This is a genomic window from Zooshikella ganghwensis, from assembly GCF_018263875.1.
Classification (GTDB): domain Bacteria; phylum Pseudomonadota; class Gammaproteobacteria; order Pseudomonadales; family Zooshikellaceae; genus Zooshikella; species Zooshikella ganghwensis.
Genome location: NZ_JAEVHG010000001.1, coordinates 346,029 through 403,699, shown reverse-complemented (window position 1 = coordinate 403,699; position 57,671 = coordinate 346,029). Strand labels below are relative to the sequence as shown.

Below are 57,671 nucleotides of genomic sequence, written 5' to 3'. Positions count from 1 at the left end.
ACTTTGAAAAAATTGAAGTGGCAATGGCTTATAGCGATGTCACCACGATTCTTGGAGAGCCAGATAACTGTGAATCCCTCTCCCTGTTTAAAAACTGTTTTTGGGGTGATAATAAAAAACAGATCAGTATCAAATTTGTGGATGATAAAGTCACATTAAAAACCAGCAAAGGGCTTACCCCATAAATAACTAATAAGAGGCCATTGGCCTCAACCTTCGAACTTTTTCTGAAAACTTAATTTTTTAACACCGTCAATTATTCATTAGAGCTTGGCAGCTCTTTTCTAACTTGCCCACAACCTCTTTATTAATGCGATGTTTGACCTGTTTAATTGCGCAGTTTAGTGCAGGTATTAGTTTTTTATGCTTTTTATTTAAATAGTGAAAAATAATGATTTCCTGTAACGGTGGTTGAAGTACTTTTATTCCTTTTACGCCTGAAAGCGCTAAATTATTTGATTCATGAATTGCTACAACATCCACCCTATCCGCCTCAAGCGCTTTAAACAACTGGGTGCCAAAAGAGCCTAATAACACACGCTTCATCCCTTTTGTTCCATACTCAGCGTATTTAGCTCCCCTTAAAACGCCTACACGGTATGGCTTTAAGCTTTTCCAGCCATCGATTTTTATATCAAGCTTTTTCGTGTAAGCGAGTACCTTCAAGCTAAACAAAGGTTCAGACACCATTACAAGATTAGGATACACTTTCTCCATCCCCGCAATCCGCCCACCCTCACCATCAGCCAACCCTGAGTTTACAGCCTCAAGTGAACGCTTATTTGGTAACAGTCGCAGATCAATCTCCATGCCAAGCTCAGCATACGCATCTACCAATACTTGCTTCATCAAGCGTACGTGGTTTTTGTCCTGATCATTCAGCGTTACCAAAACAAATGGCTCTGCAGCATTCACCTTTGAGAAAAGGCCAACGCAAAACCACATGAAAGCCAATCGCCACACTACAGCTTTAAGCATGAAACCGCCTTACTAACAAAAATCATCAAACTCTGAAAAATGGGTTAGTTTAATAATAGTTGCTATACAGTTTCTTTTTAAAAAATACGTCAGCAGAGTATTGTTGACTGCGTTTTTTGGACACATAAAAAAACCCAGCACAATGGCTGGGCTCAAACTCACAAGAAATCACTTTATTTTAAAAAATATAAACTAGGCTAAGTGCCGACGACGTTGGATAAAGTGATTACCCATTAATAAGAGAGTCAACAATAAGGGGATAGATAAGATATTAAGCAACTTGATTAAAGTGCCTAACTCTTCAATATCCTGTCCAAGCTGGTGTTGAACTTCTCTTAAGTCTTTACGAATACGTAACTTCTCTGCTTGAAAGCGCTCTAACGTCTCCTTTTGCTCTGGGCTTAACGTGAGCTTTTCTTCACCATCCTTACTAGCCTGTAAATCAGCCAGTTTGCTCTCAGTTTCTTCCAGTTGTTTCTGCAACTCACGCTCTTTTTCACGGAATTTATTTTCCGCTTCACGCTCAATGGCATCAACCAGATCAAAAGGACGAGAGAACTGACCTCTACCTCGGATACTGATCAAGTCCGCATTACCAAGCATGTTATCAACCGAGTTAATGAACAAATCGCCATTACCCGCAAAGGGTTGCGCAAAAGTTTGTCCAAAGAACTGACGAACACTGACCCAAAGGGGATCGCCCAACACATCGGTATCTGCAATTACGACAACGTTGATATCACCTTTTGAAGCCGTTAATGGGTCAGGGAATAACACCTCTTCTTCTTTATCTTCTGCAGCATCCTGATCTTTAGCAACCTCTGCAGCATTAGCATCAGCTTTAGCAACTTCTTCTACTTTTGCCTCCCCAGCTTTGGCTCCATCATCAGCAGTGGCTTTATCAGCAGTCGCATTACCCGATGACGCTACAGCCTCCTCACCATCTGTTTTGCCTGCTGAATCAGCACTTTCCTTATCATCAGGATTAGCTTCTTCCTCTTTTTTCTCTGGAGGACCATCAGGAAATGCCGTTTTTACTGGGCCTTGAATCCGAGCAGCAACGGTATAATGTTCACCCGTTGGCTTAAAGTCATTAAACAATGTGCTTGGGTTTTGCAAAAAGGCAAACTTACTGGCATCAATCAGCATGGCCTCATCGCTGGACTGGATCAACGGTGTAAATGTAGTCACAGCCCCTTCAATAGGTGCTAAAGCACCTGCTGTAGCAAAATTAATGACTTCCAAATCCGCCATAACGACTTCATCTTTGGCAAAGTTGTCTTTGCCATAACCAACAATACCTAAGTGACGTGTAGGACGCTGGCCTTGGCCTTGGCTGATTGATAACGCATGTTTGGCATCTCCCACCACTTTATCTTTAGTCATGGTGAGTCCCCAGGCCTTGAATAAAGCTTCCAGGTTAGAGGCTTTAGGGCCAAAGGCCATCATACCGCCTCCACCCGTATCTTGGCTGGCTACAGGATCGACAAAAATCAACGCATTACCACCACCCAGTACAAACTGATCAATCGCATACTGCGCATCATCAGAAATATCTTTAGGGTGGATAACAATCAGCAAATCCACATCATCATTGATTTTATTGAAGTCTAATCCCAGCCGCTCAACATTAAACAGCATATCCAGCTGGGAAACAGCGACCCAAGGTTGTGAAGGCTGACGCGTCATCGGGTTAAACCCACCATCAACCTGAAGACCCGCGACTAACGCGAGCTTTGGTTTTTCTTTCTGGCTGGCGGCATAAATCAGCTTACTGATGTCGTACTCAAGAAATTCTTCTTTATCCAGCTGAAAAAACTCAATGACTTCCCGATTGCCTGAATCACCTGTAGCTGCTAGACCAAAATAAACTTCAGGTCCACCTAAGCTAGTGGGTACTGCCTGCAAGCCATATTCAGCGGCTTTATCTTCAGACTCTGAAAAGGGCTCGGGATCGATCACTTCAAAGTTAAGATTATCACCCGCAATAAGCGAATATTCCTCCAACAGCTCTCGTACTCGCTTCGCGTAGCTCCGTAAACGCGGTAAGTCCTTAGTCAGCTTGTTAGAGAAAAACAGCTCCAACTTAACGGGTTGCTGCAAATTACGCAGCATATTATGGGTACCATCAGATAACGTATATAAATTATCTTCGGTTAAATCAGCCCGCCAGTTTTTAACTACGTTGTTAACCAATAACACCAACAGCAGTACAGATACTGCCAAAATTAATAAACCTGCACGAGAAAAGAGTTTCCTGGTCATTTCTCCACTCCTTAATCTGCTTTTTTCATATCAATAATGACTGCGGTTGCAAATAACCAGGCGGCAATCATAATCAGGAAATACAACAAATCACGTAAGTCGAGTACACCTTTACTAATTGCAGTAAAGTGCGTCAGAAAACTTAGTGAAGCAACGGTATCAAGCAACATGGTGGGTGCCCAAGACTGAAAAAAGTCCAGAACTAGCGCTGAACCGGCGACAACAAAGATAAAGCACACGACTACGGTAAGGATAAAAGCAATGACCTGATTACTGGTCAGTGCTGACATACAGGAGCCAATCGACAGAAAAGCACCGGCCATTAACCAGCTACCCAAATAACTGGCAATAATGACTCCATTGTCAGGATTACCCAACACATTCACCGTGATCCAGATAGGAAATGTCAAAGCCAGAGCTATTCCCGTAAACGCCCAGGCAGCCAAAAACTTGGCCAGCACTGCATCGCGCAGCGTAATAGGCAAAGTTAGCAGTAATTCTAATGTCCCAGACTTACGCTCTTCAGCCCACAAGCGCATGGCAATAGCAGGTATTAAAAATAAATACAACCAGGGGTGAAAATCAAAAAAGGGTAACAAATCCGCTTGTCGTCGCTCATAAAAGCCACCAATGTAAAAAGTAAAAACACTGGTAAGCAATAAAAAAATCACAATAAAAATATACGCCAGTGGTGTGGCAAAATAACTGCCTAATTCACGTCTAAAAATAATACCTACTTTGCCCATCAGGCAACCTCCTCTGCCTGTGACTCTTTCATGGTGACATTGCGAAAGACATCATCAAGCCGACCACGTTCTACAAAAAGCTGTTCAACCACCCAACCTTTATCCTGAATAAGCTTATTCACGCCAGAGAAAACTTCCGCACCTGACTTAGGAATCAGGGTGAATCGCTTAGTGCTTTCTGGGCTGACTTCTACCTCGGCTACCGCATCTAACGCCGTTAGATCATCCAACACATTGTTGGCAGTATCCACCTGTAGTGTGACAGCGTGGTGATAGCGTGAACGAGCTTCCAGCTCGGCAGGTTTACCATCTGCTACCAACTCACCTTTGGCAATAATAATGGCCCGATTACATACAGCACTCACCTCTTCCAAAATATGCGTGGAAATAATAACTATCTTATCTTTAGATAAATTTCGAATCAGGTTACGCACTTGATGCTTTTGATTTGGGTCGAGACCATCAGTAGGCTCATCTAAAATCAGCACTTTAGGGTCATGTAATATCGCCTGGGCAATACCCACCCTTCGTTTAAAACCTTTGGATAGATTTTCAATACGGCGAGTAATCACACTATGCAAAGCCAGGTCCTCTACAACCTTATCAATACGCTGTTGAAGCTCAGCGCCTTTAAAACCACGAATTTCACCAATAAAACGTAAATACTGCAGGGTCGTCATATCAGCATATGCAGGTGCTCCCTCAGGCAAGTAGCCAATTAGTTGTTTCGCGGCTAGTGGGTCTTTGACTACATCATGTTCAAAGACGGATATCGCCCCTTTACTTGGCGTTAAAAAGCCGCAAATCATTTTCATCGTCGTCGACTTCCCAGCCCCATTGGGTCCCAGAAAGCCCAACACTTCTCCAGGAGATACGGAGAACGAAATATCTTTAACTGCCTCAAAGTAGTCAAAGTTTTTGCTAAGGTGCTCGATCTTTATCATAAGCTTGCAACTTGTCTTGTAATAAACCGTTCGATTCCTTACGTGGGAACCTAATATGTTGGCGAAGATGATTTTTTCAAGTTACGCCTAGTGTTCAATACTGAGTAAATCTCACCGTGATACCACGCTGGTCAAAATTATCGGGAGGCCATAACAGAAGAGAAGCTAACTCTTTCTTATACCCTACACTAGGGCTATAAGTAGCTATAGATGGATAAAGAGCTTTCCTTCTCTTTACTGAAAGATTGTGCCTCTAAATGCTAATGAGATAGACACTTTACTCGTTCAATAGTGACACTTTAACAAAAGCGCCTCAAAATCAGTCCCATCAGCACCTCAGTATAGACCGTTAACATTTTAGATTTCTCCATCACAGTTGTCATATACCACCTTACGAATAGACAAACCACACTTTCATGGTATCCCTTATACTTTATATGGTTTTAATTAGACGCTACTTTATGTATGTGTTGGAACAAGCGCTAGAAGACAACTCTATCGCTTAGTAGCCACTCTCAAACAAAAAGACCATACAGTCAAACATAAAGGCTAATGAAAACCCCTTTGATCAGCTGGAATAATAACCGGACAAAAATACTAAAATAGAAAATAATAAACTAAAGCAAGGATACCGTGCCTTCAGGACAATGGTATATCGAAACCAATGCCTCTTTTTAAATCACCGTTATCCAAAACCTCGATAACGTCCACCAAGAGAGACTTATTGAATGCATACTGTTTTCAGGGTCCACTATACTATGTATCAGAAACTCATCAGGAAAGGAATAAATGACAAAAGCAAAGAGCGTTGTCACTTTGTTACTTCTAGCACAACTGTCAGTTAGTAAGCATCTTTTTGCGACAACAGTTTCCGTTTATGGTCTTGAAGCAATGCCTTATTGTGGAGTAATTGACGGAAAACCAGTTGGAATTGCTGTCGATATTCTTAATGAAGCCACTAAGTATGGAGCACCAAACTTTAAATTTTCTTTTGATGTTCCTTGGCCTAGAGCAATACTGAGAGTTCAACAGTCTAAAAATGAATTAGTCGCTATTATTCCCTTTACACGTTCACCTATACGAGAAGATAAGTTCAAATGGATTGCGGAAATTATGCCAACTGAGTATCGCTTTTATACATACAACAGAGCATCCCCCATACAATCAATTGATGAAATAAAAAACGAAACCATTGGTGTAGTTCATGGTCATGCTATAATATCCATGCTTGAAAAACTTGAATTAAAACTTGATAGCGGAGCAAAAACTGCGAAAACAAATGCACTAAAAATGATAAATAAAAGGTATAACATCATTGCTGATTCTGATGTTATTGTACTGTACTCGTGGAAAGAAATTGGACAAAGCACAAGTGACTTACAACAAGGACCATCTATTGGAGCTATAAAACGTGTCTATATTGCAACAGGGTTACACTTCCCTGACAATGTTGCCGAAAGTATTTTTGATGCCGTTGATACAATGAGGAATAATGGCCAAGTACAAAAAATATACGACAAATGGCTAAGACATTAAATGAAGCAAAGATCAAATAACCCCAAAGGACATACTGTAAATAATACACTTTAAATAAATTATCAAAATAATTATTCAATTAAATTTCTACGTAAATACACTACCTAATTTATGCTATTTTTTCTTAACATCTCTTGATATTGCTTATTTAGTGTTTTAGCTTCAAACTTAATGAGTTGCTTTTTGGAACAGTCTCCCATTAGCTCCCATGTTTCTTGGAAAAGACTAAATGGATCCTCTTCAGGTACACCAAAACAGTTTCCATTAATACGAACTACCTTTGTATCACCAACCTGACCAAACTCAAAATATTTATTTTCTTCTTTAACTCGTTCACCTTCAAGATATTTATATCGTTCCTTTTTCTTACGATCAGTCACGTTTAGTTTATTTCTGAGCTGCTTTGAGAATACTGTAAAATTTTCTCGAATCAAGGTATTACTCGTAGTTAAGTCATCTTCACTGCTTAGTGACGAATCTAATTGCTCTACCTGTTTTAATATATCACCATAAGAAATTCGTTTAGTTTGAGAGCTCACTTCACTAGCATCAACTTTAACATTGCTTTTATGATCACCTTTCTGATTTTGTTTTTTGTTAGAAATAGCTATATCATTTTCAACAATCAGTTCTTCTTTCTTTGACCTGTTATATTTTTCTTTATTAAGATTATTAGCTTTTGAATTATTTACTACCTTGCTTTTCTGTAATACACCATCAGAAGCTATTAATCTAGCTTTTTTTACAGCAGAAGACTGCTTAACATTTTCCCTAGCACTTTTATTTACAATTTCAATAATTAATTTCTTTGAGTAGCCTTGATGTATGGTCTTATCATTTGAAAAGAGCCCTACCTTATACACAATCCCGAATACTAAAACATGAAGACAAAGAGACAACACAACCCCTTGCCTAAAAGTCATTGATGAAACTCTACTCTTGCTTTGAACAAGGCAGCCATCAAGCACCAAAGAACTATTTTCGTCACACATCCACTGTATGCCTTTTATTACAACGATATTCCACCTATCTCTACTCCTAATGAATTGTACCTAAAGCTCAATAAATAAAGCGTTCGATTATTAAATCCTAAATAAGTTCATGGATAGGTTGTCAGTTAATCATAGTCACCATGAATACCGTATATATACCCAAAACGAAGGATTTTTAGGTATAATACACCATCACACGATCGTTCAAGGAGAACAAGGATTATGTTTATTAATAAATCAGTTTTAAGCCTTTGTGGTTTATTAACTATCTCTACTTTTGTAAATGCCTACGACCAAACATGCTATGAAAATGCCATAAATAGCGTAAAGGATCTTTCAAAGTGTGACCTTAGTGATGCTGACTTAACTCAAGGCAATAGTATTCCCCGCAAGGACTATAATGGAGTGACATTAACTCATGCTAATCTAAGTAATACTAACATGTATGGTGTGTATTTAAACAATGCTGATCTTAAATTTACCAACATGAAAGGGGCAATACTGTATTATGCCGACGCTCAAAACACCAATATGTCTTTTGCCAACTTAGAAAAATCAACCTTAAATGTAGCCAACCTATCCAGCGCCAAATTAATTCAAGCAAACTTATCCAATAGCGACTTAACAGGTGCATCCTTATTTTTTGCTGACTTTTCTGCAGCAAACTTACAAAACGCAAACTTAAGCTATACCATGATGGCTGAAACTGACTTTAAATATGCAAACTTTAGTCATGCTTCAATTGAAGGCGCTGAGGCAGGCTCATCAAATTACAGCTATTCAAACTTCAATAATGCAACACTGCAACATGCTCAACTCATAAGCTCAAACTTTAGTCATGCCAATTTATCAAATGCTAATTTATCCTATGCAGACTTTCGTAACACAAACTTAACATCAGCTAATTTAGAGGGAGCCAACTTAGAACAGGCAAACTTTTGTGGTGCGACCTGGATAGATGGGGATTTATGCCATGAAGGCTCAATTGGCTTTTGCTTAAAGGAAGGTCCAAACCCTGGCGTTTGTAATTAAACAGTCTTTTATTACAAACCAGAAAACTATTTGTTTAATAGTTATAAAATAAGTTTAAACGCACTGCTATTGATGTTTAACAGGCTTGTATAGATAAATATTTATAGTGTATTTGTCTTGATCCTAATGACGCAATCACGCAGTTTTTAGGTAAGCTTCTGTTGAAGCTTACCTTTTTGTATTTTTATACCTATCAGCAATAAACAGCTTCCATGTTATATCTATCAGGATCATAACGAAACGTCACATACTACTCTTGAGCCCTATCAGGGCGTAAGCCTTGTTTATAATTGCATATACCCTTCACGAATGATTTCTAGGTTTTGTTATCTTCTCTCCTCACCCCAATCACCTATTAATATAGGCTCATGGGGCTTCGTCACTCGATGACCGCACCTAAAAACCATTCTTATTGGGTGTATATACCGTACTCCTCCGAGCAGGGCTGCCTTGTTCTAACAAAAAATCACTATTTTTAGAGACACCCTTAACTTATTAAAAAAATTGTAATATTAGCCTCAAACAACGGTCATCTTTCCTGAATTAGCTATACTTCTATTAATGCTTGTTCTTTTAAAGGGGTAAGAGATGGCTTTATTTGACGTTGAGCTTGCAGATGAAAGCAAAGAGTATAAAGCCATTGATGAATTCCTGCACGAGGCTTTTTACGATGTAGAAATAATTGATGAATCTGGTCAGTGGAGTGTTTATACAGAAACATCCTTTCAAGAAGCTGCAGATTTGATCCGTAAAAAATTTCCTCACCTATCAGAAGATCAACTTTTGATAAAAAATTTAGAATAGTTTTACGCGTTTTCAAATTCTGCTAGCCCACTTTTTGTAATACTTAATCACCATTCTACACTTGTAGTATAAATTCAAGATGGTGACCCATGACAGACAAAGGCGGGATAACCCTCGTCGAACTGTTTGCCGCAAGGATGCGGCAACCAAGCCTCCAAGGATGGATTGACGGCCTGTTCGATGAGGGTTATCCCGACTTTGGGCAAAGGTGCTGCAGAACATAGTTATTCTAAAAATAAGCTAAAATGAGACTGCCTAGTATAATACCCCTGCATTACTTTTCCCAAAAAAATATAACCTTTAATACTTAATACAATAAAGCAATGCTATATTTCTCGGTCTGACAACGCCAGAGTAACCTCCACCACCAGCGTTTCCAGGCAATTTTAGACTAGAAGATTTGCTGGAAGCCGTTAGATATAGATTTGAATAATCACTCGTATCATAATTATCAACCCCAACTTTTTCTTGTGCCTCCAGTTTTTCTTTAACGGATGTTGAAGTATTCCAGACTGCATCATTATTTGTATCAAAGCTATATAATGTCCCTTTTTGAGCAGAACCCAACTTGCGAGCTTTCTCAACGCCTCTCTCTTCATCCCACCCTCGAATAAATTCACCTCTTAAATCAGGCAAACTAAATGTGGTTGAGCCATCACCTGGGCCAAACATTCCAGCTTCTTTTTTATTTTCAGTTGTCGCTAAATTTCCACTTGACTGAGCAAACGCCCACAGTGCTGGATAATCTGATCTATGAACGATCGCGCCATCTGCCTTTAAAAAACCTTCCGGAGGTTTCACTGCTGGTATAGAAATAATCATACCTGGTGGCATAGAATACTGAGGGTACGGATTAATCGCATTCTCATGCTTAACAACTTTATCATAAACCTTTTTTACAGCTTTAACTGTTGCCAGCTTATCAGAGCTATTATCACTTATTGCATCGGACTTAACATTAGGTAAGTTACCTAGCCCTACATCAAACTTGGTTGGCTTATGGCCTTCATGGTAAACACGTTTATCATGGTTTATCCCTGTATAAATTTCACCAGCAACACCAATATCCCCATAAAATATACCACCAGATTTAGATACAAAGTTCTCATCAACATACTCTCGTGATGCCATCGCAATGGACAAATCTACCTTTAAATCAATATTGCTAGCGTTTGCAACCTGTAAGATTACCTTTAAAAACAGACTATTTGCAGTACCATTACCTTGTGGAATTAGTGGTTTATAAGTACTTGGGTATTTACCTATGCAAATTAAATCCCCTTGCTCATCATATAACCCAAATTCTGTTACATAAAAACCACCAACATCTACAGGGATTATTGCCTCAGCAACAACCCAGTTTTTATTATGTGGATCAATATAGAGATTAGTTAAGTTACCTGCCCAGCGTTCTCTGACTAAACGGGTTGTTGATTCACTTGGGAATGTTTCTTTACCTTCATCAGCACCACCATCCCCTACTTTTATTTTAGTGAGTTTTAAGGCACCACCGAGTAATGCTGCATTGGTTAACTTTGATTTACCTGTTTTGGTGAGTAAGTTGTAATATTGTTTTGTCATAGTTTACTATTAAAATATCAAATAAAGTTATCTGTTGGCCTGATTCTCTCCTTTTTTTAAAAGTAACATCAGGTGAAATCTTTCATCTTTTTCGTATAAAGAACATACACTTTTATTTATGTACACTCTTTATACATCATGAAAAAAGTAGGCAAATATAGCCTTCGCTGAGGGTATGGATACAATAGAATAGTTATACGCTGCACAAATTTCATACTTTGCTGGCAGCTAATTTTTACATCAGCCACCAGACTTGCTAAGAACCTGTTGAGTTAAAAGCTATTTAATTTAGTAGATCAGGCAAAAACAATGAAATTGCAGGGATGTACGTTACAAGCCCCAAAAATATTAATAGTAAACCTAACCATGGTAAAGCGGCTTTAATAACCCAACCAATGCTTTGTTGAGTAATACCAGCCGTCACAAATAAGTTTAGCCCCACAGGTGGCGTTAACATGCCTATTTCCATATTCACGACCATAATGATACCCAAGTGAATTGGATCAATACCTAATTGAGTAGCGATCGGAAACAAAATAGGTGCCATAATCAGTACTATAGCTGAAGGCTCCATAAAATTACCTGCAGCAAGCAATAATAAATTCACTACAAGTAAAAAGGCCCAAGGAGGAAGCCCCATACTCACTATTGTTTCAGCAATAGCATGTGGAATACGTTCAGTCGTCAACACATGGGCAAATAACATTGCATTAGCAATAATAAACAACAGCATTAAACTAACTTTTGCTGCGTCCATAACCACATTATTCACTTCTCGATCAAAAAAAGACCGCGGAATTGCCCAGGTAATTTGCCAGAAATTTCTGCAAACAGCACGGGCTACACTTTCACCTTGAAAATGCCACGGCGTATCTCTTAATGGTCCCATATCTCGATAGCCTATTACAGCTATTAAGAAAGCATAAACGGCAGCTACCGCAGCAGCTTCAGTAGGGCTGGCAATACCACCATATATGACACCTAGGACCAACACGATGAGAAATAGCCCCCCTGCTGCAATTAACCCCGTTTTCACCAGTATTCGCCAACCAGGAAATGGTTGTGAAGGATAGCGGCGTTTGCGTGCAAACAAATAAATCGCAACTAATAAAATGCCTCCCATGAGTAAACCAGGAATTAAACCTGCCATAAACATCCGTGTAGCAGAGACTTCTGTGGCAGCAGCATATACCAACATCACAATAGAAGGTGGAATTAATATACCTAAAGTACCTGCATTAGCAATGACACCTGCGGCAAAAGACTGAGAATAACCAGAGCGAACCATACCAGCAATAACAATACTGCCTATTGCTGCTACTGTTGCGGGAGAAGAGCCGGAAACTGCTGCAAATAGCATACAAGCAACCACCGATGCCATGGCCAAACCACCTCGCACATGTCCCACACCAGCCACAGCAAAATTAATAAGCCGCTTGGCAACGCCTCCTGTTGAAAGAAAAACCGATGATAAAATAAAAAATGGAATTGCTAACAACGTATAATGGCTGGATGTAGACTCAAATATTTTAAGCGCAATTGAAGCCAGGGAGTCATTAGAAAATAATAATATCGTTGACACGCTCGCAATACCCAAAGCTAAAGCAATAGGCATCCCTGTTAATATACACAACAATAATAATAAAAATAAGGTGGCGGTAGTCATAATTTACTCCCTATAGGTGAAACATCAGATGACATCCTGACCTCAGGAGATTCTTTGGGCGTAGATTTAGTTTCTTCTTGAGCTAATGCCAGGCTTTCTTCTGCTTCATCTAATAATTCAAATCCATCAACTTGTCGGGAAAACAACATCCATAGCAGTGACATTAACCTAAGTGCTAATAATACAAAACCACCGAATAAAATACTCATCGCCTGCCACTTGGGAAGAGGAACATCCTCCATTGTCAAGCCAATTAATTTTAATTTACCTAAATAGATCCAACTACCGTATAATAAAACTCCACAGTAAAATAAACAGCCTAATACAGCAAACACTGAAATCCAACGACGCACTTCACTGGGAAATAGACGCACCAATGCATCTACTCCAATATGTGCACCTACCTTTAAACCATAGGAAACACCAAACAACACAAACCATGCCCCTAAATACAGGGTCACCTCCTCCATCCATAGCCAGCCCGTATTAAATACAAAACGGAGTATAACTTCCAAAAAAACTAATAAAGTCATACCCACTAATAACAAACGAATAATGGCCGCCTCAACAATAGCAAGGTAATGCCTAATCATGCTATTTCCCCTCAATTATGCCCTTCGCGAATCAATTTTATTTTGACACCTAAAAATGATTCATTATGAGTATAAAATCACCTGATTTATCAACTCATTTATTATGCATACTTTCCTTAGCATGCATAAAAATATTGCAGGTTAACAATCTAATTAATTTGATTAGCTTTTTGAGCAGCTTCAATCAGATCGGCACCAATTTCATCTTGAAATTCCTTCCATACTGGAGCCATTGCCTGTTTCCACTGTTGGCGCTGAGAGGATGTTAGCTCAATAACGGTTGATTTTTTACTGGCAATAATAGCTTGTTTATCTTGCTCATCTTTTTGCAACGCGACTTGATTACCAAAAGTAATCGCTTCTTGTAAGCTTTTTTCTACAACAGGACGAATATCAGAAGGTAATCCTGCCCAGAATTCTTTTGAGGTAACAACAATATAGTCAAGCACACCATGATCTGTTTCTGTAATATGTGACTGCACCTCGAAAAACTTTTTTGAGTAAATATTTGACCAGGTATTTTCCTGTCCATCAATCGCTTTTGTCTGTAATAATGTAAACACCTCAGAGAAAGGTTTTTTTACAGGGTTAGCATTAACCACTTGAAATTGTGCAGCTAATACATCTGATGCCATCACCCGGAATTTTTTTCCTTTGGCATCTGCAGGATCATAGAGTGGTTCATTAGCCGACAATTGTTTCATGCCATTATGTAAATACCCTAGACCTGTCAAGCCTTTGCTTTCCAGGCTAGTCAGCAATTTTTGCCCTTCCTCACTTTGCTGAAATCGCTCTACAGCCTGCATATCATCAAATAAGAAAGGCAGATCAAAGACTTGAAACTTTTTCGTGTAAGTTTCAAGTTTAGATAAAGAGGGAGCTGCAAGTTGCACATCACCTAAAATGATTGCTTCCAATACTTTATCATCATTAAATAGTTGAGCATTAGGAAAGACACTTACTTTAACTTTTCCTGGTAAACGTTGTTCAATGAGTTTTTTGAAGCGTATAGCCATCTTACCCTTAGGCGTATTTTCGGCTACTACATGAGAGAACTTAATTTCGATAGGTGCCGCATTCAGTCCACCAGCAACCATCGAAAATATACAGCACATCGTTGTTATTAGTTTACGCATGTTACTCCCTCTTTCTTATTCTATATGTTTGTTACTCATAGGCTTAGCCCCATGACGAATATGTACCAAAGTACATCTTGCAACATGGGCTTATCATGCCTTACTGACATGACAGGGTATTGAATAGGCAAACCTTGCGCCAAAAAAATAAACTTTATAAATCAGTTAGTTAGCAACAATGTAGGCAGGTAATGAGTAGTATATGACACGTCAACAACTTGTGAATGGGTGGAAATCCACCCATTTAAACAAATAGTTCATGAAGGGTATATTTTTTTACTTAGAGTACTCAGCTCGATTTAAGCCATGTTTTTTTAATTTATCGTAAAGTGTCTTACGTGCTAATCCCAACTCATCCATGACTGTTTTAAGACGTCCTTGGTGGCGAATTAAGGCATCTTCTAATAAAGCTCGCTCGTAGGCTTCCACTTTAGAGGTTAGCTTTTCCGTTTCAATTAAATTGGATGATATTGCACCCCCCCCATCAATATCAAACTCAGCACTTTCACCCAATAATACGTAGCGCTCAGCAATATTTCTTAATTCTCGAACATTCCCAGGCCAGTCATGATTTAATAAAGCTTGACGCTGAGCAAATGATAGAGGAATGACCTCATGACCATAGCGGGCACCTGCTAATGATGTAAAATGTTGAAAAAGTAGTAAAATGTCTTCTTTCCGATCTCTTAACGCAGGGATATTAATTATTACGACATTTAAACGGTAATACAAGTCCAGTCTGAACAACCCTTCTTCTGATCGTTTTTTTAAATTTTCTTTCGTGGCGGCGATAACACGTATATCAATCGGTATCAGTTCATTTGTACCAAGCCGTTCAACCTGTCGTTCTTCCAAAACGCGTAACAGTTTTACTTGTAAGTTAACTGGCATACTTTCAATTTCATCTAAAAACAAAGTGCCACCATTAGCATACTCAAACTTTCCTTTTCGGCTCTTGCTCGCCCCCGTAAAAGCACCTTGAGTATGACCAAATAACTCACTTTCAATCAATGCTTCTGGGAGTGCGCCACAATTAATAGCGACAAAAGGATGAGCCTGCCTGACACTATGCTCATGTAAAAAACGGGCAATAAGTTCTTTTCCACAGCCCGTTTCAGCTTGCAATAAAATATCTGCAGGCGCATCCAGCACTTGTTGTACTAAACGACGTAACTGTTTGATAACTGAAGTATTACCTAGAATACGTGGACCTGGAGCACCCTGAGCAAAGATTTCTTCCCGTAAAGATCTATTTTCCAATGTCAAACTACGTTTTTCTAAAGCTCGATGAATTACATCAACAAAATGTGTTTGGCTAAACGGTTTTTCTATATAGTCATACACCCCGGCTCTAATGGCGGTAACAGCAGTGCTGATATCACCATGCCCCGTTAATAAAATAATGGGTAGCTCCGGATCTAACTCATTTAACTGTCTGAAAAGCATCATCCCGTCCATCCTAGGCATGTGCAAATCGGTAACGATTACGCCAGGCCAGTTTTCATGAACTAATGGTAAACACTCCTCGCCAGAAGCAAAACATTTAATGCACATATCAGCTAATGTTAACGTTTGCTCTACAACAAGACGAATATCTTCATCATCATCGATAAAAAAAACCTGCTTTAATACCTCACTTTCTGGTGCGGAATTAAAACGGGAAAGATCACTTTTCATATAATAATTCTCTACCACATCTACTCAGTCAACTATTTATCTATAGCAGGTAAATAAACGCTAAATACGGCACCACCTTGAGCCAGGTTTCTCGCCTTGATACTCCCACCCATCGACTCAATAATACGCTGTGAAATTGCCAGCCCTAACCCTAACCCTTGACGATCACTTTTTGTGGTATAAAACGGTGTAAATACTTTATCCAATAAATGTGCTGGAATTCCTCGGCCATTATCCTGAACATCTAATTTCACCTTATCTTGAAAGTTTGCAAGGTTTACTTCAATAACGCCATTTGTCTTACTAATCAACTCATGCATTGCATTAGTCAGTAAATTCACGACAACTTGTTCTAACCAAACGCAATCCCCTCTAATCCATAGTCCATTTGCAGGTAGTTTACTTATTACGCTAATACGCTGTTTCTCTAACTGAGGCTTAAGTAAGTCAATTGCACTGTGAATTGCTGTCACTAGATTTATTAATGTTAGTTCGCCGGGTGTTTTTCGGGCAAACACTTTAAACTGAGCGACAATATAACCCATGCGCTCACATGCCCGATTTATTCGTTGTAAATTTGCTGCAACTAACGCTGATTGTTGTTTTTCAAGAAATACAATACTATTTTCTGCAAGGCCTTTTATAGCGGTAATAGGCTGATTAAGTTCATGGTTAATACTGGCTGACATCTGGCCTAAAACTGCTAATTTTGCTGCTTGAATAAGCTCTTCTTGGGTTTGTCTTAATTTTGCTTCAGTATATTGTCGCTCTTCTATTTCCCGCTTCAATCGTTGGTTAGTTTTCATTAAATCCTGGGTACGCATTAAGACACGTGCTTCTAATCGATCGCGCGCTATACGAAGCTGTCGCTCAGTTCGATATCGCTGCCAAATAAATAAACCTACAAGTAATAGCACCCAGGAAATTAGTCCATACACCAACAGCGTTTCATTCACTCGCCGTTGAACCTCACCCCAGTCATACCAAATATGCAGCTCCCACCCTGCTTTAGGCATATTGAGTTTATGTTGCAAATAAGAAGAATGTCGCTCAGTCTCAGAAATTGAGTCAACAAGCTGAATTTTCTGTAGCGCGGGAGAAGCAGGTGTAAGCTTATCAACAACAGGCGTTACCTGCTTTACCAACGAGGGGATTGAACGTTGAACATAACGCTGCTCCTGTTGTAGCTGATCCTGCTGTATATCTGACAACTTACCCAAAGAGTGAAACAACCAGCGTTTAACACTGCTGATAAATACTACGCCCATTGAATCAGTGACCAATAATTGAGCAGAGCCATGACTGAAAGCACTTTGCCAAGATTGCTCAATATTCGCCAGGTCCACTTTAACCACCACAATACCCAGCAGCTTATCCTGCTGAAACACAGGATACGAAAAATAGTAGCCCCGTTGTAAAGAGGTTGTACCCAGTGCAAAGTAACGCCCAGCATTTCCTTGTTTGGCTTGCTGAAAATAAGGCCGAAAGTTGAAATTACGACCCAAAAAGCTTTGTGGACGTTGCCAGTTACTAGCAGCAATGGTCGTTCCCTGCGGATCCAATAAATAAATATCTGCTGCCCCAGTGACATTATTACTTTGTTCTAAATAATGATTGATAGAGTTCGACTCAACCTGTTGACTGGTATTACTCAAAAACTCTGTCACTATAGGTTGTTGAGCTAAAAACTCTGGTAAGTTCTCATAGGTGGACAATATTCCACGTAAAGTTGCTCTAAACCGATAGAGTTCTCCCTGCATATCACTTGCAAACGCGGCTAATACCTGTTGTCGGACAACTGTTTCTTGCCATGCTAAAAATGCCACTAGGCTGATTGCCCAAGTTAATAACACCCATAACCAACCAACTTTACTCGTTAACCCCTTCATGCCAGTACTTCCTGCTTCTAGCACGTTAATTATTAAATATTTCGCTTACTTGCTTACATTCATTATTATCTGCCACAGTTTAACCAGCTGTAGACTACCCAAACAAGCAAAAGTAATACCTTTTACCCTTGAACGTACCATCGTTTGCAGATCAACACAAAATTGTACAAGACACACACAATTACTTTGCAACGATCGTTCTAAAGAGAGTATATTATTGAGCTGCCACATATTGAGGTTTCAGGCTGTTCAAAGTGGCCAGGGAAAGGTTAGTCACATAATAGCGGTTAACAAAATCAGGAATGGAATCATGAGCAGCAATTTCACCATTGAAGCACTTCGTGCATCAACACTTCCTTCAAATAACTCACTACATGCTCAAGATATTATGACTCAAAAGGTTCTGACTGTATCAGAACACTGGTCTCTCGCCGTGCTTGCCAGCTTTTTTGCTCGCCACCATATTTCTGGAGCGCCTGTGTTAAACCAGCAAGGTAAGCTTTGTGGGGTAGTAACCATGACCGATATAATACGGCATGAGTATATCCCAGCATTAGCACTTTTTAGCGACTTGTTGGATAAAAAATCACATGCTACAGATGACATCTGTTTTACCCATTTATTAGGTAATGATCTCAGCGAAGACACTCATCTCGTTAATGAGATAATGAACCCAGATGTTATAGTTATTAGTTCTAATACTTCATTAAATGACATTATTAGTACAATGATTGATGATAATGTCCACCGGCTATTTGTTTGCGAACAAGATAAAATTCTTGGTGTTATAACCACCATGGATGTTTTAAAAGCTCTACGCCAACAACTTTCATTGTTTAACACATCAGTGGCATAAGATTTAAATTAAAGGCTACAGTTTAACAACTCGGTGATTATCCAAAAAGCGTCTACACTTTATTCGTAAATACTATTAAACAACAACTTAATAATGAGTTTAAAAAAAACATTATTGCTATCAATTGATTGAACTATATTTTATCTAAATCAAGCTGCACTGAACGAAGTGCAATCACCGCAGTAGGTTGATCATGCAGCTTTTTACACACACGATGTCAGTGACGGCTTTTACTATCCGCCTAGCACTGAAACTTAAGCAGGTCGATTTTGAACAATTAGTTGTGCCACATTTAACGTCCGTTAAACGTTTTAATGAACCTGCACAGCCTATGAACCTGCCATTATTACAGGACTACCAGTTAGCCATAAACCAGCCATTGGCCATTTTGGAATACCTTGATGAAAAGTATCCCCGACCGCCATTATTACCAGAGGATATTGGTTTACGCGCCAGAGTACGTGCTTTTGCACATACAGTCATTGGAGAGCTATACCCTTATGCTAATCACAAAGTATTGAATTACCTATCACAAGTTTTATTAATCGAGGAACCATTACAAAATCGATGGTTACATGATTGGTTACTCAGTAACTTACAGCAACTTAATACATTATTAGAAAATAATGCAGAATGGGGTCCCTTTTGTTTTGGCTATGAACTTACGCTAGCTGATTTAGCCCTTATTCCACAACTTCACTATGCTCAGCAACAAATGATAGACCTGTCAAAACTTCCTATTCTTGTGCAAATATATCAATACTGTATGCACTTAAACCTTTTTCAAGAAGCGATTAATAGTCCCAGTTTTAAGTGTTTTTGGCCCGGCAAAAAAGCCACTTAATCGTTAAATACCTTTTTGCATTTTTTTATGTTCAACGAAGTATTTTATTAACAAAAACCACCACAAATAACGCCATAGTGAAGCTTCCTGTAAATGCTTCAACGGCAGCAACTAAACGGGTTAAACCAACCGGCGTAAAGTCACCATAACCCAGCGTTGTAAATGTCACTACACTGAAATAAAGGCAGTCCGTTAAACCATAAAGGTTTTCAAGAAAGCTGTGCTCCCAATTAAACTTGACGAGTTGACCGCTGTCGGAAACCCCTATTAAAAAATAAGCAATAGCACACATCGCAATAACAGAAAATGAAAAAAATACAACACGGAGGGGACGTTGTCCGTAACCACAAAACAAATCAACCAACTTGGAAAAAAATCTTAACGATGACCAAAATGGCATTTGATAACGCCGCATAATCATTTCGCGATGAAAGAAATAACCTGAAGTTTCAAATAAACCTTGCGCTTCACAGTTTTTACGAATACTCCGATAAACTTCTTCTGCTTCTTCATAAAGCTGTTTCATTTCTCGATAATTATGCTGTAACTTCGCCTGTATTGCTTTTTTTTCCTGAAGAATATACTTACCCCAATTAATGTTCTCTAATTTTGCCTGTGTTAAGTCTGCACCAAGTAAATTACAGTCCTCTAAATTTGCGCAATGTAAATTCGCTCGGCATAGTTTTGCTTTCATTAAGGATGCACCTTTTAAATTAATTTTAAACATATGAGCATCCGTTAAATTAGCACGGTAAAAATCTGCATAACTTAGGTCATATCCAACTTTTGAGCCCCTATTCACTAAATCGACATCACATAAGTTAGCACTTCTCAACTGAAACCCAGCCATACTTTGTAAACTTTTTGCGTAAGTTTCTAACCGCTGTTTGACCTGATCATCGGTTTTATTTACTTTGGGATCACGCCAATAAACCAGATCAAAAATAAGCGTATCAACTTGAGAGGACTCAGTATCATTAGATCGCGTACTACAGCTATCGATTACTGGCTTAGTTTCAGTACTACCTTCACTATCTGCAGAGGCAAAATTATTTTTTGTTGAATCTTCATTATTAACCGATGATGAGAGTGGAGTGTGTTGCGGCATAGGAGAACACCCAAACTTTCTCAAACCCAGATCACAGGTATGCTCACCTGTAACCACTTCTCTGGTCAGTATAGACGCAATTCCTCAGCCCTAGTCTATTGTCAGGCAGGCCATTGATAAACAAGCGACTCCAAGGGTGTGTTTCAGCACAGCCATATTTGTCAACAGACACTGTCGTTAGTTATGATGGGTCGTTATTTTTTTATAACCACTTAGTTTATAGCCACAATTGCAAGGATGTTTCGATGACAATAAAGGAAACGGAAGGCGTTATTAAATACCAGCTACATCACCGTCAGGAGCCAATCACTATTCCTGATCAGCTTACACAAGTACTTACAGCCTGGCGTTCAATATTAGTAAAACTAGAAGTGATTGGTCAGGATGCCCATCGTTATCAGGGTTTTGGTTTTGGAAATCTCAGCGCACGAAGTAATAACAATACTTTCTATATAACAGGCACGCAAACCGGAGAATACCCTGTCTTACAACAAAAACATTACTCTGAAGTCATTGAAGCAAACATTAACGAGTTTAGCATCTACTCCCGAGGCCTTACGAAACCCTCATCAGAAGCATTAAGTCACAGTGCTGTGTATCAAGCTAGTCCCGACATAAACTTTGTCTTTCATGGCCACAGCCCTGAAATTTGGCACGCCACTCAACAACTCAATTTGCCAGCAATACCTGCTAACATTGCCTATGGCACGCAAGCTATGGCTGAAGCCGTCACCAAGCTTTTACATGAAAAACCAGCAACAAGTGGTTTTGTTATGGAAGGACATGAGGATGGCATTATCACCTTTGGCCGTACTGCAGAACAAGCAGGACTGACGTTTGCGGCCTGGCTTGCAAACGCACTTCAATGTGCAAGCTAAACCAAACCACAAACCACCCACAAAGTGGGCATAAAATCCTTCGCGATGGGTATGCTCATTAAAACTGTGTACTGTTAAAAACCCATTTTTTAGATTAGCGATACTGACGGTATATTTTTTCTATTGAGCCGTCCTGACGCATCTTGCTCAGTGCTTCATTCAGTTTTTTTACTACTTCTGGATTTGTGTCTTTGTTCAAGGCTAAATAAAGATCATTTTTATTAAAAGAAAAAACCTGCTTTAATCCCACGAGTCCTTCCTGCTTCGCTAAATAGGGACCTGATAATGAGCCTGTTGCCCAAATATCTATTTTATTTATTTTTAGTTTCCTGACATTTAATTTATCACTATGCGCTTCGAGAACGCTTATCCCCCTACTGGTAAGAAACTTTGTTAAGGCATCATCCTTATAACCGCCTACTCGCCATGGCTTTGCATCTGACAAAGAATTGATGGTAATAGGTGAGTCAGCCTTAGTAAGTAATACCCAGTACTCTTCAGCCAGTGGACCAACCCACTGAAAGAGCGCTTCCCTTTCAGGCGTTCTGGAGGTCGAAAAAACACCATAATTTTTTTGTTTTAGCGCAGTATCATAGACTCGTTTCCATGGAAAACGCAGGGTCACCCGGTAATCAATATTCGCTCGTTTAAACATTAATCTAACAATATCTGTCGTAATACCCGTCACATTATTGCCGCGGGCAAAGTTTTTTTCATCCGCCGACATATTTAAGGGGGGGAAATTTTCAGTGAGAAGATGAATAGTTTCTGCATACCCTGCAGGAATAATTAAACTCCATATAATGAGCCCCATTCCAAGCGCTTTAGACAACATACTGGCTCCTTAAAACGTTAGCCTTTTTGCATTAGTTAAGTGTTAACATGCTGAATATCCCTGTTCTTATGGATATTGTTACTCGCCAACCAGTCAACACTACAATAACGATACGACTTCACAACAGCTTCCCTGGCATAGAGTGCTTCCCAGCCTAAACACCTAACCTAAAGTTGTGGAACCCACTTCAAGATATAACCACGACACAAAACATGGGTAAACGCTGTATAAATATTTAACTTTCAGTTCAAGCGTGATTACATCCGTACCAATTTCTTGATAGTTTACCCATATCCCCAAAAAAGCTGCAATAAAATCTATCTCAATTATTCACGTCTTAATCATTCACTAGTAATATCAGGTATTATAAAAAAACAACTAGCTAATCCCAACTCAGAATGGCTCCCCTATCAAGCAGCCTCTCAAAAAAAGGTGTTTTATTACAGTGCAATGATAAATATCAAACAAGCCGCCTGGTTAATTACACTTTATGTGCTGTATTGCAGTTTGACGGGCTGTAGCGTACAACCCTCTACCAAGCAGGCAACTACACCCTATATAGAAAGTAAATGTCATAACTACCTGACAGAGCAATACCATCAACTATCACAGCAGCACACAATGGATCAGCAAACTCAGCCTGTTCCTCAGTATCCCTATGTGCGCATTAATCGCTTGTTAGCCAGTTACATATACACCCTAGACACAAGGTCTCGTCGCACAGCTTGGCTTGCTCAAGCTTATCAGGAAACAAATAAAGCCTGGAAAATTGATGTTGCGAATTTACCAAAATCTTATCAGACACTCCATGCACAAAAAATTGACAGCTGTCTACAGCAAACATTTAGCAAACTGGTCGATAACGATCAGTTTTTTAGTGCCTTGCGTGAATTTCGTTACCCTGACGCCTATATTAGTTGGCGGCAGTGGGCGGGGCTGTACCCCCTCACACAGTATTTTTTGGTCCCGGGAATAGCTGCCTGGCATGAAGAGGCAAGCCAACAGTTTAATCAATCTAGCGTAACCACGTTAAAAAATACGGTCATTTACCCGCCCGAACAAAAAGTGCCATCAGCAACATCACTAAGCACTGACACTATTCAAAGCTGGTTTCGACACGCCTACCAAAATAATGCACTACAGCTGCCACTGCTGAGACCAGAGCAATTAGAAAAATTGTTTTATCATTACGCGCCAGTTTGGTCTATCCAAAAGCAAGGAGACTATGACACACCAGGTGAGGTAGTACTAACACCACAACCAACGGTTAGTAACCAGCCCGTCACCTACACCCTAACCTCAATGACCCGGTTTCATGGCAAAACACTCTTACAGCTGAACTATATTATTTGGTTTAAAGAGCGACCTGCCAGTAGTATTTTGGATATTTATAGTGGCAACTTAGATGGTGTTATTTGGCGAGTTACACTAACAGAAAAAGGAGAGCCACTAATTTTTGACAGTATCCATACCTGTGGCTGTTATCATACTTTTTTTCCCTTATCTGAGAGGCTACAAACTAAACAAGTCACCAATCACTTAGAACCACCATTGATAATTTCAATTGATTTACCTAAAACCTCTCACCCAGCACGCTGGGCTATATCAATCAGTTCTGCCGAGCACCACATTACTGGCATTCAACCACTTGAGCTGGATGCCACCGCAGCAAAAGCAGACAAAACCTATACACTCCAAAGTTATAACCAACTTAGAAGTTTACCATTACCCTCTGGTGAGCGAAAAAGCCTCTTTGACGAGGAGTTTGGGATTGTTTCAACAACTGAACGGGCCGAACGGTGGATATTATGGCCCTCTGGGGTCCCGTCTCCAGGAGCTATGCGACAATGGGGAAATCACGCCACCTTATTTATTGGGCAACGTCACTTTGATGATCCTTATCTGCTCAGTCAATTATTTCGCTGGCGATAAATTCTTTTTTTCTGCAGCTACCCTAAATTGTTCCTGGCCCATCCGCAGGGTTTGTTATCATAGCTTGACGACTGCTTCCATTAATCCTTAGGGTTAACAGGCCCTAGCAAATTAGACCAGGAAATAACCAAAAAAGCCCAATTTCATCATGCATGTGCTGGGAAAAATAGAGAGTTATGGTACTGAAAAATACTCATGAAGGAAGGAGAATTCATAGAGGTACACTTATTATGTACCCCTTTGATGCTATTTTCACTTAACAAGTTGCAGGCTCTTTTGCTGCAACAGCGTTCGATTTTGGATAACCAAAAATAATCGCAATGATTGCAGAAAGTCCTAATAACCAGCAGTAGTGAACATTACTGACCAGCTCAAGCGGCGACATGCTAGCAACTGATCCTGCGAGCAATATTTGTGCGCCATATGGAAGTAAGCCTTGAATAACACAGGAGAAAATATCTAATAAACTGGCACTGCGTCGCCCATCAATACCATTTTTTGTCGCTATTTCTTGCGCAGAACTACCTGAAATTAAAATAGCAACGGTATTATTTGCGGTAAAAAACCCTGCAATACTCACAAGTGCACTTATTCCTGCTTCTCCACCTCGACGCTGTAAACCCCGACGCTCAGTAAAACGCTGAATTAAACTGACTAAAAAGGTTAAGCCTCCACGTGCTTTCATAATCGCGCTCAGACCACCAATAAACATCGACAGCACCATGATTTCCAGCATATTGCTATAGCCATCAAAGATATTGCTCGACAGTGTTTCTATTGTGTAGTCAGAAGAATGGTATATACCTGTTATACCCGCAATGATGATACCACTCATCAAAACAACCAATACATTGACCCCAGCTAACGCCAAGCCAAGTACCGCCAAATAAGGCAACACTAAAAGAAAATTAATGTCTTCAGGTTGAGGAACACTGCCGGTATTACCTAGCACAAACAAAACAACCATTGTTACCACTGCAGCAGGTGTTGCTATAAGAAAATTCAACTTAAACTTATCGCGCATTTCACACCCTTGAGTGCGTGTTGCTGCAATGGTTGTATCAGAAATGATGGATAAATTATCACCAAACATTGCACCACCAATTACAGCGCCTACAGCCAAACCTAGTGAAACATCAGCCGTATTTGCAAATCCTACTGCGATAGGCGCCATAGCAGCAATAGTCCCCATCGAGGTGCCCATAGCTGTTGCAATAAAAGCTGAGATCACAAAAATACCAGGTAAAATCAGTTGCTGAGGAATGATATGCAAGCCCAAATTCACTGTGGCATCAACTCCACCAATGGCTTTAGTTACACTGGCAAATGCCCCTGCCAGCAAAAACACCATACACATCATGACGATATTCATATCGCCAATTCCCTTCAAAAAAGTTTCAACTTTCTGGTTTAAGGTTTCACGCCCCATCATCATTGCGATAATAATGGCTGGTAATACGGCAACAGGTGCCTTTATTTGGTAAAAGGCAAAATCGATGTTTTGTTGTGAATAGTAAATACCACTGCCCAAAAATATAACTAAAAATACCAATAAAGGTAACAGAGCTAATGGACTACCCTGCACTGTTTTCATGATAATTTACACACCCCTTGAGATAATCTACTGCTAAAAGCAATAACACAACCAGACTCTTCACATGAAACAAAATTGTTCTTCTACAGAGTTTACTTTGCTTATAAGTAAGCCCTTTATTTAAAATACCCACAGCGAAAGACTTTTATCCTCTAGAACTCAAGAGGGCAGCTGTCAAGTAATGAAACCACAAGAGCTTAATAGTAGAGACTGTGGTGGCAGTTAAAAGCTCCTTAGCCATTGTTCCCGCATTGCGCTCATACATAACATCATGACAGCCATAGAGCAGCGTCGCAGGCCCGCTAAGGTAAACGCTATGGATAGCGAGTATAAAATTGATTCACGAAGGGTTTATTTGGTGCTAAAGCCCGAAACACTTCCCCTTTAAAACCCGCATTAACTATACCACTGCTTAATCTGAAGCTGTTCTTACTGAACTTAGCTTTACTGGTAGACTGGTAGCTTTATTCAGTAAACGGTATACACGTTTTTTTAGGGCTAACGATTGTAAGTTATACCAACACACCTGTATATAAGGCCTACTGGATATACAGGTGCAATTTTCATAATATTTTGATCTACTTTAATACCCTTTAGTAATTACATATTATTGCATTCAGAACAATACCAGGGTGCTGTCAGGCCAAAGTAAAGAAAAGTTTCTATCAAAGTCGTCTTTAGAAAAGCATTTAAACGTAACGAATTAATCAAATCCAACTGTCTTACAACTGTACATGGCAATGACTTATAACGCTACATAACAATGAATAGTTTCAAACCTTAACAATTGACTACCACACCCTTAAGTCAGATCGCAAAGGGTAAACTATAATTGCGAAGTTAAGTCATCACCGTTATGGAAGCCTTTAGGCTAGCAGTTGTCATAGCAACACGATTCACAAATTGGTAAACCATAATACACTCTACGCCAAAGTAGAATTATCGTTCAAATTTCAATCTGTAATAGCGATAAAAGCGACAACAGTCACACAGAAAAATGATTCACGAACGATATAATAGCGGCCCGGACTAAACGGCAAATTATGTGTAATAAGTCGCAACCCGTGTAGTTGATTTGCAAAGCATTCACCGATATAGACCATACTTCACAATTATGCAGTTGCCTTTGCTCATAAGTAACCAATGACTGAACCCTGTGGCCTAACAAAAGTCACATCATTACATCTAAGTTGGGGATTCATTGGACCAATAGTTGGCCTTTTCCCATAATGAAGAATGTTTAGCCTGGACTCTAACAATAGCGGATACCATGATTGCTCAAATGAAAAACCAGGGAGCTTTAATGAGACACTACCACCAGCTAACACTCGCGTTAGTACTCGTATTAGCTGCTACGACCTCAAGTGCAAACTCCGCAGAGCATGCCATACAACCCGTGGTCATCAACATGCAAAACTGTTCCAGTGAGCCTCCTGAGAAAACAAAAGAAGACGATAATGAGAAAAGCAAGGTAAAAGCAGAACAATCAGCCCAGCCAGAGAAAACCATCGTCTACTGTCCTGCCGACAAAGACAAAGATGCTCATGGTGGTAAGTATGTTGTAGGAGAGATTGAATGGGTAACCCTTGACCCTCCAGGCGTTGTTTATAAAGCTCGAATTGATACAGGTGCGACGACATCCTCTCTTAACGCTTTTGATATCACTCCTTTTGAGCGGGATGGTGAGCGCTGGGTCAAGTTCAAACTCACTGACCCCGAAACAAGTGAAACCGTTGAAATGAGCCGCAAAGTTGCTCGCCGGATCCGAATAAAACAGCATGGTACAGATGGACATCGACGCTATACTGTAAAAATGCGTCTACGACTGGGCACCATTGACCAAAGAATTGAGTTCTCGTTAGCCGATCGAAGCGAATATGATTTTCCCGTACTTATTGGGCGAAACCTACTTAAAGATATTGCTGTTGTTGATGTCAGTAAAAAGCTATCAAAAAAACCTGTCATCACTGAAAGTGTCGCCGAGAACCGGAGTGAAAACCAAACAGCAGCCTCCAAACCCAGCAGCTCTCAAAAGCCTGCAACAAAGGCCACAAAAGATAAAGCTAAATCTAAAGCTGAGCCAGCACCGACACCTAAAGATGCAACTGAGAATGAGCCGCAGTCTAAACCGCTACCAGCTGCTAAGCCTAAACCTTCAAGCAAACCAGCCAAAGAGTCCAACAAAAATAGTACTCCAGATCAAACCGCAAACGGAAAGCCATAAATGTCATCCAAAGTTCAGGTCTATTTATTTGCCTTTATTCTTATCTTTATTGGCATAGGTTTAACCATTTATAAAAATAGTGTTCTTGAATTTCCTTTACTACCAGGTGAACGAAGGGCGCTTTGGACCGTTGAAGCCAAAATAGAGTTTCAAGCAAAAGACGAACCTGTAATCGTATCTTTTGCCTTACCTCATAACCCTCCCAAAATGACTGTACTTGATGAAGATTTTACTTCTTCTGGATATGGCTTTGGCTGGGACAATAATACGCAACAACGTCGTGCCCAATGGGCAACTCGCAATGCCACGGGCCGTCAGGTGCTTTACTATAAGCTACAGGTGTATGAAGGTACTCGTCATCAGCAAGAGATTGAGGCTACTCCCCCGCCAGAGCCATCACCACCAGAGCTGGAGTCTGCACAAAAAACAGCCATTAACAACCTAGTTAATTTTGTTTATCAACGCTCCGCCTCACCCAGCACATTTGCTGCTGAGCTAATGCGCTTGATTAATGAACCCAGACCCATGGAGGACATAGCCCTCTTATTGGGGAATAAGAACACCTCCTCCCGAAAAGTTAAAGTAGCCCTCGACACCCTTGCCCAGGCTAAAATCCCAGCACGCATCGCCCGAGGACTCTTTCTTGAAGATGGCCGTCGCAATCAAAAACTCACAACACTTATTGAGGTGTTTGAAAATGATCACTGGGTTATTTTTGACCCTCTAACCGCTGAACGAGGTATTCCTAATCATTTTGTACTCTGGCAAAGAGGAGGAAAATCGTTACTGGATGTAGAAGGCGGAGAAAACTCCAACGTATCATTTTCTATTATCGAAAGTACTCAACCCGCCAATTCCAGAACATTAGTTGAAAAAGCCAACGCCAAAGCCGCTTTGGTTGACTTCTCTATTTATAGTTTACCGATTGAACAACAAAACATTTTCAAATCAATACTGCTAGTACCTATTGGTGCGCTGATTGTTGTATTAATGCGGATCATAGTCGGTATTCGTACATCAGGCACATTCATGCCAATCCTTATTGCCATAGCATTTATCGAAACCAGTTTGGTGACTGGCTTAGCTATCTTCCTCATCATTGTCAGCATAGGCTTATTTATCCGCTACTACCTCAGCCACCTTAACTTGCTGCTCGTTGCCAGGATATCTGCTGTCGTCATTGTCGTTATCGGAATCATGGCAGGTATGAGTATTCTCAGTTATAAGCTTGGCTTCAGTGAAGTAATGAAAGTAACATTCTTTCCAATGATTATCCTCGCTTGGACCATTGAAAGAATGTCAATCTTATGGGAAGAGGAAGGCCCCAAAGAAGTCTTTATTCAGGGTGGTGGCAGTTTGCTGGTTGCTACTTTGGCTTACCTATCAATGACAAACACATACATTGAGCACCTAACGTTTAACTTTCCTGAATTATTACTCGCATTACTAGGTGGTATTTTGATGCTTGGCCAGTATACCGGCTATCGCTTAACCGAACTTCGTCGTTTCCAACCCTTAGCAGAGAATTAACAATGTTTTTTACTTGGCCGAGCAAAATCCGCGCTAAGGGTATATTGGGAATGAATAAGCGTAATGTAAGTTACATTTCACGCTATAACCCAAGGCACTTATACCCTTATGTGGATAATAAGCTCAAAACTAAAATCGTAGCTGAAAAATATAATGTAGCGACCACAAAACTCCTTGGAGTCGTTGAATACCAATATCAAGTGAGAGAGCTTGGGCGCATCCTTGAGCCTTACCAGGGGTTTGCCATAAAACCCGCACAAGGAAGCGGAGGTAAGGGGATCTTAGTTATTTCAGGCAAAAGAAATGGCTTATTTGTCAAAACAAGCGGAGAAGAACTGTCTCTTAACGATGTTATGCGGCATGTTTCGAATACGCTAAGTGGCCTTCATAGCTTGGGTGGAAAGCCTGATGTCTCGATGATCGAGTCACTGGTTAATTTTGCTCCCGTTTTTGATAACTACAGCTATGAGGGTGTGCCTGATATAAGGATGATTGTCTTTAAAGGTTATCCTGTAATGGCCATGCTGAGGCTTTCGACTCATGCTTCTGATGGTAAAGCAAACCTTCATCAGGGTGCAGTAGGTGTTGGTCTCGATCTTGGTACTGGCAAAGCGCTGCTGGCTGTGCAAAAAGGCCGTCCAATCCACAAGCACCCGGATACAGGTTTTGGATTCGACTCTCTGCAAGTACCTGACTGGGAAGTTATCCTTCACCTTGCTTCATCTTGCTACGAAATGACTGGGCTAGGCTATTTAGGTGCAGATATTGTGCTTGATAAAGAAGTAGGACCTCTTCTTTTAGAACTTAATGCTCGCCCTGGACTTGCCATACAAGTTGCCAATGGTATAGGGCTGGTCCCAAGATTAAAGAAAGTTGAAGGTATTCAAAAACCGCATACAAGCGTTGAAGAACGCGTTAGCTTTTCAAAAGCGCATTTTAGTATGTAGTCTGTGACAAATAGCATTTGCTAATCAAGGTGGATTATAGCGTCTGCCTTGATCTTCCTTATCTATTTCCCCTTTCATCCTATCTCTTTGCTTATAAAGTACAGCAACGTTTCAGCAGTTTAAAAAACGGCTATAAGCTTATAATTACTTTTATTTGCAACGCAAAAAAAGACCGCGCCAGAAGGCGCGGTTAAAAGTGCAGTTTCCCGCTGACAGCAATACCGATACCAACAACTATCAAGCGGTTCACAACTGCAGGGTTAAGAAACATTTCACGTGCTTGGAGCTTGCTATCATATCAGCAATTACTGATACATTTCCAAGAAATAGTACATATACTCCTTGCCTACTCTGGTCCAGTATCAGTAATAATCACAAAATCCAAACTGGTAATATTCAACCTCTTAACTCATTGAATAACAATAAGTATTTAGCACGTTAGTCATAAGACCTTAATGATTAAGAACCAGTACAGGTTCCTTTCCTGCCGTAACTTGCCCAGACTTCTTCTCCAATGAAGCAAACTGATCTACATTTGAGATCACGACGGGCGTAACAACTGACACGGCTGTCTTTTGTAAAAGCGGCAAATTCAAGCGAATAACTGGGTCTCCAGGTTTAACCCGAGTATTTTCTTCTATGAGCCTCTCGAACCCTTCACCTTTTAAATTCACCGTATCAACACCAAAATGGACAAATAATTCAACTCCAGCATCAGTTGTCAATGTGAAAGCATGATTAGTCCGGAATATTTTGCCAATCACTCCCTCACAAGGTGCAACAAGTGTATCTCCTGTTGGATTGATCGCTATACCATCTCCTGCCATTTTTTGCGCAAATACAGGATCAGGCACATCTTCAATAGCAATAATCTCTCCTGTCACAGGTGCTACGAGTACAGTCTGACCTTCTCTCGCTTGCTGACTATTCATTGAACTACTCTCTTTTTCAGTACCGTGCTCAGCCTCGGAACTGCTGACTTCTGAATGACCTACAGCAACATCTGCAGGTATTGCTCTCATTTCATCAGCCAGTATAGCGGCCTGAGGACCAATAATGACTTGTACATTTTTTGTACCGAGCTTAACGATACCTTTAGCACCCAACGCTTCCAGTGTTTTTTCCTCAACTAAGCCTTGGTCTTTTACTGTAAGCCTTAATCTAGTCAAACACGCATCAATCTGAGTGACATTGTCATGCCCACCGAGCGCCATCAAATAACTAACTGCAGCACTGGTACTAGACCCTGCTAATGGCTGATTCTGATTCAAATCATTTTCGTCTTCTCGACCAGGCGTTTTTAAATTGAAGCGCTTGATTGCAAAAACAAATAGCACGTAATAAAGAACAAACCAAACCAGACCCAGAGGAATTAACCAGGCACCTTTATTAGCTAGACCAAAGTTCAAGCCATAGTCAATTGCACCAGCCGAAAAAGCAAAACCGTGTCGGATATCCAAAAGGCTACAGACCGCTAGAGATAAACCAGTCAGTAATGCATGAATGAGATACAAGACAGGTGCTAAGAACATGAAGATAAACTCAACAGGTTCAGTTACACCAGTCAGAAAAGAGGTCAAGCCTACCCCTAGCAGTATCCCAGCAACCTTTTTACGATTCGCTTGTTTCGCTGTGGTATACATAGCCAAACAGGCTGCTGGCAAACCAAACATCATCACTGGGTAAAAGCCTGTCATAAACGCTCCAGCTGTTGGGTCACCCGCAAAGAAGCGATGCAAGTCACCATTAACAACCTCCCCGCCAGCACCAGGGAAAGAGCCAAATACAAACCACACCAAGTTGTTGAGTACATGATGAAGGCCCGTAGGAATCAACAAACGGTTAGCTGTACCATAAACAAAAGCACCTACGGCGCCAGATCCTGTTATCCAGTTACCCACCATATCTATGCCATGCTGGATTGGCGGCCATATGTAGCCAAACAACACCGCTAAAATACAGCCAATAGCTGCAGTGATAATAGGAACCGATCGTTTGCCCCCAAAGAATGCTAAATAATCAGGCAATTTTAAGCTGTTAAATCGGTTATAACTTAAACCCGCTACAACCCCCATTAAAATACCTGCCAACACCCCCATATCAATATGTTCATTGATTGTGGACATTGCCGTAGTGAGCACTAAATAGCCTACCCCACCGGCTAATGCTGCAGCACCTTGACCATCTTTAGAAAAGCCAATTGCCACACCAATAGCAAAAATTAGTGGTAGGTTTGCAAATATTGCTTCTCCTGCCTTAAAGAGAAAAGGTATGTCAAATACATCTGTAGCCCCCAACCGTAGTAAAAGACCAGCTACTGGTAATACGGCTATGGGCAACATTAATGCTCGCCCTAACCCCTGAAACCAACCAAGAATATTCATCGTTACCTCCCGTCACTGCAAAGGGAAAGTTAAGCCAATTTTCGTAATTTTTTTTGGAATATACCCTCACATTACCTTACACCAACTTTTTTTTCTTTGCAAAATAAGTTTTACAAATTTACTTGATCTGCGTAAAATAAATGACATATCCCTATTGTCTTAATTGTATTAACACCACTATGACAGACTTATTTGTATTAACTTTTTTCTCAACACGAATAAAGATATCTGTTTCACTGAGGTAACACTATGCGCCTGATACCTTTGCCAAGATCTACTAATGTCAGCCACTGGGTAGCTCACTACATTATTGAGAGCATTAATCGGTTTAAGCCTACTCAACAACGTCCCTTTATTCTTGGCCTGCCTACTGGAGGCACCCCTCTCGGGGTTTATCGATTATTGATAGAAGCCTACCAACAGCAAAAGGTAAGCTTTAAGCACGTCATTACCTTCAACATGGATGAATATGTTGGCCTGGCGTGGGATCATCCGCAAAGTTATCACTTTTATATGCAACAGAACTTCTTTCGGCATATTGATATTCTTGAGGAAAACACTCATATTCCTAATGGAAATACATCTGACCTGGATGCTGAATGTAAACGTTATGAGCAAACAATCAGCCAGTTTGGCGGAGTACATTTGTTTCTGGGCGGAGTTGGTTCTGATGGACATATTGCCTTTAATGAGCCAGGTTCATCATTAGCATCTAGAACACGCATTAAAACGCTAACCGACGAAACACGACAAGCAAATGCACGTTTTTTTGATGATGATCTGAACGCCGTTCCAAAGCTCGCACTCACTGTTGGAATTGGTACGCTACTTGACGCCAAAGAGTTGCTGATTATGGCAACTGGTAGCAATAAAGCCGATGCAGTCCAACATGCCGTTGAAGGTGCTGTAAGTCACCAGTGGCCTGTTACCGCTATACAGCTTCACCCCAAAGCGATCATTACTTGCGACCATGATGCCGCTCAAGAACTGAAAGTCAAAACACTCACGTATTACCAAAAACTAGAAGCTGAAATTATCTGTCAATATTAATTTTATTACGAGAAAATGCAGTATGTACGCACTCATTAATGGACGCATTTTTACCAGTGAAGAAACTCTCGAACAGCATGCGGTTGTCATTGAAAACGCATTAATTAAATCCTTAGTACCAACAAGTACACTACCCAATGACATTAAGAAAATTGACTTACAAGGACTTAACGTCTCACCAGGATTTATTGATCTACAATTAAACGGTTGTGGTGGCCGTCTATTCAATGATGATATAAGTGCAGAAACACTCGATATTATGCACAAAACAAACCTGCGCCATGGTACTACCCATTATTTAGCAACACTGATTACTGCGAATGATGCACAAATAAAGCACGCACTGGAAACAGTAAAAAATTACAAACAAAATCACTCATCTGTTCTTGGTTTGCATTTAGAAGGTCCTTATATTAACCGCCAAAAAAAGGGTATTCATGATCCTGATCAAATTCGTCCTTACGATCTTGATATGATAAAGCTCATGGCAGACTATGGTGGCGATACATTAAAAGTTGTTACACTCGCACCAGAATTAACCACTACAGAAATTATTCAATTACTTATAAAAAATAATATTACTGTTTCTGCAGGACATAGTCTTTCTGACTACAACACGGCACAACATGCATTTCAAGCAGGCATATCAATGGCTACTCACTTGTTTAATGCAATGCCTTCCATCTCTGCACGAACACCAGGCTTAGCAACAGCGATTTTAGACAATCCAAACGTTTTTGCTGGAATTATTGTTGACGGAATTCATGTTGACTACCCACTCGTTAAACTGGCCAAAAAATTAAAGCATCAACATTTATTTTTAGTGACTGATGCGGTTTCACCCGCAGGCACAAATATGACAGCATTCAAACTGGGACCTCATAACATTCAAGTTAAAAATGGTCAGTGTATTGCAGAAGATGGTACTATTGGCGGATCTGCATTAACCATGAATAATGCAATTATTAATTGTGTGAACCATGTGGGTATAGAACTCGCCGAAGCATTAAGAATGGCTACACTCTACCCGGCCAAAGCAATAAACCAGGATCATCATCTTGGCAAGGTTGCACCAGGCTATAGTGCTGATTTAGCAATTTTTGATAATAGTTTAAATGTAACAGCCGCGGTAAGTGCTGGACAGTGGCATGACACGGTAAAATAAAGGCAAAAAAGACTCTATTTGCTTTAAACTTAACATTTGTAAAAAATACAGAGGTTTATGGCTCCCTTTATTAAAGGCAATATTGATCTCGTTAGGCAGCTAAATACGGCAACTATTTATCGCACGATCAATTACGATGGTCCAATTTCACGAACCCGTCTAGTAGAAGTGACTAGTTTGGCGGCTGCTAGTGTCACTAAGATCACACGACAACTGATTAATGCAGGTTTAGTCCAAGAGGTTTCTCAAGAAGAATCAACCGGTGGGCGACGTCCAACATTATTAGCCACAAATAAAGAGCGATTCTATATCATCTCAACCAAACTGGGCCGAGGATTTTTGGAAGTCACCCTAAACCGCTTAAACAAAGAAGTCGTCGACCATCGCAAACTAACACTAAAATACCAAAACCCCGAAGCAGTCCTCCAAGAGACATGTGAAGTCATTCACGATATATTGAGGAGTAACAGTCAAGTAAACCAACAGCGGATTCTAGGCATCGGCCTCGCGATGCCAGGTTTAATTGACCCCACCAAAGGGGTTGTTATTGAAAACCCTCACTATCAATTTAAACACTTTCCAATCGTCGAGTTTTTTGAACGAGAATTTAATATAACAACATTTGTTGATAATGATATCCGCAGCCTGGCCCTCGCAGAAAACTACTTTGGTGCTTCGCAAGGCATTAAAGACTCAGTATTAATCAGCGTAAGGCATGGTATCGGGGCAGGAATTATGATTAACGGGCAGCTGTTTTATGGCTGTAACCAAAATGCTGGTGAGGTAGGCCATATATTTATTGAAGAGTTTGGCCCTAAGTGTAACTGTGGTAATTATGGATGCTTAGAGACTGTTGCCTCTAACCCTAGCATTATTCGCCAAGCTAAAGAGTTACTCGCTCATGGTCACCCTAGCCAGTTAACATCCCTTCCTTCTTACCAGTTAAATGGCCCGGAAGTTACCATTAAAGATATCTGCCAGGCAGCACTGAATGGTGATGAGCTATGTCAAGCAGTTATCAAACGCGTTGGTAATTACTTAGGTCTTGCCATTGCTACGGTCATTAACCTGTTTAACCCTCAAATGATTATTATTGCAGGTGACATTGTTAAAGCTCAGCATTTCTTATTTCCAAGCATCAAAAAGCAAATGGAAGATAAAGCTTTGCAAAGTTTTGCCTGTAAAACCCGCATTCTTGCCAGCCAAGTTGATACCAATGAAACCATCGGTGCATTTTCACTAGTGCAAAGGGCGCTGTTAGAAGGTAAATTATTCACCCGGCTTGGCCTAAACTCGATGTAATCAAACCGACACCCTACATTACGTCTACTGCGATAACATTTAAGGTCAGATGCAGCAAGTAATTTTGCGAGTGACTTGAGTTCATCGCACGGGTGTTTTATGTTTTGCCTCCCTTTATTAGCAATCACTTTGACAGGAGGCAACACCCTAGTCGGTATACGTAGTTTCCGCAATTGATCAACGAGTGAGCTTTTTTAAAGATCGGCCATTTGATATACAAAACAATGATAGTCGAGGGAAGTCTTGTGTCTTTTATTCTTCGGAAATACCTAGCGGTTCCATTACTCATCCGCATACTGGCAAGTTTTGTCAGTGGTTCTCTAATAGGTTGCTTGCTTTGGTGGCTTAGTTACCAAGTAGGGCAAGACACCATTAGTGAGGTGCTTAGCTATATCACCCCATTTGGTGAAGTTTTTGTCAAAATGCTAAAAATGATCGTTATTCCGGTCATCTTTTTCTCGCTTGTAGTGGGTGCCGCAAGTTTACCACTGCAACGCTTTGGCAAAATTGGTGTTAAAGTGCTTGGCTGGTACTTTTTCTGTTCTCTACTTGCTGCAACGGTAGGTGTAATTATTGCCCTCGCGGTTGATCCTGGCAGCAATAGTCAGTTATCTGGATGGCATAGCATTACCCAGGGTTTAACAAATCAAGCCAGTGATATATCAAGCAAAGCAGCAGCAGCTCAAGAGCAAGGATTAGCAACCGTCTTACTGAGCATGTTTGAAAACCCTTTTACAGCTCTTTCTGAAGGTAACTTTCTTGCGATTATCACGTTCTCTATTCTGTTTGGCTTAGCCTTAAGGGTTATCCAAGAAAAAGCAGAAGCTAACAATGAGTCATCAGCTCACCTTGTCACGCTTTTCAACATTATCAATGCGGCACGTGACTGTATCTTCAAGCTGGTAGACTGGATTATGGAATACACCCCCATAGGTGTGTTTGCTTTGTCTATTGGTAACTTTGCGCTTTATGGACCTTCCATTGCAGGGCCATACATTAATGTTGCCTTTGGTGTCATTGTTGCCGTGCTGCTGATGGTATTTGTTGTTTATCCTATGCTGTTAGCTGTAACCACAAGGCAAAACCCACTACCTATCATGAAAAAAATGCAGGAAGCCATCATCACTGCATTCATTACACGTAGTAGTGCCGCCACCCTTCCCGTCTCTCTCAGAACCATTGAAGAAGACTTAAAAGTTAAAAATGAGCTGGCCAGTTTCTCTTTACCTTTAGGTGCAACCATTAACATGGACGGTGTGTGTGTTCACTTACCCATGTTTGCTATCTTGGCTGCAAATATGTTTGGCTTTGACTTAGGCTTTGGCAGTTTGCTGGTTATGGTCCTCACTACAGTACTTGCTTCTATTGGTGCAGGTGGTGTGCCTGGTGGCAGTTTGATGCTACTGTTCATTATCCTACAAGGGTTAGGTCTGTCTCAGGACCAAGTAGCTATTATTGTGGCCCTGGCGTTAGGTATTAATCCGATTTTGGATATGTTTGAGACCGCCAATAACGTCACTGGCGATATGGTGTGTACTTATGCTGTCGCCAAACAAGAAAATCTGCTTGAGGATGACTTATCAACGGATTGTAGTGATGTCTCAGCAAATACAGGCTACCAAGCAGCTGATACTGCGACCTCATCAGACTAGCGAGATTTCCCAGTAAGCTGCTCAATACCGATGTGCCTCCTGACCTAGGAGGTACATTTCCTTGCCCTCCTAACATGAACTTATTTATCCACTCTTGACCTGTAAAACAAGCTTTCTTTATCTTCACTATACTCTACGTTTAATTCCCCTTATTATGCATCAATTCATGTGTATCTAATGACAAAGTGATAGCCTTATGAAACGCTTGAATTTCGTACCCTCTTTACTTTTCCCTGTTCTCTTCCTGCTACCTTTAAGCTTACTACTGAGTGGCTGCCAGTCCGCTTACTACTCTACGTTGGAGAAAGTGGGCTATCACAAACGTGATATTTTAATTGATCGTGTTGAAGATACTCAGCAGTCTCAAGAAGAAGCCCAACAACAGTTCCAATCCGCACTGGAACATTTTCAGGTTGTTGTGAACTTCGATGGTGGTGAACTACAAACCTTATACGACACATTAAAAGCTGACTTTGATAAAAGCCAAGACGCGGCTGAGGAAGTCAGTAGCCGAATCAATAAAGTCGAAGATGTCGCTGAAGCTTTGTTTGAAGAGTGGGAGGGTGAACTTGCCTTGTACCAAAACCAGTCCCTTAAGCGTGATAGTGAACGTAAACTTAGGCAAACAAAACAGAAATATCAGCAACTCATTACGGCCATGCGTCGCGCAGAGAAAACCATGCAACCTGTACTCACCACTTTTCAGGATCAAGTACTTTACCTGAAGCATAATCTCAATGCTCGCGCTATCGCCTCATTAAAAGGTGAACTTAGAAATATACAACAGGATATTAATCAACTGATCCGAGAAATGCAGCGCTCAATACGTGAGTCCAAAGCATTTATACAACAGCTGCAGCAAGGTTAAATCATTATGCACTGGCCTTTCCTTCCCAAAGCAGCCCGTTTATACATCACACTACTCGCTAATCTACTGCTATTAGCTGGCTGCGCGACACTATCCGGTACCTATGAAAAGCCGCAACTCTCATTAAACTCACTGCACATCCTTGAACCAGATGGACTAACCCAACGCTTTGCGCTGGGGTTACAGATTATGAACCCTAATGATCAGCCCTTGAATATTAAAGGGCTGTATTACACTATTGAGTTAGAAGGCTATGAGCTTATTTCCGGCGTATCTAATCAAATACCTGAAGTGCCCGCGTTTGGCACCGCTAATTTTACGGTTCATGCAAACACTAACCTAATTAATAGTATCCGCTTTATTAACGCCATTATTAAGCAACCAAAAGACACCTTCAGCTACTCATTATCAGGTAAACTGAGTTTGGATAATTTCTACCCTCGGCAAGTGAACATTGAACAAGAGGGAAATATTTCACTTAAGCATTAAGCACTCATGATCGGAACACTAGCCTTTGACAGCTCCCGCAGTCAGTCCAGCGACAATTTTACGTTGAAATATCAGCACCAGCACAATTAGAGGGACAGTTACAACCACTGAAGCTGCCATAATTATTCCCCATGGCAGCTCATGCTGACTGGCACCACTAATCAATGCAATCGCGACAGGTACCGTACGCTGGTGCTCACTTAAGGTAAAAGTTAAGGCAAATAGAAACTCATTCCATGCAGCAATAAACGCTAGTAAGCCTGTTGTGACGAGCGCAGGCCATAGTAATGGCAAAAAAACATTAAAAATCATATGCCGTGGACGCGCGCCATCCATAATAGCGGCTTCTTCAATTTCTAACGGCAGTTGTTGCATAAATGTGGTAAGCACCCATACCGTAAAAGGTACGGTAAAAATCAAATACGATAAAATTAAACTGCCTAAATGATTATATAATCCCAACCACTGAATCAACTCAAATAAGCCCGATAAAACAGCCACTTGAGGAAACATAGACACGCCTAAAACCACCATTAACAAGGTTTTACGCCCATAAAACTCACGGCGTCCTAATGCATAAGCGGCAGTCACACTTAGTAGTAATGATATAAAAACCACTAAAGTAGAAACAATTATGGAGTTAATAATATTAATACCAAAGGGTTGCTGCTCAAATACCGCTAAATAATTTGTCCAGTGCCAGTGTTTAACCCAGTAATCGACTTGGAATAATTCAGTCCCCTCTTTAAATGAGCTAATAATTGCATAGTAAAAAGGAAAGATGCAATAAATAAGTATGCATACAAGCCATATCGTAAAACCTATTTTGGTCAGTATTTTTTTAATTTTTAAAGATGAAATAGCCAAACCAGAATCCACTTTAAAAACGCTGATAAAAACGATGCCGCCCAGCATATAAAAAAATCACAGTGCATAGTGCTATTACCATAAATAACATGGTAGAGGCTGCTGAACCATAACCAACCAGCTGAAACGCAACCAATTGCTGTCGAGCAAATACAGACATAGACATAGTGGCCGTGCTGTTTGCTGTTAACACATAAATTAAATCAAACACTCGCAGAGCATCTAGTGCTCGAAATACCACAGCCACCATAACCCCTGGTGCAATTAACGGTAATGTTACCTTCCAGAATGTTTTTATTGTTGAGACACCATCCACTTTTGCCGCTTCAAATAATTCTTTTGGCAACATTTGTAAGGCAGCTAAAGTCAATAATGCCATAAAGGGTGTCGTCTTCCAGACATCCACTAAAATGACTGCCCACATTGATAAATCGGGGTCAGCAGTCCAGGCTAATGGCTCGGATATCAACCCACATAATATTAATAAGTCATTAATGACCCCAAACTGATCGTGTAGCATCCAACTCCACATCCGTGCAGAAACAATGGTTGGAATAGCCCAGGGAATTAGTACAGCCGCACGAACCCAACCTCGCCCAGGAAACGTTTTATGCAGCGTTAAAGCAATGGCAACACCGAGTACGGTTTCCATCGCAACTGAAACTACTGTAAAAAATAACGTATTATAAACTGCATTCCACCATACAGAATCAGTCAGTAATCCAAACCACTGATCCTGATAGCGCACGAAATAATTTTCCAAACCGACAAATGTATAATGATCTAAATTAGCCAGGCTAGCATCAGTAAAACTAAACCAGATAGTGCGAAACAATGGCCAACCCGCAACTGCAAACAATGTCACTAAAACAGGTAATAATAGCCAGACAATTTGCCACCGACTGCCTGTAGAGGTTCTACTCACAAACTGTAACTCTCATGCAATTAATTTTCTTACCAACGTTCACCTTTACTGACCCGCAACAGCTGCCTGGATAACTGCTCCAGTGCCACATTGGCTTTTTGTCGTCCTGCTAATACTTGATGGATCTGATTATAAAATGCAGCTGACACTTGATTATATTTTGCTCCTGTCACAGTAGATGGTCTGGCAATAGCGACATTAAGTGTTTTTACCAACTTACCAAAAAAAGGATTAGCCGCTAGCACCTGTTTATCTTGGTATAGACTGGGAATTGTCGGGTTATAAGAACCCGCTAACGCTCGTCTTTTCTGCTCTTCTTCACTCGTTAAGTAGCGTACAAGGTCAATTGCGATATCAGCATGCTTAGAATACTTTGAGACTGCCAGCTGCCACCCCCCTAAGGTCGCAGCATGTTGACCATTCCCTGATTTAGGAACAGGCGCAACACCCACTTTACCTCGAATTGGGCTATCTTCATGCTGGGTTAATGCCCAAACATACGGCCAGTTACGCATAAAGACCGCATGGCCAGATTGAAAAACACCACGCGCGTCTTCTTCTGCATAATTCAAAACCCCTGGAGGAGATATATCACCAACCCAACTGGCAGCCATTGTTATAGCCTGTTCCGCTTGCTTATTATTAATTGAAATCTTGCCATCTGACTCAACAATTTGGCCACCACCATAGCTGTTTACCCACTCCAACGCATTACAGGTTAAGCCCTCGTAAGCCCTGCCCTGCCAGGTAAAGCCCCACATTTTGTCAAGACCTGCTTTACGCTCCTCGGTCATAATGTGCTTGGCTATCCGCGTCATGTCTGACCACGTTTCTGGAATGGGCTGCTGATACTTTTCTAATAAATCTTTACGGTAATACAGCACCCCTGCATCCGTGTACCAAGGCATCGCAGTCAACTGGCCATTAACGGTATTATTGGCAATAATCGTAGGAAAATGCTGCTTGACCTGCCCCGCTAGAGGTTTAGCTAAATCAACAAAGTGTGGCGCTAAGATACCAGGCCAAACCACATCAATTTGAAACACATCAATGTCAGCTGTTTTAGCTGCAAGCAGCTGCTGATACAGCGCCAGCCGTTCAGAAGATGAGGCAGGCGTTGAAACAACACTGGCTTTATGGCCACTTCGTTTTTCCCATATAGCAACGCCTTCTCTACACAGCTCTACTTGACGTCCTACAGCGCCACATGAAATTGCTATGGTTGCAGCATGACTCATACTCATCCAACAACACAAAATGATTAAGCAAATTCGCATAACATCATCCCTGAATCCGAGTGATCAAAATGTAAACCTGGCACCTCAGGCTAACATTCATTCTATGACGCTTTAAGGTATACTACGTCATTTAACTGTGACGACTGATTCATCATGTTAAGCAATATCCGCGTTATACTGATTAACACCTTTCACCCCGGCAATATTGGCTCTGCGGCACGCGCCATGAAAAACATGGGGATTCGTAATCTCTATCTTGTCGATCCCCAGGATTTTCCGAATGAGCAAGCACTCACTATGGCAGCTGGTGCAAAAGATATTGTCGAGCAAGCTGTCATCACCTCAACGCTCGCAGAGGCTATTGCTGACTGCAGCTTTGTGATTGGCACCAGTGCCAGAGATCGCACCCACTCGCTACCACAAATGAATGCACGGGAATGCGGAGAACGTGTGATCACAGAAAGTCAGTCTCACCCTGTTGCCTTGGTATTTGGCCGAGAAACAATGGGCTTGCACAATGATGAGATTCAACAGTGCAATGCGCATACATATATTTCTGCTCATCCCGATTATCCTGTATTAAACCTCGCCGCTGCGGTACAAACCATATGCTATGAAATATATATGGCTCACCAGATACAGGCAGAACAACCCTATAAATCAAACAGTAACCAAAAAGAGAAAACCTATCCCAATACGCAACAAATGGAGTATTTTTACCAACACTTAGAAACAACTCTGCGTAATATCGGGTTTCTCATCAAACAACACCCCGGTAATACTATGTTAAAGCTAAAGCGTTTATTTAACCGGGCGCGACCAGAGCGACAAGAGCTAAGTATTTTAAGAGGGGTTTTAAGTGCTATCGATAAACTGGCCGACTCAACAAAAAAAGAGTCCACTAAAAAAGAAGAGCGTTAAACCGAATTTTTTAAAACACGCCCTCCCTTTTTTGCTATACCCCAATATGAGCAACTGTTGTATTTAATTGTTTATCGACAACCAAAAGGCTGGATAACTCTTTTTGCTGCAAGGAAGCAGTAACCAAGTCTTCAGGGGGAGTATTCATAGCGCATTCACAAGGCTTTTCACAGGCGTTAAAAGAGGCTTTACGATACCTTTTACAAACTTTTTACATATCACTTACGTTTGTCTGACCACACCACCAGGCTTAGGGATTACAGTAAAGTACAAAGCCCTTTACGAGGAAAATAAAAATGAGCCTAAAGAAACCCTTCGCCCGACTAGCCATTGGCTTAATCAGCAGCTTGGTGCTACTCACTCAACCAGCGAACGCCAAAGCACCACCCGTTAATCTATCTGTTGACTTAGCCACCCCTGTGTTAGAAGCAGAAAAATCCCAAACAGCCTTTGTTAAAATTTCGCTAATGGGTCTTCAACAGGACGTCGAAAAACTGCAACGTACTCCCACCAATATTACTATCGTTTTAGACAAATCAGGATCCATGCAAGGCGATAAAATCCGCCACGCTAAAGAAGCCGCTATCATGGCCATCAATCAACTAGGGCCACAAGACATAGTCTCTGTGGTAACTTATGACACAACAGTCAGCGTTGTGGTACCTGCAACCAAAGTTATCAATAAAAATAATATTGCCACAATGATACGACAAATCAGGGCTAATGGTTCGACTGCTCTATTTGCAGGTGTAAGCAAGGGGGCAGATGAGCTACGCAAATATATCAGTGCAAACCGTGTTAATCGCGTTATTTTATTGTCAGATGGGCTGGCAAATGTAGGGCCTCAGTCACCTTCAGAGTTGGGTCAATTAGGTGCATCCTTAGCAAAAGAAGGCATAAGTGTCACAACAATTGGTCTTGGGCTAGGCTACAATGAGGACTTAATGACACAATTAGCAGGCTTTAGCGATGGTAATCATGCCTTTGTTGAAAATGCACAAGATCTGGCAAAAATATTTCAAAGCGAATTCGGTGATGTACTATCAGTGATAGCCCAAGAGGTAAATATCGAAATTCGCTGTATCAATGGTGTACGACCATTGCGGATTCTTGGTCGAGAAGGAGAAGTGATTGGTAATAAAGTGAGAACCAGACTAAACCAGCTGTATAGTACCCAAGAAAAATACCTAATTCTTGAAGTTGAAATACCACCAAGCAAAGCAGGCCAGCAAAAAGACATCGCCTCAGTTCAAGTTAACTATAACAATATGTTAAACAAAAAACAGGAACAACTATCAGGCTTAGCCATTGCTCGCTTTTCTCAGTCCAAACAGGAAGTCACAGAATCAATTAACAAAAAAGCCTATGAGGATTCAGTAGAGCAAGTAGCCAATGCCGCATCAATTAACGCCATACGGTTACGTGATGAAGGTAATATTCCAGCGGCAAAAGCTGCTCTTCAGCAAAGTGCTGATTACCTCGCAGAAGAATCAAAACGAGTAGATTCTGAAAAACTGAGAGTGCAACAGGAAGAGGTGCTTGATGATGCTACAGCCCTTGAATCAGAAGCTGATTGGAACAAAAACCGCAAACGCTTAAAGGAAAAACAGTATAAACGTGCTAAACAACAGAGCTATTAATTGATACCTGAATTTCAAAACAGTCAATTAAGGGGGCCTCTAAATAGAGGTTCTCTTAAAAAATGATGCCATAAATGAAACACATATCAACCCAACAAAAAATCAAAATCATTCTTATATTACTTATCACACTACCTATTTGCCTACTTGCCTGGCTTAGCTTTCAACTACAAAAAAATGAACAGATCGTTCAAGCTCATCAAGCACAAAACCTTATAGAAACCAGATTAAAAGCCGTAGAAAGAGAGCTGAAAGCTTATTTTGAACAATTGGAAGTTCAACTAAGGTCTGATCATCAAACACTGGCGGAACTCCCTCAAAACCAATCAATAGATCAGGTGAGGGATTATTTACGTGATTCCCCTTTAATTCAAAATATCTTTATTTTAAGCAGTACGGGCCACTTACTTTTTCCTCCCAACATTCAAACGTCAATTAAAGAGCAAAGCTTTATTAGTCAAACAAAATCTATATGGAGCAACCCTGAACTGTTTGAAAGCTTAGCCAGTCATGAAGAAACATCACCTTTACCTTCTACCATCGACCGATCAGCACAGCTAGAAGCTTATGTTAGCCCGGTAAGCCAGAAAAAAGCGGTAGCCAGTTTTGCTCCCAGCATATTATCCAGTGGCTGGATTAGCTGGTTCTCAGAAAATCATCATCGCTTACTATTTTGGGTAAAAGACTCCACAAACCGTGTAATCGGGTTTGATTTAAATCGTATGCGCATGCTGTCTGATCTTATTAATCGCCTTCCTGATGCTACACAACTTCATAATGGACTCAACCAGTCTGCTATCCAGTTATTAGACGATAATTCAAGTGTGTTGTACCAGTGGGGTAATTACCAGGTAGCCGATAATGATCAACCGCTAGGTACACGTTACTTGTCTCCACCTTTAGCAAACTGGAAAGTAAATTATTTCAGTCATAAAGCCACAGCCTCAATATCAACCTGGTTGAGCACGCTTGCAGGCTTACTGGCTTTTGGACTCACCCTTATAGGCTTAGGTATCTATTTTTATCGAGAACATCAGCGTGAAATGCAACAAGCCCAACAGCGGGTGAGCTTTGTCAATCAGGTATCTCATGAGTTGAAAACCCCTCTCACAAATATACGCATGTACGCTGAGCTCATGGCTGAGCAATTGTATGAAGAAGATCAACAGCAAAAAAGATACATAAATGTCATCACTGGTGAAAGCCTACGGCTTTCACGCCTTATAGAAAATGTACTTAACTTTTCCAGAAGCCAGCGCAATGCCATTAAAGTTAATAAGGCACCAGGCATTATCGATGAGTGTATTAAAAATACCATTATTGCTTTTGAAGCCACATTACATAATAAAGGTATATTGTTTGACGTAACTTATGGTGCTGAAAAAACAGTGTATTTTGATAAAAGTATTATCGAACAGATATTAAATAACCTGCTAAGCAATGCAGAAAAGTATGCCCATACAGGCAAAAAAATTCATTTAACAACCCTTCTTGAAGATAACCAGTGTAAAATCACGGTCCAAGACTATGGTCCTGGTATTCCTCCCACTGCACAAAAAAAGATCTTCGATCCATTTTATCGCGTTAGCTCTAAGTTAACCGATGGTATCAGTGGTACAGGAATAGGACTCAGTATTGCGCGTCAGCTTGCCAAGTTACATGGAGGCAACCTTATTCTTATTCCTTCAGAGGTAGGTGCATGTTTTCAATTAAGCATCAATATTGCTCCAAACTAACTATACCCAAAACGAAGGGTTTTTAGGGAAATGATTCGTGAAGGGTATATCAAGCCCTATCTATGATTCTGGTGGAGAGTTCATATGAAAGTATTAATTGCAGAAGATGATACCTTTATTCGCGAAGGCTTAAATGACTTACTCAGCAATGAAGGCTACAGTTGTATTCTTGCCGAAAATGGACAACTAGCCTGGCAGGCTTTTCAGTCAGAAAAACCGGAACTGGTACTTTTAGATATTATGATGCCTGAAAAAGATGGCTACTCACTCTGTAGAGAAATTCGGCAGCATAATCAGGACATACCTGTTATTTTTATCACCGCAAAATCTGAAGAAATTGATCAAGTACTCGGCTTAGAGTTAGGTGCGGATGACTATATTATGAAGCCATTCGGCACCCGAGAGGTTATAGCCCGAATTCGTGCAGTTACTCGTCGTTATTTAAAAACCCAAACTCAACATAAACAGGATAATTCATTCAATTTACATGACTTGGTTATTTACCCTGATGAACTAAGAGCACAACGAGGCGAACAAATTATTGATTTAAGTTTGCGGGACATCAAAATTATCAAACTTCTCTATGCTATGCGAGGCAAAGTGGTTGATCGAGATACCTTATTCAATCAATGCTGGGGACGAGACTATTTTGCATCAAGTAGAACACTCGACCAACATATTTCAAAGCTTCGTAAAGCCATTGAAGTTGACCCCAAAAACCCCATTGTCATAAAAACAATACATGGTGTCGGCTATCGGATTGAGTAGCCTTTTTTTAGATATACCCATCAGGAAATTTTTTTATCCTTGGTAATAGGCATAACTAATAGCCAGTAGCGCTTGATACTACCTAGCCGCTAACAAGTACCTTGTTATATTCTTGTTAATTCTTTAGCAATATCTTGGTATTTTTCTTCAAAAGCTTCATAGGTTTCTAACCTTATTTGTTTAATATATTGCATAATCTCATCATTTGAGAGACCAAATTGACTCAATAAACAGTATGCAAATATACCTGTTCTATGAAGACCTGCAGAACAATGTACCAAGATGGTTTCTTCGTTTTTAACGCTTTCAGCAACATTTTTAACCGATTTCTTAAAAAGAAATTTTTCGCTTGGCTCCATTTTTACTGCATTTTTTACTTTCACCCACTCCCAAGTCATACCCGATGATTGTACTTCATTACCAATTCGTAAAGCTTGCTCACCTCGAGAGCCTAATATTGTCACAACCTTCGTACAACCTACTCTCGTAAGACTTTTGATTTCCTTTAGCTTAGGTCTTTCTGAAAGCGCTAAAGAACCATAATTTTCTATGTTAATAAATTTATATGTTAGTGCCATCTGTTTCCATGTATATATCACGAGCCTTGATAAGGGCCTAAAGCATCAAGTTTACTGATCAATACTACTTGCCACAATACATTGTTCCTGCGCAGAACATAAATTAATATGCTCTTCCCCTAGCAGAAAAGCATCCTTGGTCTCTACCACTCACGATGTTCCCGGCACCTGCTTCACAAACAAACTCACGTACTGCAAACAGCTTTCTTGCTATATTCGCCCTGAAAACAGGGAGGCTGTAAATGCCTGTATTTCCGCCTATTCTTAATACTATGTACAAAGACAGGCTTATGACTCAAAAAGCATTCAAAGCCTTTGCAAAAAAAGTAGCTAAGGATATTAAAACGGAAAGTTCCTTAATTGATTTACGAGCACTCAAAAAGTTATAGCTGGAACAGCCATTAATACAACTCCAGAGGAGTATTTAAATGATTGTAAGCAGAAACAGACCATCGTACCCAGTGAGTATTAATCATGGGTAAGTTCAGCTGATGACTTTACATAACCTTCTAAATAAAACCCTTATATATATTCTACTGATGTTTATTACTTCTTTGGTATCAGTACAAGCTAAAACTTATCACTTTGCGTACATTTATGGGTTAGTCGATCAAGAAGTATCAGTCATCATTATGGACAAGGTCTACCAACGGTTAGGGTTAGGCTTTCAAGCAACACCTCTACCTGGCTTACGCGCCCAGCAACAAGCTAATTCCGGCGCTGTGGATGGAGAGGTAATGCGAATCTTTGCTTATGGAGGACAGACACCCAATGTCATCCGAGTACCAACACCTTTTTATAGCGTGATAACCATGGGTTATGTTAAGAAAGGCTCAAATATTAAGGTATTAGATAAAAGTTCTCTAGCAAGTTATAAACTTGTGAAAGTATTAGGAGTGAAACATACTGACTTAATCTCTGATGAAGTTGATCCCAAAAAAATCTATAATGCTCACGACCCTCTTAAGATGATGCGTTATCTTCAATCAGGAGGCGCACAAATTGCGTTGACCAACCCATTAGAGGGAACAGTCGTCCTAAAACAGTTGGGATATAATAATATCATTCCACTTGAAAAAGCATTAGCGAAGCAGCCACTATACCATTACCTACATAAAAAAAATCAACACCTTGTTCCATTAGTAGATGATATGTTACAAAAATTAAAAGCTTCTGGAGAGCTAGCAGATATTATTCATGAAGCAGAACAAACAGTTATAAAGCGACGAACCAAACAGTAATTGACTTCCTTAAATACAATGGTAAGGCCAGACTCTTCTTGAGGCATAGTCCTTTGCTGACGGTAACCACGCCCATAGGACGTGGCTTTTATTTATCAATAAATCCAACCAACAGTACCTGTAATGCCTGATGCATCATCTGATGATGCTCGAAGACTAAGCCCAGTCAATACAACATGATCTGTATTATAAAATGTATTATTAACCTGATCAGTACTTAAATCTAAAGACAACTCAGATCCAGATCCACTTCTTGTAGAAACTATTTTTCCAGTTAGTTTTCTTTTGGAACGATCCCATTTTTTTGATAAAACATTTATTGCTGCCACATCATCTCGTCTGACACGAAATTCAAATCCAGTCAATACATGACCAGCAGGTGCTTCAACAAACTTCTCAGAGCCACTTCCACACTGTTTATATTGAACAGAGCCCAAGCTACCATCATTTAATAATTTTCTATAACCTATTTTGATGCCTTTTATGTTATCATTTTTAACTCGAGCTCCAACCCCAACAATGATAGATAATTCAGGAGCACGACAATATTGCTCACCACCTCCCTTACCTACACTTATTTTACCCACATCAATAAGACTATATGGGTCCACAGGAAGTCTTACATTGCCTAAATTAGCAAGTGTATTAATTCTACTACTATTACAACTATCAAGTGCTGAGTAACAAACAGACATAGCATACTCTAATGCTTCGATATTTGATGTAACTACCGATTTGGCTGCGAGATAATCATCTTCTAACTTATTCCACCTGGCTTGCAAAAGTGGAGAATATGACGTGCTGAGTACTGTTTCAATCCGAGACATCAGTTTTTGTTGGTCTTTAAATGCTTTATACAGCAAAGAACGAGAGTTGATGATATTTTTGGTCAATTCAGAAGTATACTGAGGATTTCCTTCAATCACATCTCTATAGTGCGTTGTAATAATACCCGTAACTGCAGGATGGCGCTGCCATGACTTAAGAAGTGGTCCATCTTTTCTTACATACTTACTTAAACTGTCAATAATAGTGCCACATTGATAGTTACTTGAAGTTGATGAGTAGCAAGCTTTAATATTATCACCTGATACCACACCCAAAATATTGCCCAGAGCTAACTGATCACCACCAATTTGATAAGCAGTAAGGTAAATATTAACTAGACTGGAAAACTTATTACGGGTTCCATTTAGCGCAGCTTTAACACTTGCCAAATCGGCAAACTTAAAGTTTGTGCTTGATTTAAAGACTTCTTTAATACTTTTGTTGGCAAAATCAAGTTTTATTCCAACAAATAGCCTTCCACCGCGTTCAAACTGGCTAATAAATGAATCACCACATAAACGATAAAATGAATCAGCACCATTCGCTAACGCTTTCTGACCAAACTCTGTCAATCTACTACCGATATCAGCGAGTTGGTAACGTACTACAGGCGCATCATATCTATAGGTCAATAATAGTGTATAAGAAGTTTCTGTTTCTGATACCGCTCGTTTAAAAGACTGTTCTGAACCCAGTTTCATAAGATCAAAGAGATTAGCTTTACCATTAACACTAATATCTATATTTTCTTCAAGTTTTTGATGATTATATTCTGAGTTCAGACTAATAATCTGACTTGTGTTTCCAGGATTATCTACAATCGAAGTCCCTCTTAAGCAAGTCGATGGCCATATTTTATTCCTATCTGTAGCAAAAGCTGCGCCTAAAAAAGCAGTCGATGACGAGGAAGCACTTACCCCCGTATTGGGACCAAGTTGATGAGTATAAACTGAAGCAGAACTTAACGTTGAGGCAGAGAGTAGCGTTAGAAAAGATACAATACGAGATGATTTTTTATTTAATTTCATAAGCTCCCTTAGAAAATTTCATACTTATTATAAGGTTATATTTGTAAAAAATTTTATACTACAAATATATCATCCACACGCTATACTAAAACAACCTTAATATTTAAGACAAGAATATAATATCATTTTTAAAAAAATCACCTAATACATATATAAAAGCATATACTCTAAGGTCATCTAAGATAGATATTTATACGAATAATATAGTACAATAACTAGCAAAAAATATATTTACTAGTAATGACCACCTTTGCGTAAATGCAACAAGGTGGTCTATCTCTTAGAAAAGGCATTGCTATTTAGTTTTCACCTAAAAAACCACCCGTTTGATGTGCCCATAGTTGAGCATAAATGCCTCCAGCAGACACCAACTCCCGATGTGTTCCTTGTTCCACAATCCTACATGAATCCATAACAATCAAACGATCCATTGCAGCAATTGTAGAAAGACGGTGAGCAATCGCGATAACCGTTTTTCCTTGCATAAGCTTATACAAATTATCTTGAATTGCAGCTTCCACCTCTGAGTCAAGTGCAGAAGTGGCTTCATCCAATACCAAAATAGGGGCATCTTTTAAGAGTACACGGGCAATCGCAATACGTTGACGTTGTCCGCCTGATAGTTTAACGCCTCTCTCCCCAACTTCAGCATCAAACCCTTTATTTCCTTTAGGATCTGTCAGCTCTTGAATAAAATCATAAGCTTCTGCTTTCTTACACGCAGCTATTAACTCTTGCTCTGTGGCATCTGGACGGCCATATAGAATATTTTCTCGTATAGACCTATGCAGCAACATGGTATCTTGTGTCACCATACCAATTTGCGCACGCAAAGATTCCTGAGTAACGTTAACGATATTTTGTTTATCAATGAGAATCTCACCTTGCTCAACATCGTAAAAACGTAATAACAAATTAACGAGTGTTGACTTACCTGCTCCGGAACGTCCTACTAAGCCAACTTTCTCACCAGGTTTAATTGTTAAATTAAGATTTTCAAGCACTCCACTTTCTTTACCATAGTGAAAGCTGACATTGGTATAGTCTATAGCACCTTGCGTTACTTTTAACGGTGTCGCCTGTTTATGATCCAGAACGGTACAGGGCTGGCTCAATGTTTCCATACCATCCATCACAGTCCCGATATTCTCAAATAAAGCTCCTACTTCCCACATGATCCAGTGACTCATACCATTCAAGCGAAGCGCTAAAGCGATGGCAACTGCAATAGCTCCAATAGTAATTTCATTTATTGACCATAAATAAAGAGATAATGCACCAACAGTAAATACTAATGTGTAATTAATCCACTCCAAACAAACATTAAATCCCGTCACAAGTCGCATTTGTTTATGCACGGTGGTTAAAAATAAGTCCATACTATCATGGGCATAGTCAGCTTCACGTTGCGTGTAAGCAAAGAGTTTTACTGTTTGAATATTAGTGTAACTATCAACAATACGCCCCGTCATAATAGAACGGGCATCAGCCTGTTGTGTAGATACACGACGTAAGCGAGGAATAAAATACCACTGAATACCAATATAAGCACAAAGCCACACAAGTAGAGGTATCATCAATCGTTCATCTGCTTGACCAATGAGTATTACCATTGTCACAAAATAAATGGCTATATATACCATTACATCAACCAACTTCATTACTGTTTCACGAACAGATAACGCAGTTTGCATAACCTTTGTGGCAATCCGCCCAGCAAAATCATTCTGGTAAAATGACAGGCTTTGCTTGAGCAAATAACGATGTGCAAGCCAACGAATCGCCATCGGGTAATTGCCCAGTAATGTTTGATGCACTAAGACTGAACGGATCAACACAACACCAGGAATGACTACTAACAGAACAATCGTGAGTAAAATAAGGTTACCTTTTTCTTCAACAAAAAAGGTTTTCGGATCACTTTGTTCTAACCAGTCAACTAAAGCCCCCATCACACCAAACATTGACGCTTCAGCAATAGCAGCAATCGCTGTAAAAATTGAAACTAATAAAATGGGTACCCACATTCCCCGAGTATAATGTAGACAAAACTTAAGCAGCGTATTAGGAGGCTGCTCAGGTTCACTTTTAGGAAATGGTTTTATTAACCGTTCAAAGTAAGCAAGCATTTTGTTTCCTTGAAAGCACAAATCCACGGATAAGTGGATCAACAAGCATAATCATACACAACCAAAAACGTATATCCTGCCTTTAATTTTATTGGACAATGAAGCAATTAGGGGCAAGCAGTCACTTATTATGCTATAGCAAGAAATCGACATCAAGAAGAACGATTATTTATATACTCAACGCATTATTTTTTAATTTATTTTTATTTTTTCTAGACCCACAGCAAATGATTTTGCTGGGCTAGTCTAATCTGTTAACACTAGCGCTACATTCTCATATCCTTGGCGGTTAAAAGCGCGGATCTAGATACCCTGTAAGGTACCCCCCAAAAAACCTACCAAGGTGTTAGGAACGCATGAGTAGAGCTTACCTGGCCTGCGAGGGTACACGCTATGGATAACATGTATAAAATTGATTCCCGAAGGGTATATTTTTAATTAGCACAATTTTTATAATTGCTTTTAAGGCAACGATTAGTAAGCTCTTTCGCTTTAGCGAGTTCTTCAGAAGACAATTTTATTTCCATAATTAATTTAGACATCTTCGCATATTTCATTCCTTGTGAACTGGCAATATTCATCCACATTTTTGCAATAATCTTATCCTTGGGAACACCATTACCTTGATTGTACATTTTGCCAATCATAAACTGTGCTTCACTATAGCCTTGCTTAGCCGATAATAAATACCATTTTGCTGCTTCCTCATTATTTTTTTTAGTACCTTCACCCTCTTCATACATAATACCGAGATTAAACTGCGCTCTATAATCTCCTTGATTCGCAGCTAATTTATACAGTTTTATTGCTTCTAAATTGTCTTCAGGTACGCCTTCACCATCATCATACATTATTGCCAGGTTAAATTGGGCATCGATATCCCCTTGTTCACTTGCTAGTCGATACCATTTTATAGCCTCAACATTATCTTCAGTTACCCCTTCACCTTCATCATACATCAGTCCCAAATTATATTGGGCACTGATATTTCCTTGTTCCGCAGCCAGTCGGTACCATTTAATCGCTTCCACATTATTTTCTGCAACACCCTCTCCCTGATCATACATGATTCCCAGGTTATATTGGGCACTGACGCTGCCTTGCTCTGCAGCTAGCCTATACCATTTGATCGCTTCTTTATTATCTTCAGATATACCCTTACCTTCATCATATATTACCCCCAAATTATACTGTGCCTTAACTTCTCCCTGTTCTGCCGCTAAACGGTACCATTTAATCGCTTCAGTATAACTTTTAGGAATCCCATTTCCTTTATCATACATAACACCTAAATTATACTGGGCATCCATATCTCCTTTCTTTGCTGCTAATAAGTACCACTCTTGAGCCTGAATTGGATTTCTAGGAACTCCCTCACCACGCTCACACATAACACCCAAGTTATATTGAGCTTTAATATCACCTTGTTTTGCTGCCAGTTGATACCACTTTACCGCGTCTTTAAAACTTTTGGATACACCTTCCCCCGTATCATACATTACACCAAGATTATATTGTGCTCGGACATGACCTTGTTCTGCCGCAGCTTGATACCACTTAATAGCTTTCTCGTCATCTTCAACAATGCCACTTCCATAATCATACATTAACGCTAGATAAAATTGCCCTTCAGCATCACCTTTATCAGCCCAATACCTAATAATTGGTAATGCATACTCATAATTATCTTGATTATACGCATTTATTCCTTCACGTAGCTTTGGTTGAGCAACCAGTAGTAATGAAAAAAACATAGGGAATATAAATAGCCATGAACGTGAGCAATAAGGTGTTAACTGCATAATAACTCCTTTTTATTGAACTTAATATTAGCACTTTTTATTAAAAAATTTAAAAAAACAAACAATTTTAGTGGTTACTCATTAATACTATACTCAAAACGAAGGGTTTTTAGGGGTGGCCGTTAAATGCTCATCGGCAATAGCGCCTGCATTGCTCTACTATATGACATCCATGTCATTATGCATAAGCTGTATTCCCACCATCCTTGGTCAAGAGCGCTGACAACAAACCCTACTAATGTGTCGGGAACACATTAGAACAGCTTCGCTGGCCCGTTAGGGTGAGCGCTATGGATAGCGCACATAAAAATCATTCGCGAAGAGTATATGATCAGCGTAAATAGGTTTTATATACAACCATCAAAAGGAAGAAAATAAAAACAAAAAATTCTTAAAAAGATTTATGAAAGGTATAGCTCACCTTCTCAAGTATTAAAAACAGCGATATCCTTCACTAGGGCCTGTTAACAGACCCTAGCATAAGAAACTCTAGTGAAGGATACCATAAGACGACTTCAACTAGTTTATACTTGGCCTTGGTGTATGAATGTTTTCTGGCGGCAATACCGGATACGTAATCTCAGGCTGTTTACCTGTAAGAGTTTTTAAAAAAGCAACTATTTTATTAGTTTCGTTATCTGTAAGTTTTATTCCCAACTGATAATCAGCCATTAGGCTAACAGCCTCATTCAAACTCCATACTGAGCCATCATGAAAATAAGGTGCCGTCAACTCAATATTTCTTAATAATGGAACCTTAAATACATACTTGTCTTCCTCTTTTTTTGTTACGTTATATCTACCTAATGAATTTTTATCTTTGTCATAGGGTTTTACTACACCAAATTTTTGATAAGAATTTCCGCCGACACCAACGCCATTATGACAAGCAACACAACCTTTTTCCTTAAATAAATGATATCCCTCTTTTTCTTGTAGAGTTAATTGACTATCATCTCCTAATAACCACTGATCAAACCTTGATGCAGGTGTTATTAGTGTTTTTTCAAACTCAGCGATTGCATCTGTTACCTCATTAATAGAGATATCTTTGTCACCATAAACTTTTTCAAATTTCGTCTGATAATCAGGTATTGACTGTAGTATTTTAATAGCTAGCTGATGATTTGACGCCATTTCTTTAGGGTTTGCAATAGGACCTCCAGCTTGTTCCTGCAAATCTTTTGCTCTGCCATCCCAAAATTGGGCTACATTAAACCGCGCATTCAATACTGTTGGAGAGTTAATCGGACCAATTTGCCACTGATGACCTATAGAGCTTGGCCTGTTATCATCTCCACCCATCGCCAAATTATGGCATGAATTACAACTTAACCATCCTGATTTCGATAGTCTTGGGTCGAAAAAGAGCATCTTACCAAGCTCGGCTTTATTCTGGTTATAAGAAATTTCCATTGGTATAGGTTGGATAGGCTCACTTTTAATGGCTGTGGCTGAAGCATCATTTATCAGAGCCGATAGGCAGGTAAACAATAAGGCAGATGTATAAACTTTCACCAGGCTACTCCCTTGTTATATTAATTAACTTCCTCAATACTAACAGCGTAAATATAACGCATTCGTAGCATAAGTTTCAAAATGAATACTTCGTAATGCCCAGCTCTCTATAGGCTTAGTTGCTTCACCCTTGTGACAACCACTTCTATGGGTGTAACCATCAAAGAGAGTATGATTATAACCAACGTTACCCTCTTTATTATCTGAAGTCCGAAACTATAATAGTCTACTATTCCACTCTTTCTTTAACTCGACTTTGAATTCACCAAACTCCCAGTCACTGTTAGGGGTAAAATGCTGTAGGGTATCATCAGCATCAATATAGTCGAAATACTCATAGTGATGAATGTCATTAGTATCATACATATAGCACTGAATAGTCGCGCACATCTCCCCTTTGGGGTTAATATTATGTAGCTTATGAGTTTGAAACTGACGACTATTTAACCAAGTTACTTCGTCTTTTTTTAACTCACAAAAGTCATAAGGTTCCTTCTCATATGCACTCAATCCTCTATACCAGTTACATTGTATACTGCCATGTAAAACCTTTATGATAGCATTACAATTAGAGTGATTATGAATGGGGGAATAATGCCCACCAGGCCATATTTCTAGAACAAATGGCACACCTGGAGAATTTCCTTTATTAACGCCGACAGTAATACGCAAATATGTCTCATTAAGATCAGAGTGGCCAAACTCACCTTTTTTTTCTTTTAATTTTTCATAAAGCATACATCCTTTTGTAATAATACTGTAATTAATTGCATCTGCAAAACCAGGAAAGTCAGGGGTATTAAGTACAACCCTTTGCCCTGCTACGTTACCATATAAAACACCACACTCTTCGAAGAGATTGTTAATCACAGTAGAAGTTCCTTGATCAAGCATATCAAGTGTCACTTCATTAGAAGAGGTAACTACAGGAGGTAAATCAACCGTTACAGGAAAC

At 40.0% G+C, this 57,671-nt stretch carries 47 protein-coding genes (2 of these 47 cut by a window edge); 23 read left to right on the top strand and 24 right to left on the bottom strand.

Going from position 1 to position 57,671, the window contains the following annotated elements; translation table 11 throughout:
* Positions 1 to 185, top strand: the 3' portion of a protein-coding gene (locus tag KHS79_RS01700) for a hypothetical protein (RefSeq protein WP_212716129.1). 91 nt of this gene lie to the left of the window's left edge; the window shows 185 of its 276 coding nt (coding positions 92-276); its start codon lies beyond the left edge, outside the window; its stop codon occupies positions 183 to 185.
* 67 nt (positions 186 to 252) lie between these two features.
* Here the strand turns inward: KHS79_RS01700 and KHS79_RS01695 are convergent, their stop codons facing one another.
* From KHS79_RS01695 to KHS79_RS01680, 4 genes are all read right to left on the bottom strand, one after another.
* Positions 253 to 978, bottom strand: a complete 726-nt coding sequence (locus KHS79_RS01695; protein WP_212716127.1) for a substrate-binding periplasmic protein — start codon at positions 976 to 978, stop codon at positions 253 to 255.
* 192 nt (positions 979 to 1,170) lie between these two features.
* Complete coding sequence (locus tag KHS79_RS01690) at positions 1,171 to 3,243, bottom strand: GldG family protein (RefSeq protein WP_212716125.1); 2,073 nt, start codon at positions 3,241 to 3,243, stop codon at positions 1,171 to 1,173.
* 11 nt (positions 3,244 to 3,254) lie between these two features.
* The gene (locus KHS79_RS01685; protein ID WP_094788207.1) at positions 3,255 to 3,989 is read right to left on the bottom strand and encodes an ABC transporter permease subunit; all 735 of its coding nucleotides are present in this window, start codon (positions 3,987 to 3,989) and stop codon (positions 3,255 to 3,257) included.
* On the bottom strand, positions 3,989 to 4,933 hold the full coding sequence (locus tag KHS79_RS01680) for an ABC transporter ATP-binding protein (protein ID WP_212716122.1): 945 nt from the start codon (positions 4,931 to 4,933) through the stop codon (positions 3,989 to 3,991). The genes KHS79_RS01685 and KHS79_RS01680 overlap by 1 nt, the downstream gene beginning before the upstream one ends.
* 789 nt (positions 4,934 to 5,722) lie before the next feature.
* Between KHS79_RS01680 and KHS79_RS01675 the strand changes: the two genes are divergently transcribed.
* A complete protein-coding gene (locus KHS79_RS01675; RefSeq protein WP_212716120.1) occupies positions 5,723 to 6,469 on the top strand; it encodes a substrate-binding periplasmic protein in 747 nt (248 codons plus the stop codon).
* Positions 6,470 to 6,573: 104 nt separating this feature from the next.
* On the opposite strand, the gene KHS79_RS01670 is transcribed toward KHS79_RS01675, so the two are convergent.
* Positions 6,574 to 7,461 carry a hypothetical protein gene (locus KHS79_RS01670; RefSeq protein ID WP_212716118.1) on the bottom strand — a complete coding sequence of 296 codons (888 nt, stop codon included), beginning with the start codon at positions 7,459 to 7,461 and terminating at the stop codon, positions 6,574 to 6,576.
* 222 nt (positions 7,462 to 7,683) lie between these two features.
* Here KHS79_RS01670 and KHS79_RS01665 point away from each other — a divergent pair, with 222 nt between their 5' ends.
* Together KHS79_RS01665 and KHS79_RS01660 are read left to right on the top strand one after the other, a co-directional pair.
* Positions 7,684 to 8,493, top strand: coding sequence for a pentapeptide repeat-containing protein (locus KHS79_RS01665; protein WP_212716116.1), 810 nt, complete (start codon positions 7,684 to 7,686; stop codon positions 8,491 to 8,493).
* A 588-nt stretch (positions 8,494 to 9,081) separates the two neighbouring features.
* Positions 9,082 to 9,297, top strand: coding sequence for a hypothetical protein (locus tag KHS79_RS01660; protein WP_212716115.1), 216 nt, complete (start codon positions 9,082 to 9,084; stop codon positions 9,295 to 9,297).
* Between the two features lie 300 nt (positions 9,298 to 9,597).
* Here KHS79_RS01660 and KHS79_RS01655 read toward each other — a convergent pair whose 3' ends face one another.
* From KHS79_RS01655 to KHS79_RS01630, 6 genes are all read right to left on the bottom strand, one after another.
* Entirely contained in the window at positions 9,598 to 10,878 is a 1,281-nt protein-coding gene (locus KHS79_RS01655; protein WP_212716113.1) for a phage tail-collar fiber domain-containing protein, read from the bottom strand.
* Between the two features lie 283 nt (positions 10,879 to 11,161).
* On the bottom strand, positions 11,162 to 12,544 hold the full coding sequence (locus KHS79_RS01650) for a TRAP transporter large permease (RefSeq protein ID WP_212716111.1): 1,383 nt from the start codon (positions 12,542 to 12,544) through the stop codon (positions 11,162 to 11,164).
* On the bottom strand, positions 12,541 to 13,137 hold the full coding sequence (locus KHS79_RS01645; protein ID WP_094788216.1) for a TRAP transporter small permease: 597 nt from the start codon (positions 13,135 to 13,137) through the stop codon (positions 12,541 to 12,543). The genes KHS79_RS01650 and KHS79_RS01645 overlap by 4 nt, the downstream gene beginning before the upstream one ends.
* Positions 13,138 to 13,286: 149 nt before the next feature.
* Positions 13,287 to 14,273 carry a TRAP transporter substrate-binding protein gene (locus KHS79_RS01640; RefSeq protein WP_094788217.1) on the bottom strand — a complete coding sequence of 329 codons (987 nt, stop codon included), beginning with the start codon at positions 14,271 to 14,273 and terminating at the stop codon, positions 13,287 to 13,289.
* Between the two features lie 276 nt (positions 14,274 to 14,549).
* Positions 14,550 to 15,950 (bottom strand): sigma-54-dependent transcriptional regulator, encoded by a 1,401-nt coding sequence (locus KHS79_RS01635; protein ID WP_212716109.1) that lies wholly within the window; start codon positions 15,948 to 15,950, stop codon positions 14,550 to 14,552.
* Between the two features lie 32 nt (positions 15,951 to 15,982).
* Positions 15,983 to 17,839, bottom strand: a complete 1,857-nt coding sequence (locus KHS79_RS01630; protein WP_212716107.1) for an ATP-binding protein — start codon at positions 17,837 to 17,839, stop codon at positions 15,983 to 15,985.
* Between the two features lie 310 nt (positions 17,840 to 18,149).
* Here KHS79_RS01630 and KHS79_RS01625 point away from each other — a divergent pair, with 310 nt between their 5' ends.
* Both KHS79_RS01625 and KHS79_RS01620 read left to right on the top strand, forming a co-directional pair.
* Positions 18,150 to 18,695, top strand: coding sequence for a CBS domain-containing protein (locus KHS79_RS01625; protein ID WP_027709666.1), 546 nt, complete (start codon positions 18,150 to 18,152; stop codon positions 18,693 to 18,695).
* 193 nt (positions 18,696 to 18,888) lie between these two features.
* Positions 18,889 to 19,539, top strand: a complete 651-nt coding sequence (locus KHS79_RS01620) for a maleylacetoacetate isomerase family protein (RefSeq protein WP_212716105.1) — start codon at positions 18,889 to 18,891, stop codon at positions 19,537 to 19,539.
* A 31-nt stretch (positions 19,540 to 19,570) separates the two neighbouring features.
* Here the strand turns inward: KHS79_RS01620 and KHS79_RS01615 are convergent, their stop codons facing one another.
* A complete protein-coding gene (locus KHS79_RS01615) occupies positions 19,571 to 20,647 on the bottom strand; it encodes an ion channel (protein WP_212716103.1) in 1,077 nt (358 codons plus the stop codon).
* 245 nt (positions 20,648 to 20,892) lie between these two features.
* Here KHS79_RS01615 and KHS79_RS01610 point away from each other — a divergent pair, with 245 nt between their 5' ends.
* Entirely contained in the window at positions 20,893 to 21,525 is a 633-nt protein-coding gene (locus KHS79_RS01610; protein WP_212716101.1) for a class II aldolase/adducin family protein, read from the top strand.
* Between the two features lie 94 nt (positions 21,526 to 21,619).
* On the opposite strand, the gene KHS79_RS01605 is transcribed toward KHS79_RS01610, so the two are convergent.
* Positions 21,620 to 22,360 (bottom strand): substrate-binding periplasmic protein, encoded by a 741-nt coding sequence (locus KHS79_RS01605; protein WP_212716099.1) that lies wholly within the window; start codon positions 22,358 to 22,360, stop codon positions 21,620 to 21,622.
* 450 nt (positions 22,361 to 22,810) lie between these two features.
* Between KHS79_RS01605 and KHS79_RS01600 the strand changes: the two genes are divergently transcribed.
* The gene (locus KHS79_RS01600) at positions 22,811 to 24,292 is read left to right on the top strand and encodes a hypothetical protein (protein ID WP_212716097.1); all 1,482 of its coding nucleotides are present in this window, start codon (positions 22,811 to 22,813) and stop codon (positions 24,290 to 24,292) included.
* A 256-nt stretch (positions 24,293 to 24,548) separates the two neighbouring features.
* On the opposite strand, the gene KHS79_RS01595 is transcribed toward KHS79_RS01600, so the two are convergent.
* Positions 24,549 to 25,886 (bottom strand): Na+/H+ antiporter NhaC family protein, encoded by a 1,338-nt coding sequence (locus tag KHS79_RS01595; RefSeq protein ID WP_212716095.1) that lies wholly within the window; start codon positions 25,884 to 25,886, stop codon positions 24,549 to 24,551.
* A 1,303-nt stretch (positions 25,887 to 27,189) separates the two neighbouring features.
* Here KHS79_RS01595 and KHS79_RS01590 point away from each other — a divergent pair.
* Genes KHS79_RS01590 through KHS79_RS01580 form a run of 3 tightly spaced genes read left to right on the top strand, consistent with a single transcriptional unit; the run spans position 27,190 to position 30,587 of the window.
* Positions 27,190 to 28,110, top strand: a complete 921-nt coding sequence (locus tag KHS79_RS01590; protein WP_212716093.1) for a retropepsin-like aspartic endopeptidase — start codon at positions 27,190 to 27,192, stop codon at positions 28,108 to 28,110.
* Complete coding sequence (locus KHS79_RS01585) at positions 28,111 to 29,640, top strand: inactive transglutaminase family protein (protein WP_094788228.1); 1,530 nt, start codon at positions 28,111 to 28,113, stop codon at positions 29,638 to 29,640.
* A 2-nt stretch (positions 29,641 to 29,642) separates the two neighbouring features.
* Positions 29,643 to 30,587: an alpha-L-glutamate ligase-like protein gene (locus tag KHS79_RS01580; protein ID WP_027708927.1), complete on the top strand. Its 945-nt coding sequence runs from the start codon at positions 29,643 to 29,645 to the stop codon at positions 30,585 to 30,587.
* Between the two features lie 452 nt (positions 30,588 to 31,039).
* Here the strand turns inward: KHS79_RS01580 and nagE are convergent, their stop codons facing one another.
* Positions 31,040 to 32,971 carry an N-acetylglucosamine-specific PTS transporter subunit IIBC gene (gene nagE, locus KHS79_RS01570; RefSeq protein WP_233468158.1) on the bottom strand — a complete coding sequence of 644 codons (1,932 nt, stop codon included), beginning with the start codon at positions 32,969 to 32,971 and terminating at the stop codon, positions 31,040 to 31,042.
* 249 nt (positions 32,972 to 33,220) lie between these two features.
* Here nagE and nagB point away from each other — a divergent pair, with 249 nt between their 5' ends.
* The 6 genes from nagB to KHS79_RS01540 all read left to right on the top strand — a co-directional run bounded on the left by nagB (position 33,221) and on the right by KHS79_RS01540 (position 39,497).
* Positions 33,221 to 34,021, top strand: a complete 801-nt coding sequence (nagB, locus tag KHS79_RS01565; RefSeq protein ID WP_212716091.1) for a glucosamine-6-phosphate deaminase — start codon at positions 33,221 to 33,223, stop codon at positions 34,019 to 34,021.
* Between the two features lie 22 nt (positions 34,022 to 34,043).
* Positions 34,044 to 35,186 (top strand): N-acetylglucosamine-6-phosphate deacetylase, encoded by a 1,143-nt coding sequence (gene nagA, locus KHS79_RS01560; protein WP_212716089.1) that lies wholly within the window; start codon positions 34,044 to 34,046, stop codon positions 35,184 to 35,186.
* A 57-nt stretch (positions 35,187 to 35,243) separates the two neighbouring features.
* Positions 35,244 to 36,488, top strand: a complete 1,245-nt coding sequence (locus KHS79_RS01555) for an ROK family protein (RefSeq protein ID WP_212716087.1) — start codon at positions 35,244 to 35,246, stop codon at positions 36,486 to 36,488.
* 245 nt (positions 36,489 to 36,733) lie between these two features.
* On the top strand, positions 36,734 to 38,140 hold the full coding sequence (locus KHS79_RS01550) for a dicarboxylate/amino acid:cation symporter (RefSeq protein ID WP_212716084.1): 1,407 nt from the start codon (positions 36,734 to 36,736) through the stop codon (positions 38,138 to 38,140).
* 196 nt (positions 38,141 to 38,336) lie between these two features.
* Positions 38,337 to 39,008, top strand: a complete 672-nt coding sequence (locus KHS79_RS01545) for a DUF2959 domain-containing protein (RefSeq protein WP_212716082.1) — start codon at positions 38,337 to 38,339, stop codon at positions 39,006 to 39,008.
* A 6-nt stretch (positions 39,009 to 39,014) separates the two neighbouring features.
* Positions 39,015 to 39,497, top strand: a complete 483-nt coding sequence (locus KHS79_RS01540; protein WP_212716080.1) for an LEA type 2 family protein — start codon at positions 39,015 to 39,017, stop codon at positions 39,495 to 39,497.
* Positions 39,498 to 39,515: 18 nt separating this feature from the next.
* Here the strand turns inward: KHS79_RS01540 and KHS79_RS01535 are convergent, their stop codons facing one another.
* Genes KHS79_RS01535 through KHS79_RS01525 form a run of 3 tightly spaced genes read right to left on the bottom strand, consistent with a single transcriptional unit; the run spans position 39,516 to position 42,566 of the window.
* Positions 39,516 to 40,358, bottom strand: coding sequence for a carbohydrate ABC transporter permease (locus tag KHS79_RS01535; protein ID WP_212716832.1), 843 nt, complete (start codon positions 40,356 to 40,358; stop codon positions 39,516 to 39,518).
* Positions 40,359 to 40,377: 19 nt separating this feature from the next.
* Positions 40,378 to 41,289: a carbohydrate ABC transporter permease gene (locus KHS79_RS01530; protein ID WP_212716078.1), complete on the bottom strand. Its 912-nt coding sequence runs from the start codon at positions 41,287 to 41,289 to the stop codon at positions 40,378 to 40,380.
* Positions 41,290 to 41,318: 29 nt separating this feature from the next.
* Positions 41,319 to 42,566 (bottom strand): ABC transporter substrate-binding protein, encoded by a 1,248-nt coding sequence (locus KHS79_RS01525; protein ID WP_212716076.1) that lies wholly within the window; start codon positions 42,564 to 42,566, stop codon positions 41,319 to 41,321.
* A gap of 114 nt (positions 42,567 to 42,680) precedes the next feature.
* Between KHS79_RS01525 and trmJ the strand changes: the two genes are divergently transcribed.
* The 4 genes from trmJ (at position 42,681) to KHS79_RS01505 (ending at position 47,592) form a co-directional block, all read left to right on the top strand.
* Entirely contained in the window at positions 42,681 to 43,448 is a 768-nt protein-coding gene (gene trmJ / locus KHS79_RS01520; protein ID WP_212716074.1) for a tRNA (cytosine(32)/uridine(32)-2'-O)-methyltransferase TrmJ, read from the top strand.
* A 296-nt stretch (positions 43,449 to 43,744) separates the two neighbouring features.
* Positions 43,745 to 45,088 (top strand): vWA domain-containing protein, encoded by a 1,344-nt coding sequence (locus tag KHS79_RS01515; RefSeq protein ID WP_212716072.1) that lies wholly within the window; start codon positions 43,745 to 43,747, stop codon positions 45,086 to 45,088.
* Between the two features lie 74 nt (positions 45,089 to 45,162).
* Entirely contained in the window at positions 45,163 to 46,824 is a 1,662-nt protein-coding gene (locus tag KHS79_RS01510; protein ID WP_212716070.1) for a sensor histidine kinase, read from the top strand.
* Between the two features lie 84 nt (positions 46,825 to 46,908).
* A complete protein-coding gene (locus KHS79_RS01505; protein ID WP_212716068.1) occupies positions 46,909 to 47,592 on the top strand; it encodes a response regulator transcription factor in 684 nt (227 codons plus the stop codon).
* Positions 47,593 to 47,696: 104 nt separating this feature from the next.
* Here the strand turns inward: KHS79_RS01505 and KHS79_RS01500 are convergent, their stop codons facing one another.
* Positions 47,697 to 48,170 carry a protein-tyrosine phosphatase family protein gene (locus KHS79_RS01500; RefSeq protein WP_212716066.1) on the bottom strand — a complete coding sequence of 158 codons (474 nt, stop codon included), beginning with the start codon at positions 48,168 to 48,170 and terminating at the stop codon, positions 47,697 to 47,699.
* A gap of 242 nt (positions 48,171 to 48,412) precedes the next feature.
* Here KHS79_RS01500 and KHS79_RS01495 point away from each other — a divergent pair, with 242 nt between their 5' ends.
* On the top strand, positions 48,413 to 48,559 hold the full coding sequence (locus KHS79_RS01495) for a hypothetical protein (RefSeq protein ID WP_212716064.1): 147 nt from the start codon (positions 48,413 to 48,415) through the stop codon (positions 48,557 to 48,559).
* 102 nt (positions 48,560 to 48,661) lie between these two features.
* Positions 48,662 to 49,411, top strand: a complete 750-nt coding sequence (locus tag KHS79_RS01490; protein WP_212716062.1) for a substrate-binding periplasmic protein — start codon at positions 48,662 to 48,664, stop codon at positions 49,409 to 49,411.
* Between the two features lie 95 nt (positions 49,412 to 49,506).
* Here KHS79_RS01490 and KHS79_RS01485 read toward each other — a convergent pair whose 3' ends face one another.
* The 5 genes from KHS79_RS01485 to KHS79_RS01465 all read right to left on the bottom strand — a co-directional run.
* Positions 49,507 to 51,267 (bottom strand): hypothetical protein, encoded by a 1,761-nt coding sequence (locus KHS79_RS01485; RefSeq protein ID WP_212716060.1) that lies wholly within the window; start codon positions 51,265 to 51,267, stop codon positions 49,507 to 49,509.
* Between the two features lie 299 nt (positions 51,268 to 51,566).
* A complete protein-coding gene (locus tag KHS79_RS01480) occupies positions 51,567 to 53,396 on the bottom strand; it encodes an ABC transporter ATP-binding protein (protein WP_212716057.1) in 1,830 nt (609 codons plus the stop codon).
* A 434-nt stretch (positions 53,397 to 53,830) separates the two neighbouring features.
* Positions 53,831 to 55,198 carry a tetratricopeptide repeat protein gene (locus tag KHS79_RS01475; RefSeq protein WP_212716054.1) on the bottom strand — a complete coding sequence of 456 codons (1,368 nt, stop codon included), beginning with the start codon at positions 55,196 to 55,198 and terminating at the stop codon, positions 53,831 to 53,833.
* Between the two features lie 519 nt (positions 55,199 to 55,717).
* Entirely contained in the window at positions 55,718 to 56,716 is a 999-nt protein-coding gene (locus KHS79_RS01470; RefSeq protein ID WP_276526641.1) for a cytochrome-c peroxidase, read from the bottom strand.
* 216 nt (positions 56,717 to 56,932) lie between these two features.
* Positions 56,933 to 57,671: the 3' portion of a cupin domain-containing protein gene (locus tag KHS79_RS01465; protein WP_212716051.1), read on the bottom strand. It continues 605 nt past the right edge of the window; only the last 739 of its 1,344 coding nucleotides appear in the window; the start codon falls outside the window, past its right edge; the stop codon is at positions 56,933 to 56,935.

Excerpts from the sequence above, each read along its gene's own strand:
- KHS79_RS01695 (WP_212716127.1), bottom strand. The coding sequence starts at position 978 with ATGCTTAAAGCTGTAGTGTGGCGATTGGCTTTCATGTGGTTTTGCGTT.
- KHS79_RS01690 (WP_212716125.1), bottom strand. The coding sequence starts at position 3,243 with ATGACCAGGAAACTCTTTTCTCGTGCAGGTTTATTAATTTTGGCAGTA.
- KHS79_RS01685 (WP_094788207.1), bottom strand. The coding sequence starts at position 3,989 with ATGGGCAAAGTAGGTATTATTTTTAGACGTGAATTAGGCAGTTATTTT.
- KHS79_RS01680 (WP_212716122.1), bottom strand. The coding sequence starts at position 4,933 with ATGATAAAGATCGAGCACCTTAGCAAAAACTTTGACTACTTTGAGGCA.
- KHS79_RS01675 (WP_212716120.1), top strand. The coding sequence starts at position 5,723 with ATGACAAAAGCAAAGAGCGTTGTCACTTTGTTACTTCTAGCACAACTG.
- KHS79_RS01670 (WP_212716118.1), bottom strand. The coding sequence starts at position 7,461 with ATGTGTGACGAAAATAGTTCTTTGGTGCTTGATGGCTGCCTTGTTCAA.
- KHS79_RS01665 (WP_212716116.1), top strand. The coding sequence starts at position 7,684 with ATGTTTATTAATAAATCAGTTTTAAGCCTTTGTGGTTTATTAACTATC.
- KHS79_RS01660 (WP_212716115.1), top strand. The coding sequence starts at position 9,082 with ATGGCTTTATTTGACGTTGAGCTTGCAGATGAAAGCAAAGAGTATAAA.
- KHS79_RS01655 (WP_212716113.1), bottom strand. The coding sequence starts at position 10,878 with ATGACAAAACAATATTACAACTTACTCACCAAAACAGGTAAATCAAAG.
- KHS79_RS01650 (WP_212716111.1), bottom strand. The coding sequence starts at position 12,544 with ATGACTACCGCCACCTTATTTTTATTATTATTGTTGTGTATATTAACA.
- KHS79_RS01645 (WP_094788216.1), bottom strand. The coding sequence starts at position 13,137 with ATGATTAGGCATTACCTTGCTATTGTTGAGGCGGCCATTATTCGTTTG.
- KHS79_RS01640 (WP_094788217.1), bottom strand. The coding sequence starts at position 14,273 with ATGCGTAAACTAATAACAACGATGTGCTGTATATTTTCGATGGTTGCT.
- KHS79_RS01635 (WP_212716109.1), bottom strand. The coding sequence starts at position 15,950 with ATGAAAAGTGATCTTTCCCGTTTTAATTCCGCACCAGAAAGTGAGGTA.
- KHS79_RS01630 (WP_212716107.1), bottom strand. The coding sequence starts at position 17,839 with ATGAAGGGGTTAACGAGTAAAGTTGGTTGGTTATGGGTGTTATTAACT.
- KHS79_RS01625 (WP_027709666.1), top strand. The coding sequence starts at position 18,150 with ATGAGCAGCAATTTCACCATTGAAGCACTTCGTGCATCAACACTTCCT.
- KHS79_RS01620 (WP_212716105.1), top strand. The coding sequence starts at position 18,889 with ATGCAGCTTTTTACACACACGATGTCAGTGACGGCTTTTACTATCCGC.
- KHS79_RS01615 (WP_212716103.1), bottom strand. The coding sequence starts at position 20,647 with ATGCCGCAACACACTCCACTCTCATCATCGGTTAATAATGAAGATTCA.
- KHS79_RS01610 (WP_212716101.1), top strand. The coding sequence starts at position 20,893 with ATGACAATAAAGGAAACGGAAGGCGTTATTAAATACCAGCTACATCAC.
- KHS79_RS01605 (WP_212716099.1), bottom strand. The coding sequence starts at position 22,360 with ATGTTGTCTAAAGCGCTTGGAATGGGGCTCATTATATGGAGTTTAATT.
- KHS79_RS01600 (WP_212716097.1), top strand. The coding sequence starts at position 22,811 with ATGATAAATATCAAACAAGCCGCCTGGTTAATTACACTTTATGTGCTG.
- KHS79_RS01595 (WP_212716095.1), bottom strand. The coding sequence starts at position 25,886 with ATGAAAACAGTGCAGGGTAGTCCATTAGCTCTGTTACCTTTATTGGTA.
- KHS79_RS01590 (WP_212716093.1), top strand. The coding sequence starts at position 27,190 with ATGAGACACTACCACCAGCTAACACTCGCGTTAGTACTCGTATTAGCT.
- KHS79_RS01585 (WP_094788228.1), top strand. The coding sequence starts at position 28,111 with ATGTCATCCAAAGTTCAGGTCTATTTATTTGCCTTTATTCTTATCTTT.
- KHS79_RS01580 (WP_027708927.1), top strand. The coding sequence starts at position 29,643 with ATGTTTTTTACTTGGCCGAGCAAAATCCGCGCTAAGGGTATATTGGGA.
- nagE (WP_233468158.1), bottom strand. The coding sequence starts at position 32,971 with ATGAATATTCTTGGTTGGTTTCAGGGGTTAGGGCGAGCATTAATGTTG.
- nagB (WP_212716091.1), top strand. The coding sequence starts at position 33,221 with ATGCGCCTGATACCTTTGCCAAGATCTACTAATGTCAGCCACTGGGTA.
- nagA (WP_212716089.1), top strand. The coding sequence starts at position 34,044 with ATGTACGCACTCATTAATGGACGCATTTTTACCAGTGAAGAAACTCTC.
- KHS79_RS01555 (WP_212716087.1), top strand. The coding sequence starts at position 35,244 with ATGGCTCCCTTTATTAAAGGCAATATTGATCTCGTTAGGCAGCTAAAT.
- KHS79_RS01545 (WP_212716082.1), top strand. The coding sequence starts at position 38,337 with ATGAAACGCTTGAATTTCGTACCCTCTTTACTTTTCCCTGTTCTCTTC.
- KHS79_RS01540 (WP_212716080.1), top strand. The coding sequence starts at position 39,015 with ATGCACTGGCCTTTCCTTCCCAAAGCAGCCCGTTTATACATCACACTA.
- KHS79_RS01525 (WP_212716076.1), bottom strand. The coding sequence starts at position 42,566 with ATGCGAATTTGCTTAATCATTTTGTGTTGTTGGATGAGTATGAGTCAT.
- trmJ (WP_212716074.1), top strand. The coding sequence starts at position 42,681 with ATGTTAAGCAATATCCGCGTTATACTGATTAACACCTTTCACCCCGGC.
- KHS79_RS01515 (WP_212716072.1), top strand. The coding sequence starts at position 43,745 with ATGAGCCTAAAGAAACCCTTCGCCCGACTAGCCATTGGCTTAATCAGC.
- KHS79_RS01510 (WP_212716070.1), top strand. The coding sequence starts at position 45,163 with ATGAAACACATATCAACCCAACAAAAAATCAAAATCATTCTTATATTA.
- KHS79_RS01505 (WP_212716068.1), top strand. The coding sequence starts at position 46,909 with ATGAAAGTATTAATTGCAGAAGATGATACCTTTATTCGCGAAGGCTTA.
- KHS79_RS01500 (WP_212716066.1), bottom strand. The coding sequence starts at position 48,170 with ATGGCACTAACATATAAATTTATTAACATAGAAAATTATGGTTCTTTA.
- KHS79_RS01495 (WP_212716064.1), top strand. The coding sequence starts at position 48,413 with ATGCCTGTATTTCCGCCTATTCTTAATACTATGTACAAAGACAGGCTT.
- KHS79_RS01490 (WP_212716062.1), top strand. The coding sequence starts at position 48,662 with ATGACTTTACATAACCTTCTAAATAAAACCCTTATATATATTCTACTG.
- KHS79_RS01485 (WP_212716060.1), bottom strand. The coding sequence starts at position 51,267 with ATGAAATTAAATAAAAAATCATCTCGTATTGTATCTTTTCTAACGCTA.
- KHS79_RS01480 (WP_212716057.1), bottom strand. The coding sequence starts at position 53,396 with ATGCTTGCTTACTTTGAACGGTTAATAAAACCATTTCCTAAAAGTGAA.
- KHS79_RS01475 (WP_212716054.1), bottom strand. The coding sequence starts at position 55,198 with ATGCAGTTAACACCTTATTGCTCACGTTCATGGCTATTTATATTCCCT.